At 63.0% G+C, this 57,671-nt stretch carries 41 protein-coding genes and 1 pseudogene (1 of these 42 running past the window's edge); 20 read left to right on the forward strand and 22 right to left on the reverse strand.

Annotated elements, in window-relative coordinates:
* The first annotated feature begins 338 nt into the window (after window positions 1-338).
* The 4 genes from B0919_RS22385 to B0919_RS22400 all read left to right on the forward strand — a co-directional run bounded on the left by B0919_RS22385 (window position 339) and on the right by B0919_RS22400 (window position 7,896).
* Window positions 339-644: a hypothetical protein gene (locus B0919_RS22385; RefSeq protein WP_078014595.1), complete on the forward strand. Its 306-nt coding sequence runs from the start codon at window positions 339-341 to the stop codon at window positions 642-644.
* Window positions 645-990: 346 nt separating this feature from the next.
* Window positions 991-1,902, forward strand: coding sequence for an ABC transporter ATP-binding protein (locus tag B0919_RS22390; RefSeq protein ID WP_078014538.1), 912 nt, complete (start codon window positions 991-993; stop codon window positions 1,900-1,902).
* Window positions 1,899-5,510, forward strand: a complete 3,612-nt coding sequence (locus tag B0919_RS22395) for an ABC transporter permease (protein ID WP_078014539.1) — start codon at window positions 1,899-1,901, stop codon at window positions 5,508-5,510. The genes B0919_RS22390 and B0919_RS22395 overlap by 4 nt, the downstream gene beginning before the upstream one ends.
* A gap of 232 nt (window positions 5,511-5,742) precedes the next feature.
* On the forward strand, window positions 5,743-7,896 hold the full coding sequence (locus B0919_RS22400; protein ID WP_078014540.1) for a glycoside hydrolase family 97 protein: 2,154 nt from the start codon (window positions 5,743-5,745) through the stop codon (window positions 7,894-7,896).
* Window positions 7,897-7,982: 86 nt separating this feature from the next.
* Here B0919_RS22400 and B0919_RS22405 read toward each other — a convergent pair whose 3' ends face one another.
* A complete protein-coding gene (locus B0919_RS22405) occupies window positions 7,983-8,285 on the reverse strand; it encodes a hypothetical protein (RefSeq protein WP_078014541.1) in 303 nt (100 codons plus the stop codon).
* Between the two features lie 341 nt (window positions 8,286-8,626).
* Here B0919_RS22405 and B0919_RS22410 point away from each other — a divergent pair, with 341 nt between their 5' ends.
* From B0919_RS22410 to B0919_RS22425, 4 genes are all read left to right on the forward strand, one after another.
* Entirely contained in the window at window positions 8,627-10,948 is a 2,322-nt protein-coding gene (locus tag B0919_RS22410) for a heavy metal translocating P-type ATPase (protein WP_317043908.1), read from the forward strand.
* A gap of 24 nt (window positions 10,949-10,972) precedes the next feature.
* Window positions 10,973-11,350, forward strand: coding sequence for a cupredoxin domain-containing protein (locus tag B0919_RS22415; RefSeq protein WP_078014543.1), 378 nt, complete (start codon window positions 10,973-10,975; stop codon window positions 11,348-11,350).
* Between the two features lie 83 nt (window positions 11,351-11,433).
* Complete coding sequence (locus B0919_RS22420; RefSeq protein WP_078014544.1) at window positions 11,434-12,021, forward strand: TlpA family protein disulfide reductase; 588 nt, start codon at window positions 11,434-11,436, stop codon at window positions 12,019-12,021.
* A gap of 153 nt (window positions 12,022-12,174) precedes the next feature.
* The gene (locus B0919_RS22425) at window positions 12,175-13,593 is read left to right on the forward strand and encodes an MATE family efflux transporter (protein ID WP_078014545.1); all 1,419 of its coding nucleotides are present in this window, start codon (window positions 12,175-12,177) and stop codon (window positions 13,591-13,593) included.
* A 111-nt stretch (window positions 13,594-13,704) separates the two neighbouring features.
* Here the strand turns inward: B0919_RS22425 and B0919_RS22430 are convergent, their stop codons facing one another.
* The 6 genes from B0919_RS22430 to B0919_RS22450 all read right to left on the reverse strand — a co-directional run bounded on the left by B0919_RS22430 (window position 13,705) and on the right by B0919_RS22450 (window position 22,705).
* Window positions 13,705-15,324, reverse strand: a complete 1,620-nt coding sequence (locus tag B0919_RS22430) for a vitamin K epoxide reductase family protein (protein WP_078014546.1) — start codon at window positions 15,322-15,324, stop codon at window positions 13,705-13,707.
* Between the two features lie 38 nt (window positions 15,325-15,362).
* Window positions 15,363-16,655, reverse strand: coding sequence for an HlyD family efflux transporter periplasmic adaptor subunit (locus B0919_RS22435; protein WP_078014547.1), 1,293 nt, complete (start codon window positions 16,653-16,655; stop codon window positions 15,363-15,365).
* 13 nt (window positions 16,656-16,668) lie between these two features.
* Entirely contained in the window at window positions 16,669-18,948 is a 2,280-nt protein-coding gene (locus B0919_RS22440; RefSeq protein WP_078014548.1) for a peptidase domain-containing ABC transporter, read from the reverse strand.
* Window positions 18,949-19,763: 815 nt separating this feature from the next.
* On the reverse strand, window positions 19,764-20,063 hold the full coding sequence (locus B0919_RS24920; protein WP_139362330.1) for a hypothetical protein: 300 nt from the start codon (window positions 20,061-20,063) through the stop codon (window positions 19,764-19,766).
* Window positions 20,064-20,505: 442 nt separating this feature from the next.
* A complete protein-coding gene (locus B0919_RS22445) occupies window positions 20,506-21,318 on the reverse strand; it encodes a ferritin-like domain-containing protein (RefSeq protein WP_078014549.1) in 813 nt (270 codons plus the stop codon).
* 211 nt (window positions 21,319-21,529) lie between these two features.
* The gene (locus B0919_RS22450) at window positions 21,530-22,705 is read right to left on the reverse strand and encodes an aminotransferase class V-fold PLP-dependent enzyme (protein WP_078014550.1); all 1,176 of its coding nucleotides are present in this window, start codon (window positions 22,703-22,705) and stop codon (window positions 21,530-21,532) included.
* Window positions 22,706-23,114: 409 nt separating this feature from the next.
* On the opposite strand from B0919_RS22450, the gene B0919_RS25895 reads away from it, so the two are divergent.
* From B0919_RS25895 to B0919_RS22465, 5 genes and pseudogenes are all read left to right on the forward strand, one after another.
* Complete coding sequence (locus tag B0919_RS25895; protein ID WP_262490560.1) at window positions 23,115-23,246, forward strand: hypothetical protein; 132 nt, start codon at window positions 23,115-23,117, stop codon at window positions 23,244-23,246.
* A 9-nt stretch (window positions 23,247-23,255) separates the two neighbouring features.
* Window positions 23,256-23,480: pseudogene (locus B0919_RS26085) on the forward strand (sterol desaturase family protein); the annotation flags it as partial.
* 34 nt (window positions 23,481-23,514) lie between these two features.
* Complete coding sequence (locus B0919_RS25785) at window positions 23,515-23,766, forward strand: sterol desaturase family protein (protein WP_254846647.1); 252 nt, start codon at window positions 23,515-23,517, stop codon at window positions 23,764-23,766.
* 324 nt (window positions 23,767-24,090) lie between these two features.
* Complete coding sequence (locus tag B0919_RS22460; RefSeq protein ID WP_078014552.1) at window positions 24,091-24,882, forward strand: HipA family kinase; 792 nt, start codon at window positions 24,091-24,093, stop codon at window positions 24,880-24,882.
* Window positions 24,860-25,270 carry a DUF3037 domain-containing protein gene (locus B0919_RS22465; RefSeq protein WP_078014553.1) on the forward strand — a complete coding sequence of 137 codons (411 nt, stop codon included), beginning with the start codon at window positions 24,860-24,862 and terminating at the stop codon, window positions 25,268-25,270. The genes B0919_RS22460 and B0919_RS22465 overlap by 23 nt, the downstream gene beginning before the upstream one ends.
* A gap of 223 nt (window positions 25,271-25,493) precedes the next feature.
* Here the strand turns inward: B0919_RS22465 and B0919_RS22470 are convergent, their stop codons facing one another.
* The 15 genes from B0919_RS22470 to B0919_RS22540 form a co-directional block, all read right to left on the reverse strand.
* Entirely contained in the window at window positions 25,494-26,273 is a 780-nt protein-coding gene (locus tag B0919_RS22470; RefSeq protein WP_078014554.1) for an enoyl-CoA hydratase/isomerase family protein, read from the reverse strand.
* Window positions 26,274-26,450: 177 nt separating this feature from the next.
* Window positions 26,451-28,502 (reverse strand): phenylacetic acid degradation bifunctional protein PaaZ, encoded by a 2,052-nt coding sequence (gene paaZ / locus B0919_RS22475; RefSeq protein WP_078014555.1) that lies wholly within the window; start codon window positions 28,500-28,502, stop codon window positions 26,451-26,453.
* Between the two features lie 101 nt (window positions 28,503-28,603).
* Complete coding sequence (locus B0919_RS22480; protein ID WP_078014556.1) at window positions 28,604-28,993, reverse strand: hypothetical protein; 390 nt, start codon at window positions 28,991-28,993, stop codon at window positions 28,604-28,606.
* Window positions 28,994-29,114: 121 nt separating this feature from the next.
* The gene (locus B0919_RS22485) at window positions 29,115-29,714 is read right to left on the reverse strand and encodes a transferase hexapeptide repeat family protein (protein WP_078014557.1); all 600 of its coding nucleotides are present in this window, start codon (window positions 29,712-29,714) and stop codon (window positions 29,115-29,117) included.
* Window positions 29,711-30,916, reverse strand: coding sequence for a 3-oxoadipyl-CoA thiolase (gene pcaF / locus B0919_RS22490; RefSeq protein WP_078014558.1), 1,206 nt, complete (start codon window positions 30,914-30,916; stop codon window positions 29,711-29,713). The genes B0919_RS22485 and pcaF overlap by 4 nt, the downstream gene beginning before the upstream one ends.
* Before the next feature lie 119 nt (window positions 30,917-31,035).
* Entirely contained in the window at window positions 31,036-31,476 is a 441-nt protein-coding gene (gene paaI / locus B0919_RS22495; RefSeq protein ID WP_254846648.1) for a hydroxyphenylacetyl-CoA thioesterase PaaI, read from the reverse strand.
* Window positions 31,454-32,644, reverse strand: coding sequence for a 3-hydroxyacyl-CoA dehydrogenase NAD-binding domain-containing protein (locus B0919_RS22500; RefSeq protein ID WP_217701064.1), 1,191 nt, complete (start codon window positions 32,642-32,644; stop codon window positions 31,454-31,456). The genes paaI and B0919_RS22500 overlap by 23 nt, the downstream gene beginning before the upstream one ends.
* Window positions 32,645-33,427 (reverse strand): enoyl-CoA hydratase-related protein, encoded by a 783-nt coding sequence (locus B0919_RS22505; RefSeq protein WP_078014559.1) that lies wholly within the window; start codon window positions 33,425-33,427, stop codon window positions 32,645-32,647.
* Window positions 33,428-33,607: 180 nt separating this feature from the next.
* The gene (gene paaD, locus B0919_RS22510; RefSeq protein ID WP_078014560.1) at window positions 33,608-34,114 is read right to left on the reverse strand and encodes a 1,2-phenylacetyl-CoA epoxidase subunit PaaD; all 507 of its coding nucleotides are present in this window, start codon (window positions 34,112-34,114) and stop codon (window positions 33,608-33,610) included.
* Window positions 34,108-34,908, reverse strand: a complete 801-nt coding sequence (gene paaC / locus B0919_RS22515) for a 1,2-phenylacetyl-CoA epoxidase subunit PaaC (protein WP_078014561.1) — start codon at window positions 34,906-34,908, stop codon at window positions 34,108-34,110. The genes paaD and paaC overlap by 7 nt, the downstream gene beginning before the upstream one ends.
* Before the next feature lie 11 nt (window positions 34,909-34,919).
* Entirely contained in the window at window positions 34,920-35,207 is a 288-nt protein-coding gene (gene paaB, locus B0919_RS22520) for a 1,2-phenylacetyl-CoA epoxidase subunit PaaB (protein ID WP_078014562.1), read from the reverse strand.
* A gap of 180 nt (window positions 35,208-35,387) precedes the next feature.
* Window positions 35,388-36,341 carry a 1,2-phenylacetyl-CoA epoxidase subunit PaaA gene (paaA, locus tag B0919_RS22525; protein ID WP_078014563.1) on the reverse strand — a complete coding sequence of 318 codons (954 nt, stop codon included), beginning with the start codon at window positions 36,339-36,341 and terminating at the stop codon, window positions 35,388-35,390.
* A gap of 98 nt (window positions 36,342-36,439) precedes the next feature.
* Window positions 36,440-37,519 (reverse strand): 1,2-phenylacetyl-CoA epoxidase subunit PaaE, encoded by a 1,080-nt coding sequence (paaE, locus tag B0919_RS22530; protein ID WP_078014564.1) that lies wholly within the window; start codon window positions 37,517-37,519, stop codon window positions 36,440-36,442.
* A gap of 77 nt (window positions 37,520-37,596) precedes the next feature.
* Complete coding sequence (locus B0919_RS22535; RefSeq protein WP_078014565.1) at window positions 37,597-38,241, reverse strand: TetR/AcrR family transcriptional regulator; 645 nt, start codon at window positions 38,239-38,241, stop codon at window positions 37,597-37,599.
* Between the two features lie 15 nt (window positions 38,242-38,256).
* Window positions 38,257-39,597 (reverse strand): phenylacetate--CoA ligase, encoded by a 1,341-nt coding sequence (locus B0919_RS22540; RefSeq protein ID WP_139362331.1) that lies wholly within the window; start codon window positions 39,595-39,597, stop codon window positions 38,257-38,259.
* A 523-nt stretch (window positions 39,598-40,120) separates the two neighbouring features.
* Between B0919_RS22540 and B0919_RS22545 the strand changes: the two genes are divergently transcribed.
* The 7 genes from B0919_RS22545 to B0919_RS22575 form a co-directional block, all read left to right on the forward strand.
* Window positions 40,121-41,575 carry a carbohydrate-binding protein gene (locus B0919_RS22545; RefSeq protein WP_078014566.1) on the forward strand — a complete coding sequence of 485 codons (1,455 nt, stop codon included), beginning with the start codon at window positions 40,121-40,123 and terminating at the stop codon, window positions 41,573-41,575.
* 190 nt (window positions 41,576-41,765) lie between these two features.
* A complete protein-coding gene (locus B0919_RS22550; protein ID WP_078014567.1) occupies window positions 41,766-44,237 on the forward strand; it encodes a carbohydrate-binding protein in 2,472 nt (823 codons plus the stop codon).
* A 98-nt stretch (window positions 44,238-44,335) separates the two neighbouring features.
* Window positions 44,336-46,327, forward strand: a complete 1,992-nt coding sequence (locus tag B0919_RS25535) for a carbohydrate-binding protein (protein WP_078014568.1) — start codon at window positions 44,336-44,338, stop codon at window positions 46,325-46,327.
* Between the two features lie 599 nt (window positions 46,328-46,926).
* Entirely contained in the window at window positions 46,927-50,928 is a 4,002-nt protein-coding gene (locus tag B0919_RS22560) for a family 16 glycosylhydrolase (RefSeq protein WP_078014569.1), read from the forward strand.
* Between the two features lie 93 nt (window positions 50,929-51,021).
* A complete protein-coding gene (locus B0919_RS22565; RefSeq protein ID WP_139362332.1) occupies window positions 51,022-52,911 on the forward strand; it encodes a cellulase family glycosylhydrolase in 1,890 nt (629 codons plus the stop codon).
* A gap of 139 nt (window positions 52,912-53,050) precedes the next feature.
* On the forward strand, window positions 53,051-55,132 hold the full coding sequence (locus tag B0919_RS22570; protein WP_078014570.1) for a 7TM diverse intracellular signaling domain-containing protein: 2,082 nt from the start codon (window positions 53,051-53,053) through the stop codon (window positions 55,130-55,132).
* A 484-nt stretch (window positions 55,133-55,616) separates the two neighbouring features.
* Window positions 55,617-57,671 carry the 5' portion of a SusC/RagA family TonB-linked outer membrane protein gene (locus B0919_RS22575; protein WP_078014571.1) on the forward strand. It continues 1,068 nt past the right edge of the window, so only the first 2,055 of its 3,123 coding nucleotides appear in the window; the start codon lies at window positions 55,617-55,619; its stop codon lies beyond the right edge, outside the window.

Raw genomic sequence — 57,671 nt, forward strand, 5'->3', positions numbered from 1 at the left:
CAGGCCCGTACCCGTGAAGCACTGGAGGCGGCTATCCAAACCGCGGTTGAGTGGATTTCCAGCAAGGATGCCAAAGCCTGGTTCAACCATTGTGGTTATCATGTACATCGTTCATGAATCCGCTATAAAAGGACCTACCGGTACCCGCCGGCGTGGTAAGTAGTCGGCATTTAGCTCCAGACGGCTGGGGATGAACACAGACTGAAAGCATAGGAAAGAAGAGGTAGCGACAATGTTGGCAGCGGTTGACTTTGAAATGCAAAGTTCTTTTTATTACTTTGCCGTACCTCCGCATCGAACCGCTGGAGTCGACTCAAAAACTTTAAAAGACAATGGGCATGGAAATCAACTCAGCGCTGAAAAATAGATCATCTGCAGGTGCCCTGATAGGGGGAATGTTTGGGATAGTCGTTTTTGTAATCGGGATAATTAATACTTTCTGGGGGAATGACCCGGGCTTTGGTATATTCCTTATTTTGGTATCATCTATTTATTTTCCAATGATTGATGCTTTTATTAAAAACAGAATTGGTTTTTCGATTCCACAACTTGGAAAGGTAGCGCTGGGGATTTTTGTTATATGGGCGGCTCTAGGCGTAGGCGAGCTGTTCGATAAAATAGACCTTATGCTGGCAAGTATCTAATTGCTTATTTGATAATGCTGGCTGTAAGAGCAGGAGAGGAGTATTTTCGTTCTGTGGCTTGCAGGCGCAGATATGCTCGACAATACTTTGAAAGTGTATGATTGTCAGATTGTTTATGAGAATGGACTATTGCCGGCGGTAGATAAACGCGCTCATGTATTAGGAGCGGTGACGGTCATCTACCTGCGCTTATATAGCTCATAGAGTAAAGGTATATGTGTATTTTATTGCTGCTTGCAGGTTGTGTTTATCTATCTGTAAGAGGAATGTTTAATAATAGGTGCTACTATATATTTTTTTTGCCTTAAAACTTTGTAATACAAAGCTCTTTTACTTCGTCAAAAGCATGCAGCTAACTATACAAAATGTCGCCAAAACGTACGCCAATGGGGTGCAGGCACTCAAGGACGTCTCGCTTACTATCCCAGCGGGCATGTATGGGCTGCTGGGCCCAAACGGGGCGGGGAAGTCAACGCTGATGCGCATTCTGGCCACGCTGCAGGAGCCCGACGCGGGCAGCATCCAGCTCGGTGGCCTTGACGTGCTGCGCCAAAAGGACGCTGTGCGCCAGACGCTGGGCTACTTGCCGCAGGAATTCGGTGTATACCCCAAAGCCCGCGCCGAGGACCTGCTAGATTATTTCGCTGTGCTGAAGGGCATTACCGCGCAGCGGGCACGCCGGGAGGTGGTTGAGCGGCTATTGCGCCAAACCAACCTGTGGGAGGTGCGCCGGCAACGGCTGGGCGGCTTTTCGGGCGGTATGAAGCAGCGGTTCGGCGTGGCCGTGGCACTGCTGGGCAACCCTCAGCTGCTGATTGTGGACGAGCCCACGGCAGGCCTGGACCCCGCCGAGCGCGTGCGCTTCCTCAACCTGCTCAGCGAGTTGGGCGAGCAGAGCGTGGTCATCCTTTCCACGCACATCGTGGAAGACGTAGCCGAGCTGTGCACCCACATGGCCATCATCAACCGCGGGCAAATCCTGCTCGAAGCCGAGCCGCTGCGGGCTGTGGAGGCACTGCAGGGCCGCATCTGGCGCCGAATCGTGGAGAAAAGCGCCTTGCCCCAGCTGGAGCAGGAATACAACGTAATTTCGACCAAGCTGTTGAGCGGCCGCACCCTGGTGCACATCTACAGCGAAGAAGCGCTGGGCGGTGGCTTCGAGCCCATAGCCCCGGACCTGGAAGACGTGTACTTCAGCACCATGGCCGGGCACTGCGGACGAGCGGTAGCCCAACCGAATGAGCAGGTGCAGGTATGAAGTTCGGCAAGATCTTTCGCTACGAATTCCGCTACCAGCTGAGCCACGTCTCGACCTGGCTGTTTCTGGCGGTAATGCTGCTGTTGCCCGTGCTGCTGACCAAAATCAGCACCCCCACCGACGGCACCTACCACAACGCGCCGTCGGCCATTGCCTTCTTCACGGTGGGCAGCAGCGTGCTCTGGCTGCTCATGGCCGGAGCCATCAGCGGCGACGCGGCCGCGCGCGACGTGCAGACGCGGATGCACCCGCTGATGTACACCGTGCCCGTCAGCAAGGCCAGCTACCTAGGCGGCCGGTTTCTGGCCGCTTTCGCGCTGAACGCCCTGCTGCTGCTGGCGGTGCAGCTGGGCCTGATGCTCGGCTTTCAGTTGCCGGGCAGCCGGGAGGGCGTGCTGCTGGGCCCGTTTCGGCCCGAGGCCTACCTCACCGCTTACGCCTTCCTGAGCTTGCCCATGGCCCTGGTGGGCACCACGGTGCAGTTTGCGGTGGCGACCCTTACGCGGCGGCCCATCACCAGCTACCTCGGCAGCGTGTCACTGTTTATCACCTCCCACTTCGTGGTGATGATTATGGCCCAGTACGTGGGCTGGTGGGGGCTGACCAAACTGCTGGACCTCGTGGGCTTCGGCAGCGTGCTGAGCAGCGAGCTGGAAACCTGGACCCCGGTGGAGCAGAATACCCGGCTGTTTGTGCCCAAGGGCCTGCTGCTCTGGAACCGCCTCATCTGGCTGGGCGTGGCGCTGGGCCTACTGGCCTTTACGTACGTCCGCTTTCACCTTGGCCACCCCGCTGCCGGTAGCCAGGGCCGCCGCTGGTGGCGCCGGGCTACGGCCAAGGTGCCAGCCCCAGCGGTGGTCAGCAGCCCGGTTACGTTGGTAGCGGTGCCGCGCTCCTTCGGTTTTGCGACGCACCTCCGGCAAGCACTGGCCGTAGCCTGGTCGTCCTTTGGGAAGCTGGCCCGGAGCCGCGTCGGGCTCACGCTCGTGACGATTCTGGCGCTGGGCTCGGCGTTGCTCGGGTCGGAGTTTATGCAGCAGAATACCATTCCGCTGTATCCGACCACCCAGCAGGTGGTTGAGTTTCTGACGCCGCCCCTCGGCAACGTCAAGACTCCCTGGATCATCATTCCGCTGCTGCTTATGTACTTCGCCGGGGAGCTGGTGTGGCGGGAGCGGGAAGCCGGTATGAGCGACATTGCCGACGCGGCGCCGGTGCCGGAGTGGGCTCTTTTCGCGGGGAAGTTCCTCGGGCTCGGGCTGCTGCTCGTGGTGTGGATGGGCATTCTGCTGCTGGGCGGGGTGCTGCTGCAAAGCATCCTCGGCTACCACCATTTTGAAATCGGGCTGTATCTGCAGACGCTCTTCGGGCTGCAGCTGGTGGAGTACCTGCTCTTCGCCCTGCTGGCGCTGGCCGTGCACGCGCTGGTAAATCAGAAATACGTGGGCCACTTGGTGCTGCTGCTCGCGCTGGGCTACATCGGCTTTGCGGGCAAGCTCGGCATTCACCATCACCTGCTGGTGTTCGGCGGAGCACCCGACTGGTCGTACACCGATATCCGCGGTTTCGGGGCTTCGCTCGGGCCCTGGCTGTGGTTTAAGGCCTACTGGATGGCGTGGGCGCTGCTGCTCGCGGTGGTGGCCTGCCTGCTTTGGCCCCGGGGCAAGCAGATGAGCTTCGGTGCGCGGGTCGCGCTGGCGCGCGGCCGCTTCACGCGGCCCACGGCCGCGGCGGCTGGTCTGGCTGCCGGGCTGGTGTTGGCGCTGGGCGGATTCATTTTCTACAACACCAACATTCGCAACGACTACACCACGGCGGCGGACCGCACCCGGCAGCGGGCCGAGTATGAGCGGCGCTACGCCCGGTACGCCCGCCGCCCGCAACCGGCCCTGACCAGTGCCAAGCTGGAGGTGGAGCTGTACCCCGAGCAGCAGGCCGTGACGATTCGGGGCACGTACCGCTTGGTCAACCGCAGCGCCGCGCCGCTCGATTCCATTCACCTGGCGCCCGCGCCGGACGTGGAAACCAGCGCCGTGTCCTTTGGCCGCCCGGCTACCCAGGTGCTGTCCGACGACGAAGTGAATTACCGCATCTACAAGCTCGCCCAACCTTTGCAGCCCGGCGACTCCCTGCAGCTCAGCTTCCGGGTACAGGCCCGGCCGCAAGGCTTTGGCAACAGCGGCGTTAACGCTCTGGTGGAGCACTCGGGCACTTACCTGATGTACCAGGACGCGTTGCCCGGCATCGGCTACCAGCCCATGCGCGAGCTGCGCGAGGCGGGCCTGCGCCAGCAATACGGCCTGCGTCCGCGCCCCGACATTCCCTCGCTCTACGACATGGCCGCCCGCGAGAAATCAACCCGCGGCGACTGGATGCTGCTCGACGCGGTGGTGAGTACCACGCCCGACCAAGTGGCCGTGGCGCCGGGGCAACTGCGCCGAACCTGGACCGCTGGTGGCCGCCGCTACTTTCATTACGTGACGGATGCGCCGATTCAAAACCAGGCGGCTTTCTTCTCGGCGCCCTACGCCGTGCGCCAAACGCAGTGGACGGATACTGCGGCAACCGGGGCGGGCCAACGGGTTTCCATCAGCCTGTACTACTACCCGGGGCACGCGGCCAACGTGGAGCGGATGCTGCGCAGCATTCGTGCTTCTCTGGGGTACTACACGGCGCAGTTTGGCCGCTACCCCTACGGGCACCTGACGGTGGTGGAGCGGGCCGGTAACGAAGGCGAGCTGAACGCCGAAGCCAGCACCATCGATTACGGCGAGCAGTTTGCTCTGATGCGCCCCGACGACAGCCCCAGCGGCTTCGATCTGCCTTACTACGTGCTGGCCCACGAGATGGGGCACCAGTTTGGCGGGGCCTACGCCTCCGTGGAAGGCGTGCAGGTGATGGCCGAAGGCCTGGCCGTGTACTCGGGGATGCAGGTGCTGGAGCAGGGCTACGGCTACGGCCACCTGCGCCGCTACCTAAGCTTCCTGCGGCAGTCCTACGAGGTGCCCCGCTCACGGGCCATGGCGCCGCTGCTGCGCTCCGACAACGCGTTTCTGGGCTACCGCAAGGGGCCGCTGGCGCTGTACGCGCTGAGCAAATACATCGGGCGGGACAAGGTAAACGCGGCGGTGCGGCGCATGATTGCCGAGCACGATGCGCCCACGGCGCCGCTGGCCACCACCCTCGACCTGTACCGGGAGCTACGCGCCGCCACGCCCGATTCGCTGCACTACCTGCTGCGCGACCTATTCGAAACCAATACTTACTGGGAGCTGAAAACCGAGCAGGCCGTGGCCCAGCAAACCGCCGCCAGCCGCTGGCAGGTAACCCTTGATGTGCAGGCGCGCAAGCTGGTGGTCGACAGCGCGGGGGCGGAGCGCGAAGTGCCCATGAATGACTGGGTGGAAATCGGCGTGCTGGCGCCCCGCGCAAAAAACGAGGACTATGCCCAGCCGCTTTACCTGCAGAAGCACCGCATCCGCACGGGTCGGCAGACGATACGGGTGACCGTGCCCGGCCAGCCCGCCCGCGCCGGCATCGATCCGTACCTGCTGCTCATTGATGTGGTCGGCGACAACAACGTGCAGCCGGTGAAGCTGGGCCGCTGAGGACGCGCCGCGCAGCCCGGCAGCCAACATCCGCAGGCAGGGGAGGGGGCTGACAGGGAGGAAAAGTGCCGGCAGCGGCAGCAGGCGGGCCGTCATCGGGTAGATGGCGGCCCGCCTTCGATTAGAAGGCTTCGGTTGCTACCGCTGTGGAGGTTATACTTGCGTAGTTTTTTTGTTTTTTCGCTGCTCCTCCGCGCCGGCCAGGGCCACCTGGCGGCAAGTCTTTTCCCACATGAAGCACCCCGTGTACTCATTGCGTTTCCCTTCTTCTCGATCCGCCGCCCAGTGGCTGCTGTTGCTCTGCCTGGGGCTGTTCGGGGCCGCGGCGCAGGCCGAAGAAATCAAGTCGCCCAACGGGCAGCTCACGCTTAACTTCAACCTGCAATCGGGCGGCGTGCCGACTTACCGGCTCCGCTACAAGGGGCGCGACGTCATCAAAACCAGCAAGCTGGGTCTGGAGCTGAAGGGCACCACCAGCCTGCAAAGCGGCTTCACGCAGACGGCCAACCAGACCCGCTCCTTCGACGAGACATGGCAGCCGGTGTGGGGCGAGGCCAAGACCATCCGCAACCACTACAACGAGCTGGCCGTCACGCTCACGCAGGCCGAAACGCAGCGCACCATCCGCGTGCGTTTCCGCGTGTTCGACGACGGGCTGGGCTTCCGCTACGAATTCCCGCGCCAGCCCAAGCTCGACTACTTCACCATCAAGGAGGAGCGCACGCAGTTTGCCCTGGCCGGCGACCATAAAGCCTTCTGGCTGCCTGGCGACTACGACACCCAGGAGTACAGCACCGTCACTTCCAAGCTCTCGGAAGTGCGCGGCAAGATGAAGGCCGCCACCACGCCCAATGCCTCGCAGACGCCGTTTTCGCCCACGGGCCTGCAGACGCCGCTGATGCTCAAAAGTCAGGACGGCCTGTACATCAACATCCACGAAGCCGCGCTCATCGACTACTCCTGCATGCACCTGGAGCTGGACGACAAAACGATGACGCTGGAGTCGCACCTGACGCCCGACGCGGTGGGCGACAAGGGCCTGATTCAGACGCCCGCCAACTCGCCCTGGCGCACGGTTATCGTGAGCGACAAAGCGGGCGATATTCTGCTTTCCAAGCTGGTGCTGAACCTGAACGAGCCCACCAAGTTCAAGGACGTGTCGTGGATCAAGCCGGTGAAGTACGTGGGCGTGTGGTGGGAAATGATTACGGGCAAAAGCACGTGGTCGTACACCAACCTGGACAACATCAAGCTCGACTCAGTCGACTACAAGCAGGTGAAGCCCAACGGCACCCACGCGGCCAACAACCAGCGCGTGAAGCAGTACATCGACTTCGCCGCGCAGCACGGGTTTGACGCCGTGCTGGTGGAAGGCTGGAACACCGGCTGGGAAGATTGGTTCGGTAAGCACAAGGACTACGTGTTCGACTTCGTGACGCCGTACCCCGACTTCGACGTGGCCGAATTGAACCGCTACGCCCAGAGCAAGAACGTGCGCATCATCATGCACCACGAAACCTCCGGCTCGGTGCGCAACTACGAGCGGCACCTCGACACGGCTTTCCAGTTCATGAACAAGTACGGCTACACCTCGGTGAAAACCGGCTACGTGGGTGACATCGTGCCGCTGGGCCACAAGCACTACGACCAGTGGATGATCAACCACTACAACTACGTGCTGGAAAAGGCCGCCGAGCACAAGATTATGGTGAACGGGCACGAGGCGGTGCGCCCCACCGGGCTGGCCCGCACTTACCCCAACCTTATCGGCAACGAGGCCGCCCGCGGCACGGAGTACGAGTCGTTTGGCGGCAACAACGCCGACCACACCACCATCCTGCCGTTCACCCGCCTCATCGGCGGCCCGATGGACTACACGCCCGGCATCTTCCAGACCCGCATCAGCGCGCTGAATCCGCAGAACACCTCCTTTGTGCACAGCACGCTGGCCCGGCAGCTGGCCCTGTACGTGACCATGTACTCGCCCCTGCAGATGGCCGCCGACCTGCCCGAGCACTACAACCAGCACCTCGACGCCTTTCAGTTCATCAAGGACGTGGCCGTGGACTGGGACGACACCAAAGTGCTGGAAGCCGAGCCCGGTGACTACATCACCTACGCCCGCAAGGCCAAGGGAAAGAGCAGCTGGTTTGTGGGCAGCACCTGCGACGAGCAGGGCCGCACCTCCAAAATCGACCTGAGCTTCCTGGAGCCCGGCAAGAAGTACACGGCCACCATCTACGCCGATGCCAAGGACGCGCACTACGAGAAGAACCCGCAGGCCTACCAGATCCGCAAGCAGACGGTGACCCGCAAAACCAAGTTGACGCAGCTCTGCGCCCCCGGCGGCGGCTACGCCATCAGCCTGGTGGAAGCCGGCCGCTAGGCTACCCAAAGGCTAACAAAAAGCCGCGTCCCTTGCTGGGGCGCGGCTTTTTTTGGTTTAATCAGTAAGGGCGGAGTGGCCGCGGGTTACTGGGCCAGGTCAGCCAGCCACGTCACGCGGAAGAACCGGCGGTGCACTTCCAGGGCCCGCAGCACGGCTTGGCGGAGCTTTTCGCCTCCGATCTGGCGCGAAAGGGCTGTGTCATGGTGGTGAAACTGATCGGCTACCCAGCGGGCGGTGCGGGCCGTGCCCCAGCTGGCCCAGAGCGGGTAGGGCAGGTCCCAGCGCCAGGGCACGGCGGTATCGGGCGAGAGCTGCACCACCAGGTGGATTTCGGCAACGGATTTGTTCTTTTCAACCAAAGCGCGCACGTTGGGAGTAGGTGGCATGACGGAAGGAGCATTTGAGGGGGTGGAAGTCGATGGCAAGGGCCCAGGCCGTAAGGAAGCCGGAGCCGCGGTGCTGGGTGAAGCGCATCCTTATACGGATTTATCGTGCAGACTGCTACGTGGTTGCCCCGAAATCGGGGTAAATACTTAGGAGTTCGACAAGGACGCGCAGCGCTGCAAATCCTGTAATCCGTAGGCGTAATGTTGTACCGCGGGCGGGGAGCTAAGCGGCTCCGGGCGAATGTTGTAAGGTCGGGAAGCGAATTATGCACATCCCGCGGAGGCCCGAGCCGGTTTATTTGCGGTGGGATGCTCCCACCCAACTCAGGACGCTTACACCCGTGAATACTGCCCACCACCCCTTGCCCGCTGGCAGCCCGCCCGCTGCTCCTGCCGAAGCCCCGCAAACGGCTACGCTGGACATCGAGGGCATGACCTGCGCCTCCTGCTCCAACTTCGTGGAGCGGGCCCTGCGCCGCACACCTGGCGTGCAGCAGGCCACCGTGAACCTGGCCAGCGAGAAGGCCACCGTCGAGTACCTGCCCAGCCAGATTGACCGCGCCGGGCTGAAGGCCGCCGTGGAAAAAGCGGGCTACGGCGTGCACGAGCCGGTGACGCCGCCCGCGCCCGGCCTGGCCTCGGCCAACGCCGACGAGCTGGCGCAGCGCAAAGCCCAGGCCTACGCCCATTTGGTGCGGCGCTTTCAGGTGGCCGTCGGGCTGGCCGCGCTCATCATGCCCCTGAGCATGCTCATGCTCTGGCCCCGGCTGATGCACCTGATTCCGACGCCGGTGCTCAACTACGTGCTGCTCATGCTCACGCTGCCCGTGCTCCTGTACAGCGGCCGCGAGTTCTACGTGTCGGCCTGGAACGGGCTGCGCCACCGCACCGCCAGCATGGACACGCTCATTGCGGTGGGCACCGGCGCGGCGTTTCTCTACAGCCTGGTGGCCACGGTAGCGCCGCACTTTTTCATGCAGCGCGGCCTCATGCCCGAGGTGTACTACGACACCACCGCCACCATCATTGCCCTGATTCTGCTGGGCAAGGTGCTGGAAAGCCGGGCCAAGCAGAAAACCTCGGCCGCCATCAAAGCCCTGATGAGCCTGCAGGCCAAAACCGCCCGCGTGCTGCGCGGCGGGCAGGAAGTCGACGTGCCCATCGAGCAGGTGCGTCTGGGCGACGAAGTGCTGGTACGCCCCGGCGAGAAAGTAGCCACCGACGGCGTCATCCTCAGCGGGCACTCGGCCCTCGACGAATCCATGCTCACCGGGGAAAGCCTGCCGGTGGAAAAACGGGCCGGCGACGCCGTGTTCGGCGCCACCCTCAACAAGACCGGGGCCTTTCGCTTCCGCGTGACCAAGGTGGGCGCCGAAACCATGCTCGCGCATATTGTGCGCCTGGTGGAAGAGGCCCAGGGCAGCCGCGCGCCCATTCAGCGCCTGGCCGACAAGGTCAGCGCCGTGTTCGTGCCGGTGGTCGTCATCATTGCCATTCTCACATTTGTGGCCTGGTTTGATCTGGCCACCCCGGCGCAGCGCCTGCCGCTGGCGCTGACCAACTTCGTGGCCGTGCTCATCATTGCCTGCCCCTGCGCGCTGGGGCTGGCTACGCCCACAGCCATCATGGTGGGCACGGGCAAGGGCGCCGAGCACGGCGTGCTCATCCGCAACGGCGAGGCCCTGGAAAAGGCCTACCAAGTGGATACCGTGTTGCTCGACAAAACCGGCACCATCACCCGCGGCGAGCCGGGCGTGACGGACTTTGTGCCCGCCGCCGGTTCTGACGCTGCCGAACTGCTAGCTACCCTGGCCGCCGTGGAGCGGCACTCAGAGCACCCGCTGGCCGAGGCCGTGGTGCGCTACGCTGAGGGCAAGGGAGCAGGGCGACTGGAAGCCGAGGGTTTCCAGGCCCACGAAGGCCGCGGAGCCGCCGCCCGCGTGGCCGGCCGGCAGGTGCTCATCGGCAACCGCCGCCTGCTGGCCGAGCACGGCGTGGCCCTGACGCCCGCACTAGAAGCGCAGGCGCAGCAGTTGCTCGGCGAGGCCAAAACCGTGCTCTACGCCGCCATCGACGGGCGGCCGGCGGCGCTGCTGGCCCTGGCCGATACCGTGCGCGACACCTCGGCCGCTGCTATCCGCCGCCTGCAGCAGCAAGGGCTGGAAGTGGTGATGATGACCGGCGACAACCCCCAAACGGCTGCCCGGGTAGCCGAGCAGGTGGGCATCACTCGGTACTTCGCCGAGGTGCTGCCCCAGGACAAAGCCGGCACCGTGAAAGCCCTGCAGGCCGAGGGCCGCACCGTAGCCATGGTGGGCGACGGCATCAACGACGCGCCCGCGCTGGCCCAGGCCAATATCGGCCTGGCCATCGGCTCGGGTACCGACGTGGCCATGGAGGCGGCCGGCATCACCCTCATGCGCTCCGATCTGCAGGGTGTGGTCACGGCCATCGAGTTGTCGCGCCAAACCATGCGCACCATCCGCCAAAACCTGTTTTTCGCCTTCATCTACAACACGCTGGGTATTCCGGTGGCGGCCGGGCTGCTATATCCTGTCACCGGCTGGCTGCTCTCGCCCATGCTGGCGGCCGCGGCCATGGCCCTTAGCTCGGTATCGGTGCTCACCAACTCGCTGCGCCTGCGCGCCTACCGGCCGCGCTAGTCCGGCGCTTTGCCTTCTTCGCTCATGGATACTGCCCAACTACTGGTTACGGCGGGCGGCGCGGGGCTTATTGCCCTGGTCGTCTGGTTTTTCTTCTTTGCCCCGCACCGCGTGGCTGCGGCCGTGGCCGGTACTGGCGGCGTGCAGCAGGTCGACATCACGGTGAAGGGCGGCTACTCACCTGACGTCATCGAGGTGGAGCGCGGCCGGCTGGTGCAGCTCAACTTCTACCGCGCCGAAGACAACAGCTGCTCAGAGGAGCTGTTGCTGCCCGATTTTCAGATTCGGCGCGAGCTCCCCCCGTTCCAGACCACGGCCATCGAGCTGCTGCCCCGGCAGCCCGGCCGCTACGAATTCACCTGCGGCATGCACATGCTGCGCGGCAGCCTGGTAGTCAAGTAAGCCCGTAGCGCCCGGCGTAGTACCTTGCGCCGGGCAAGGCGGCTGACCGGCTGTGGCCGCTCGTTTTTGTTTGTTTTCTTTCGATGAATCAACCCCGCCGCTGGAGCCGCTTCCTGCGCCCCTCTCTGTACGTGCTGATACCTGCCACCTTGTACGCCACCGGCCTACACACCGAAGTGCTGGGGCGGATGCAGCAGGGGATGTTGGCCACTGGCCTGTTTCGGCCGGCAGCCACATTGCCTGCCAAGCCGGGCCCCAAGGCCGATTACGCCCTGGCCCTGCGCACCCTCGACGGCCAGCCGACCACGCTGGCGCAGCTGCGCGGTAAGGTTATTCTGCTCAACTTCTGGGCTACCTGGTGCCCGCCCTGCGTGGCCGAAATGCCGGGCCTGGAGCGTCTGCACCAGAAAACCAAAAAAGATAACATCGCCGTGGTGCTGGTGTCGCTGGACCAGAACCCGGACAAAGCCCGGCGCTTCGTGGCCCGGCGCGGCTTCACCGCCCCCGTCTACACGCTCGGCGACGCGCTGCCCGCCACCTACGCCACCGAGTCGATTCCGACTACGTTCATCATCGCGCCCAACGGCGACATTGTGGACCGCCACGAGGGTATGGCCGATTACGACAACGAGCAGATGCTGCGCTTTCTGCGCCAGCTAAAAGGTCGGTAGCAAACGGGGTAGGGCATTGCTTCTGCTTGGCAAAATGCCTTGCCTGGTGGGCTATCAGGCCTGCCCAAAGCAGCTAGTCGGTTAAACAGTTGCGGGCGCCCTCTCCAACCCACGCCGCCGGGCTGCGTTAGGGAAAGCATTTGCTTTCCGCGTATGGCTGCTCCCGTTTCGTCTCCCCGCCTCACCGAAGGCCCCATTCTGCAGTCCTTGCTGCGGCTGGCCCTGCCCATCGTGCTGGCCAACCTGCTGCAAACGGGCTACCAGCTCGTCGATGCGTTTTGGGTAGGCCGGCTCGGGGCCGATGCGGTGGCGGCGGTAGCGGTGAGCTTCCCCATCAACTTCCTGCTCGTGGCGCTGGGCTCGGGGTTTTCGGTGGCCGGCTCGGTGCTGGTGGCCCAGAACTTCGGGGCGCGTAACCTCGGCATGGTCAACCACGTGGCGGCCCAGACGCTGGCGCTGGAGCTGGTGCTATCGGTGCTGCTGACGGTCGTGGCCTACTTCGCTTCGCCCGCGCTGCTGCACCTCATCGGAGTAGGGGCCGATATCTTCACCGAGGCCGATGCCTTTCAGCGGGTGCTGTTCCTGGGCCTGCCGCTGAACTTCGGCTTCATCATGTTTCAGGCCCTGATGCGGGGCGTGGGGCAGGTGCGCATCCCGCTCTACATCAACCTGCTGGCCCTGGCGCTGAACTTCCTGCTCGACCCGCTTTTCATCTACGGCTGGGGCCCCGTGCCGGGGCTGGGCGTGGCCGGGGCGGCCATGGCTACCGTGAGCACGCAGGGCCTGTCGATGGTGCTGGGCATGGCGGTGTTGCTGCGCGGGCGCTCGGGCATTGCGCTAAGCTTCCGCGGCTTCCGCCCCGATTTCCAGCTCATGCAGCGCGCTTTCACCCTCGGCGTGCCCTCGTCCATTGATTTGTCGGCGCGGGCCCTGGGCCTGTCGATGATGACTACGCTGGCGGCCGGCTTCGGCACTACGGTGCTGGCCACGTACGGCATCGGCTCGCGGCTGCTGGCCATCGGGATTATCCCGGCGCTGGGCATTTCGCTGGCCTGCTCCACCCTGGTGGCCCAGAACATCGGCGCGCGCAACCCCGAGCGGGCCCTGCACACGGCCCGCTACGCCATCGGGGTGAGCTTCACGTTGCTGCTGCTGGTGGGCGCGGCCGTGTTCGTGGCGGCCGAGCCGCTGGTGCGCTTTTTCCTGGCCGGCGACGAAGCCGTGACACGCGACGCGGTGGAATTTGTGCGTATTGCCGCTGGCAGCCTGTGCTTTACGGGCGTGCAGCAATCCGTATCGGGGGCGCTGCGCGGCACCGGCAACACGCTGACGGCCATGATGCTGACCATCGTCAGTACCTGGGTGCTACAGTTCCCTGTTGCCTGGTACCTGTCGAGCCACACCGACCTGGGCTTCCGCGGGCTGTGGTGGTCGTTTGTGGTGTCCAACGTGCTGGCCGCCTCGGTGTCGCTGCTGCTGTTTCTGCGGGGCCGTTGGCTGCGCAAGGACCTAGTCGATCCGCTGCAAAACGAAGTAGACGCGCTCAGCCCCGTGGCCGAAGAGCGCACTTGAGCCGCAACGGCCGAATACTGATGGCGACCAGGCGTAGCCCGGGTACAAAATCGGCCCCCGGCCGCACGCGTGCGGCCGGGGGCCAAAGCTTTCATAACGGCGCCCGGGAAATTAAGCCGGTTGCAGCAGCTCATCGGTGGCCACCTCGGCGCTGAAGTAATCGGCGAGGCTGGGAATCAGCAGCTGCAGGTCGGTGGGCTTGTAGCCGGGCGGGAACTGGTAGCCGTTGATGAAGAGCGTGGGGGTGCGCTTGATGTGCTGCTGGCGGCTCCACAGGTTGTGCTGCGTCACAAGCTGGGTGCTCAGCGCATGGTCGCCGCTGAAGTCGGCGGGATGCGTGGCGCCGAAACGCTCCGGGTTCATCACCGCGTACCAGGCATGGATCATGTCGCTGGTGCGCTGCGACTGATCGGGCGTGCCCCACACGTGCGTCAGCCAGTGCTGCAGCAGGTACTGCGTGCTCGTCGGGAATTTGCCGGAGTCGGCCCCGCTGATAACCCAGCGCATGCGCAGCTTCAGCTGCTCGGGGTAAAGCTGGAGCAGGTGGTCCAGGCGCGCGTGCATGTGTTTGCAGGGCGCGCAGAAGGGGTTGCTCACCATGATGATTTCGACCGGCGCCTCGGGGTTGCCGATGACCATTTCCTGCGCGAATTCGCGGGTATCGGCGCGCGGCTGCTGTTGCAATGCGGCGGTGAACAGCTCTATCGCGTTTTTGCCCTGCTGCAACTGCTGCTTACGCTTGAGCAAATCGTTGTGGCGCTGGCCGTACTGCTTCAGCAACACCACCAGGCCCGCAATAGCCAGCAGCGCCAAGGCGGCATTCAGCACCGCTACCGGCGCCAGCGTACCAAGGGTAAATTGTCCGGCGGCAAAAGCGTACACGGCCAGGCCGGCCTGCACCAGCAGCACGGCATCCACGCCCAGGCACAGGCGGCACCAGGCCTTGGCCACGGCATATTGGTAATAGACCGACAATGCCACCACCGGCAGGCCCAGGACCGCCGCAATGCCGAGCAAGGGATATACGCCCGGCCTTAGATCAGGCGCCAGCGCCAGGCTGGTCAGCACGGCTGCTTGCCAGAGAAAGTACGTGGCCGACGCATCGGAGAGCTTGAAGAAGCCCAGCACGTTGACGGGGTCGGTGTGCAGCACGTCGTCGCAGCCGGCCTGGGGGCCGCCACCGCAAAACTCCGCTACCAGCTCTTGCGCAAAGTCCAGGTCGCTGGCAAACAATAGGTAGCTGATAAAGCCGCCAGCCAAGGCGGTGAGGTAAAAACCCGCGCCCAGCCAGCCGGCGTAGTGCAGCACCGGCTGCAGAAGGAGCAATGCCGTCAGCCCTACGGTGAGCCTGGTCACGAGCAAGAGTTTGCGCTCCGTCTCGTACCGTTCGCGCTGCTCCTTATCCGGGGCCACGCGCATGCCGTCGATCTGCAGCAGGATGCCGCTCCACCCGGCATCCTCGCGCCGGGCCGCGGCCAGCTCCGCCGCGTTGCGGATCAGCAGCAGGTCGCCGCCGTTGCGCTCCACGTGCGCCAGGTACGGAAACGCCACGTCGGGCAGGTCTTCGTCGGCAAACTGCGCCGCCAGACTGTTGACGCCCAGGCTGTCGAGCACATCCGACACGCTCAGCAGCGAAGGATAATCGGGGTGCGAGCGGACCAGGTCGATAAACTCGTGCCGAGCCACCGGCAGCCGCTGCAGCTGTAAAAATCGGGCTACTACTTGCTCCATGGGAGAACGGATAAGGAGTGGGAAATACAGACGAGAAATCAATGCTCGGTCCGCGCTAGCGCCGAGAGCTGATTGAAGAGCCGCTCCAGCAGGCGCTGGTCGCGGGTAATGACTTCGGCCGTGGCCGTCATGCCGAGCTTGTAGCTGAGCTTTTTGCCGCGGGAAGTCACTAAGTCGCTCGGCAGGCTGACTTCGGCCACGTAGCCCTCCTGCAGCGGAATTTCCGCCACCGACTTTACCGTGCCCCGCACCAAACCGAATTCCTGGTAAGGGTAGCCGTTGAAGCGGATGAGCACCGTCTGGCCCACCTGTACCTTGCCGGCGTTTTGCTGCGCGATGCGCATCTGACCGGCATAGGAGGTGTTGCCGGGCGCCACGTAAAAGAGTATCTGCCCGGTGCTCACCTGCTGATTTTCCTGCAGGGGCAGCGGAAAAAACACCCGACCGGGGCTGGGCGCCCGCACCACGTACTTTCGCTCCCACTCATCGGTAGCGCTCTGCAGCGCGTTCAGGGCTTGCAAAAACTGGTCGCGCTGCTCGGTCATGGACTTGTCCAGCTCCAGCAGTTCCTGCTGTTTGCCGCGCTGGGCGGTGGCGTTGCTGATGAGCGAGGAGGCCGTTTGGCGGTAAGGCAGCTGCTGAGCCAGCAGCTTGCTTTTCTCGCGCTGCAGGTCGATGGGCGCAATGACTTTCTGCTGGGCCAGGCCCTGTTGCAGCTGGTAGTCGTTTTCGGCCAGGGCCAGCGCCTGCCCCTGAATGGCCTGCTGCTGCTCCAGGTTGCGGGACATGGCCTGCAGGTCGCCGAGCTCCTGCCGCAACAGGGTCCGCTGCCGGGCAAAAAAGCCCTGCGTGAGGTACGTGCGCAGCTGCAGATGTGCCAGGGCAAAGGGCTGATAAGCCGCCTGCAGCTCCCCGAGCTGGTGAAACTGCGCCAACGGCAGCCGCGCCACCTGCTCTAGCTGGCCGGCGCTGGCCAGCTGCCAGGCCTGGCGCAGCTGCTGGCTCAGCTGCAACACCTCGTCGGGCTGAGCAGTGCTTTCCAGGTAGGCCAGCGGTGCGCCGCCGGTCACGGTGGTGCCCTCGTGCACCAATAGGCGTGTAAGGCGCCCGCCGCTACGGGCCGGAGCGGTTTTGGGAGCGTTGACGGAGGTGAGGGTGAACTTGGCCGGCACCAGGTCGGGGAAGTGGATCAGCCAGCTGCCGTAGAGCACTGCGGCCAGTAGCAGGGCAATGAGCGTGATGCTCCAGCGCACAAACCACGTGGGCTGCCGCGCCAGCATGTCCTGCACCTCCTCGGCGCGCAGCTCCACGAAGCGGGTAGGGGTAGGCATGACGCAGAGAAGGTTAGGCGCCGAGCGCGAGTTGGTTTTTGACGAGGTGCCAGTACTGCCCGCGCTGGGCAATGAGGCTGGCGTGCGTGCCGCTCTCGGTGAGCCGGCCTTTGTCGAGCACCACGAGTTGGTCGGCGTGGCTGACGGTGCTTAGGCGGTGGGCCACTACCACCACGGTGCGGCCGCGGAAAAACTCCTGCAGCCGCCCCCAGATAACGGCTTCGTTGTTGGCGTCCAGGGCGTTGGTGGCCTCGTCGAAGAACAGGTACTGCGGATTCTTGTATACGGCCCGCGCAATGAGGATGCGCTGGCGCTGCCCCTGGCTGATGCCGCTGCCGTCGGCCCCGATTTTGGTGTGCAGCCCCAGCGGCAGGGTGCCGATAAAATCCTCTAGGTTGGCTACGTGCACGGCGTGGGCCAGCTGCGCCGCGTCGATGCTTTCCACGCCCACGGCGATGTTGCGGGCAATGGTGTCGGAGAACAAAAAGCCATCCTGCATCACCACCCCGCACTGCTGCCGCCAGCCCGCGTGGCTTACGTTGCGCAGCGCCACGTTGCCCACCCGGATGTCGCCCTCGCTGGGCGCGTAAAACTTCAGCAGCAGCTTCAGCAGCGTGGTTTTGCCGCTGCCGCTCATGCCCACGATGGCCGTGGTACGCCCGGACGGAATCGAGAGGTTCACCCCGTCGAGCACCGTGACCTGGCCCGCGCCGGGGTAGGTAAAGGACACGTTGCGCAGGTGCAGGGCCTGCTGCTCGGTGGCCACGGAGCCGGCGGGTACGGGCGGCGCCAGGGCCAGGGTGCCCTCGGGCTCCTCGTCGGCCATCGTGTGAATCTCGTTGAGCCGCTCCACGCTGAGTTGCGCGTCCTGCAGGTTCTGCACGAAGCTCACCAGCTGCTCCACCGGGCCGTTGAGCTGGCCCACCATGTACTGCATGGCCAGCATAGCACCGAGGGTCAGCTGCCCATCGATGACGGCCTTGGCGGCCAGAAAGGTGATGAATACGTTTTTGCCCTCGTTCAGGGCAAAGGCCCCGGCTTGCTGATACTGCTGCAGACTCAGGGACTTCATTTGCAGCTTAAACAGCCGCGCCTGCAGCCGTTCCCACGCCCAGCGCATGGGCCGTTCGGCCCCCGCGAGCTTGATTTCCTGCATGCCCTGAATCAGCTGCACCAGCATGCTCTGGCTGCGGGCCGAGGCGGCAAAGCGCTTCTCGTCCAGCTTGCGCCGCTGCCGCAGAAACAGCCGTATCCAGCCCAAGTACAGCACGCTGCTACCGGCAAACACCAGAAAAATGGTCGTGTTGTACAGGGCCAGCACCACGCCGAATACCACCAGGTTCAGCAGGGAAAGCACGATGTTCAGCGCCTGCCCCGTCAGGAAGGATTCGATGCGGTGATGGTCGCTTATGCGCTGCATCAGGTCGCCGTAGTGCTTCGTGTCGAAGTAAGCTACCGGCAGCCGCATGAGTTTGATAAAGAAGTCGGAGAGAATGTTCAGGTTCAGCCGCGTGCTGATGTAGAGCAGTATCCAGCTGCGGACAAACTCCACCGCCAGACGCCCCAGTAGCAGCACCAGCTGTGCCCCCAGGATGAGGTACAGGAACGGCACGTTCTGGGTGTTCACGCCCACATCCACCACGGCCTGCGTGAGGAAGGGCAGCAGTAGCTGCAAGCCAGCCGCTACCACCAGACCCAGCAGCAGTTGCCCGATCAGCTGCTTGTGCTGCAGCACGTAGCCAAGCAGGCGCTCGAAGCCGTAGGATGGGGCCGGCGCCTCGTCTTCCTGTTCGTAAAAAGCCGGCGTGGTTTCGAGCAGCAAGGCAATGCCCGTGTGAGCACCCTGTTGCGCATCGGCGGCCCAGTGCTCCTGAAATTCTTCGGCCGAGTAAGTCAGCAGCCCGCGGCCGGGGTCGGCCACGTAGAAAGTTTCCTGGTGAGCCGACGTCTTTCTGGAACGCGTGCGCAGTTTGCCGCGCCAGCGCGCCCAGGAGGGTGGCTTTTTCACGTCGTGCACCACCACGTAGTGGTTCTGGTCCCAGAGCACGATGCAGGGCAGAGGCGCCTCCTCCACTAGGCTGCTCATCTCCATTTCCACGCCCATGGTGCGGAAGCCCACCGCTTCGGCTGCCTCGGCCAGGCCCAGTAAGGATGTGCCTTCACGCGCCAGCTGGCCTTTCTCGCGCAGCGTCTGCACCGGAATGGAGCGGCCGTAGTGCCGCGCTATCATGCGCAGGCAGGTAGGGCCACAGTCCATGATGTCGTGCTGCCGGTAATGGGGAAACTTCGCCACGGTATTCGCTATGCGTACACAGATAAGCTAAAGAAGCCGGTTCACAAGTGCGTAACCTGTGAACCGGTATTCAATAGAGGCTGGTTTACCCGCAGCTGATCTGACTTTCGTCGGGGCAGTAACAAATGCCACCGCCTGGGCCGTCGTTAGCTGGTAAAGCCATGGCTCCACCGCTGCAGGTGCAGCGGTAGCCACAGCCGTCCGGGTCGTCAACCGGCGGTCTGCCACCGGTGATGGATTTCATTTTGGCGCGGCTAAGCTGGCGCTGTTCCTGGAATTTGGTTATTGATTTCATTATGAATGCGTTAATTGTTTCGTTTCGCTTTGATGTGTCCACTTATAGGAGCAACTCAAGGCAAGCAATAAGGAATACCGAATGGCATCTTTTTCTGCTTGATGAAGGACTACTGGCCGCCCGTGCCAACGGAGCACGGCAGCGCATAGCCACTGTCGCAGACGCATGAGCCGTTGCTATAGTAGGAGGGCTCACCCCCGCTGCAGATGCACCCGTGTACCGGATCCGTGCAGTTCAACGCCTCAGGAGGGCGGCCACCCGTAACCGCTTTCATCTGCTCGCGGCTGAGCGCGCGCTGACCTTTGATACTTTCGAATTTTTTCATCGGTATTAATGGTAAATGGTTGGGAATGGAATACTTGTCGGTTTTATCACGTGATAGGGTACCGACACACGAACCCCTGTTCGGCCGAACATTGTTGTGAAAATCCTTGGTGATGACAGCGCCTCGGTTGAGCCAAGAGGGGCTCAAAAGACCGAAAGCAAGTAGTGCCGTCCGGCGACGACCCGGTTCAACTTCTTAATGCTTCCGCCTGTAGCCCCACCCAAGTTTGTCAGGAGCTGGGGTACGCGGCAACGCCAGCGCTGAAAAAGCGCTTTGCAAGCTGCGAATGACGCTTTTTATGCGGCTTAGAGTGATTACCGCTGTATGGTTAGGCAGAAAATATGAACTAGCTGGACGAGGTTCGGCACCGTAAAGCATGGCCGCCAAAACCAGCATGAAATCCTTCAGATAGGTACTTAATGGCGAAGCGACTAACCATGGTTTTTCCAAGGTTGAGCTTAGAAGAGTTTGTGACTGATAAGCGTAGTTGTTCATAAAATAACTTGTGGACTATTTTTATAGGTTCGGTGCACAGATTTATGTGCTATGCTTCCAGTAAATAGGCGCAATAATGCACTGTAGGTCCTATTGAGTCATAATATGACCCATTGATATAAAGTGCTTCTCATAAAAAATCCGATGGGTAAGGTCAAGGAGAATATTGATAAAACCAGATGATTGCCTTATCTGGTGCTGGTAAATATAGACAGATTATGGAAGGGAGTATACCCCAACAAAATTTTATTTTTTGCGTATCGGCCCCGTTCAGTGGCCTTTGCTAAACGAGCTCTTCGAATAGTTTAGTGTGGTAGCCCGGAAGTTCGAGCCGGCTCCTGCCATAACGTGAAACGGCGCTGTCAGCCAGCCTGTATAAAAAACACCCCCGTGCGGAACCAGGCAAAAGCTGGCGCCGCACGGGGGGCTAACGGTCAAACCTTTAGGACTGCTGGCCTTCCAGCTGCTTCAGTCGCTCATACGTCTTTTGCGACTGGGCATACTGGCGGTGCACCTCCCGGCGCAGGTAGGGTGGCAAGGCGCCGTCGCTCAGGGCTTCTTCATATGCCTTCAGGGCCCACTCTTCCCCGTACACGTTCGAGCCGAGAATGGCTTTTTCGTCGCGGCCGGTGATGGCGGCTTTGGTGTCCATCCAGGCCCGGTAAAGCTTGCCTTTCAGCGTCGTGCCGTCTTCATGGCCGCCGTCCTGCTGGCGCAGGTGGTTGTTCAGCTGGGTGGCAAACTGCTGGCTTTGACTTACCAGCTGCTTGTAATAGCCGCGCAGCTCAGAGTCCTTGCTTTCCTCTACGGCTCGCTGATAGCCCTCAATACGGTCATTGACGAAGAGCAGCAGCTCGCGCAGCGTGTCAGCCTGCGCCCCGGAAGATTTAGCGGCAGTACGCTTGTTCTGCTTTTTCGGGGCCGACTGCCCTGAGCGGCTCAGCAGGTACCAGCCGCCGGCAGCTACCAGGGCTCCGCCCACTACTTTCTGGGTGGTGGAGAGCTGACGCCAGCGGCCGGCCGTTTGGCCCGCGAGGCGTTTTACAGGTTCGGGAACCTGGGTAAGGGCGGTGGGCAAATTGTTGCCTTGCAGCCACTGTTGGGCCTGAGCCAGCAGGCCGGTTGCGGCGGCCGGTTCGGCCGGGGCATCGGTGGCAGTGGCGCGGTCGGGGTGCAGCTTGGCGTCGGCGGCGTCGGACAGGGCCTGGGCGGCCGGCGAGTTGGGGCTAACGCGGGGCGAATGTGGATGGCTCATGGGAGTGAATAGCAAATGGATGAGTACTAGGCCGGTAAGGCCAACGTGCCATTCATTCGCGGGAAAGGAGCCGAAGGTTACATGCCAGCAGTTAAAAGATAGGGCAGCCGCAGGCCGTTGGTTGTGTAGCCGTTGAGCTATGAACACAGGTCGGCCGGACCCATTTACTGCTCGGGCAATGAAAATAGGTCACCGGAGAATACACGCCTTACTACCGGCCCAGTTCGGCCAGAATAGCCACGGCGGCGTCCAGCTCCTCGTGCGTATTGAAGTAGTGCGGCGAGAACCGAATGGCCCACTCCACGCCCTTCGCCTCGAAATCCAGCAGGGCAAAGCTGCGCAGGCTCACGGTATGCACCACGCCGCGCGCTGTGAGCAGCTGCGTTACCTCTTCCAGCGAGTGGCCGGGGGTATCGAAGGTGACGAGGCTGCACTGCACCGAGCCGAGGTCGAGCAGGCGCAGGTGGCCGAGCGTGCTTAAGCGCTGACGCAGGTAGCCGGTTAGCTCCGCGTCGCGGGCGGCAATGGATTCGATGCCAACGCCGTTGGCGTAGCGCACGGCCTCGGCTAGCCCCAGTGCCGATACGCCGAATTCCTGTTGCTCGAAGCGGCGCGCGTCGGGGTGGGGGTGGTAGGCGTCGGGGCTGCTCCAGTCGGCCCCTCGGCGGTCGATAAACAGGGGCTCCAGGCCGGCCGCGAGGGCGCGGTCGGAGATGTAGAGGAAGCCCGTGCCGCGCGGGCCACGCAGAAACTTGCGGCCCGGCGCGTTCAGGAAGTCGCAGCCGATGCGCTGCACATCCACCACGAGCTGTCCGGCCGACTGGCTGGCATCGACCAGGTACCACGTCTCGTGCTGCCGGCAGAGTTGGCCGATGGTTTCCACCGGCTGCACCAGGCCGGAGTTGGTGGGCACGTGCGTCACGGCCACCAGCACCGGGCGGTGCTGCTTCAGCTGCTGCTCAAAGTCGTCGAGGTCCACGTCGCCGCCTGGCAGGTTGCGGCTGCGCACCACTTCCACGCCAAAGCGCTTCTGCAGCGAGAAGAAGGCAATGTGATTGGAAATGTAGTCGTCGGCGGTGGTCAGGATGACGTCGCCACTGCGGAAGGGAATGGCTGACAGCGCCCGGCTGTAGGCATCGGTGGCGTTCCAGGCGAAGGCGAAGTTGTGCGGCGCGGCATTGAATAGACGGGCTAGTTCGGCGTACAGGAGCTGGTAGTCGTCGGCGTGCTGCCGCTCCACTTCGTAGCCGCCCAGCTGCTCTTCCTGTTGTAGGTAGTCCAACATGGCCTGCATCACCGGGCGCGGGGTGAGCGAGGCGCCGGCACTGTTCAGAAAGAGGCGGTCGGCGCAGCCAGGCGTGTCGCGGCGAAGCAGGTCGAGGTTCATGGCAGTAGGAGGTGGGCGCAACGTAAGAGGGAAGGCCGGAGTTGGCGGGCAAAAATGCGAATTGTGGCGCTACGGCCTCTTAAGCAGCAGCTGAAAACACAGGCTGCCCTAGGCTAATAATACGTTTCGGCTTAATCCTCGCCCGCGCATCAGGCGCCCAGCCTAGCCTTGCGCCGTGTAGTAGCCGTAAGCAGTAGCGTACTTCGTTGCAGCCATTGCCTGATGTTCTCTTCTGTCTTCACCGCCTCCTTGCTGCGCCGCTTCGACCGGTGGGCCACACCGGCGCTGGCGGCCGTAGCGGTGGGTTTGCTCATTCTCGAGACCGTGCGGCCGCTGCGGCGGCGTACCCGTCCGCGGGTCGAGCGTTGGGCGCGCAACGTCGGGTTGGCCTTGCCTTCATTTGGTAGCCATGCGCCTCACCCTGCTGCCGGCAATGGTGGACCTGAGCAAGCCAGAGCAGCGTCGGGGCCTGGCCCGCCTGCCGGAGCCGTGGCGGCTTGTGCTGGAGCTGCTGGTGCTCGATTACGTGGCCTACACCTAGCACCGCCTGCTGCACGCGCCCGTGCTTTGGCGCTTCCACCGCGTGCACCACATCGACCTCGACATGGACCTGACCACGGCGTGGCGTTTTCATTTCGGCGAGATGTTGGCCAGCATTCCGTACCGGGGTGGCCTGCTGGCCTTAGCAGGCGTACGGCCGACCACGGTGTTGGCTTACGAAGCCGTATTCGAAGCCTGTACGGCCTTTCATCACAGCAATGCCCGTCTGCCGTTCAGCCTCGAACGGGCGCTGGCCCGGCTGCTGGTGAATGCCGCGTGCACACGGCAGTCACCACTCGGTGGTGCAGCGCGAAACGCAGAGCAACTTCGGAGTGGTGCTCACCCTGTGGGACCAGCTGCACCGCACGCCGCGGCTGAACGTACCACAGGCGCAGATTACCATTGGCGTGCCGGCTTACTCCGAGGCCGATGAGCAGACCGTGGCCGAGTTGCTGGCCCTACCGGCGGCACCGCACCGCGGCTGGGCCCGCCCCGATGGCTTGGTGCCGGAGCGTGCGTAGCCACCAAGCCCGCGGACGGAGCTAGCGGAGTAGCCGTAAGGCCTAGCCTAAAAAGCGTTCGGCCAGCCACATCAGCACCAGAGCGGCCACTACAATGATGATAACGTATTTGGTGTTGGCCGGCGGGATAAGGCGGGGCGGGCGTTGGGGAGGGCGCATACAAGTGGGCAGGTAAAGTACTGGCTATATACGCGGGAAAAGTACCCGGAGTGTATAAGGCGCCAACAAAACCTGCGGCTGGGCGTGGCCAACCCCGACGCGACAGGTATCCTCAAAACTACCTAGCGGGCAAAGCCGCGCCAGTTTCCGTAATTTTCGCCCCGTATGCAGGCAAATGCCCTTTCCCTAAGAACCGTCGACGTGACGCGCTACGTGGTGCCATTGCGCGAAGGCGGTTCGCTGCCGGCCTTGGTGGAGGCCGACGATAACTTCATGTACGTGGTGAAATTCCGCGGCGCCGGCCAGGGCCCGAAGGCTCTCATTGCCGAGCTGATCGTGGGCGAGCTGGCGCGGGTGCTCGGCCTGCGCGTGCCCGAGCTGGTCTTTGCCTGCCTCGACGAAGCCTTCGGCCGCTCCGAGCCCGACGAGGAAATCCAGGACCTGCTGCGCGCCAGCACCGGTCTGAACCTGGCCCTGCACTACCTCGCCGGCGCCATTACCTTCGATGCCTTGGTCACCGCCGTGGATGCGCGCCTGGCCTCGCAGGTGGTGTGGCTGGACATGCTCACGCTGAATGTGGACCGCACCGTGCGCAACACCAATATGCTTATGTGGCACAAGGAACTGTGGCTGATTGACCACGGCGCCGCGCTCTACGTGCACCACGCCGGACCGGGCTGGGCCGAGCCGCGGCCGCGCACGTTCCCGCAGATCAAAGACCACGTGCTGCTGCCCCGCGCCACCGAGCTGGCCGCCGTCGATGCCGAATGCCGCGCCCGACTCACGCCCGACATCATCCGCCGCATCGTGGCCCTGGTGCCCGACGAGTGGCTGCTGGAGCCCGACCTATCTGCCGACGAGCAGCGCCAGAATTACGTGCGGTTCCTGGAGTACCGCCTGGCCGCATCCGAAACCTTTGTACAGGAAGCCGAAAATGCCCGACAAGCACTTGTTTGAGTACGCCGTGCTGCGCGTGGTACCGCGCGTGGAGCGGGAGGAGTTCCTCAACGTCGGCGTCATCCTGTACTGCCGTGGGCTGGGCTTTTTGCAAGTGCGCAGCCACCTGCCCGAGGCCCGGCTGCGCGCCTTCACCGGCGAAGAACTCGATATGGACGACCTGCGGCAGCGCCTGCTGTCCTTTGAAAAGATTTGCAATGGCCGCGCCGAAGGCGGGCCCATCGGCCGCCTGGGCGTGGCCGAGCGGTTTCGCTGGCTCACGGCCACGCGCAGCACCATCGTGCAGTGCTCCTCGGTGCACCCGGGCCTGTGCGAGGACGCCGCCGCCATGCTGGATAGACTGTACGCGCAGCTCGTGGCACCGCCAGTAGCAGCGCCAACGGAGTAAAGCGCGTTGAAGAAGTGGAATTGACAAGCCTTCTAGCGTCTGTCATCCTGAGCAACGCGAAGGACCTTACCACTGCAGAACGACAACCGTGGTAACGACTTGTTCAAGTGTGCTCAGGTTCTATCCTTCGTCAGGATAACAGATAAGCCTAAAGCCATGCCTAAAACCAAAAAACCGCTACGCAGCCCTGCGTAGCGGTTTTTTGGTTTTATACTAGACAATACTAACGGCCCTTAAACTTCTCGATGGCCTGCCGGGTGAAGTCCGACAGCACCAAGCGCCCGCTGATGCCGGCGCGCTCCACGAGTAGCTTATCCCAGTGGTCGGTGCCTTGCCAGAGCACTTTTTTCAGCTCGGCCAAAGCCTCGGGGTTGTAGGCGGCGAGCTTGGTGGCGAAGGCCGCCACGGCAGTGTCCATGTGTGGGGTGGTATCGAACACATCAGCGTAGAGGCCATGCTCACGGGCCCAGGCAGCGGAGCGGAATTCGCCCGCGTCCAGTGCCAACTGACCGAAGGCGGCGTTGCCGATTTTGCGCTCCACGGCCGGCCCGACTACGAACGGACCGATGCCCACCACCAGCTCGCTCAGCCGAACGGAGGCCTGCGTGGTAGCAAAGCAGTAGTCGGTAGCCGCAGCTACGCCTACGCCGCCGCCGATGGCCTTGCCCTGCACCCGGCCGATGATGATGCGCGGGCAGGTACGGCAGGCGTTAATCACCTTAGCGAAGCCCGAGAAAAAGGACTGTCCCTGGGCTTCGTTATCGATGGCTATCAGCTCGTCGAACGACGCGCCCGCGCAGAAGGTCTTGTCGCCTTCGCTGCGCAGGATAATGACTTTGGTCTGCGCATCCTGGCCGACGCGGGTAATGGTTTCGGCCAGCTCCGTGAGCAGGGCGCCCGGCAGGGAGTTGTGCGAAGGGTGGGAAAAGCAGATGGTAGCAACGCCCTGCTCGTCGGTGGTTACATCGACTCTGCCGGCGGCTAAAGTTTCGGTGGTGCTCATGGGAATGCGGTTGAGGCAAATGGGAATCGGCTGTCAAACTTTGTTTGTCATCCTGAGGCGCAGCCGAAGAACCTTGCCACGTCCGATAGCAATTACCGATGCAGGTCGTTCATGCGTGGCAAGGTTCTTCGGCTGCGCCTCAAGATGACAGACGAGGTTGGCTGACAGAAGGTAGGATTACTCCTGGTTTTTCTTCTTGACCATGGTCAAAATCGTCGCCACGGCTACGGTTTCGCCGATTTCGTCGGTTACCTGCACCAGCCAGCGCACGATGCCCTTGGCCACGTCGTTTTCGTCGCGCTTTTCCTGGCTGATTTTCTCCTTCACCGTCAGCTGCACGCCAATGGTCATGCCCGGGTACACGGGCTTGGTGAAGCGGCACTCGTCGAGGCCGTAGTTCAGCAGCACCGGTCCTTTGCGCGGGTCCACGAACATGCCGGCGGCCTTGCTCAGGATGTAGTAACCGTGGGCTACGCGGCCGGTGAACAGCGTACCTTCCAGCGAGGTAGCGTCCACGTGGGCATAGAAATTGTCGCCCGACACCTGCGCGAAATTGGTGATGTCAGCCTCCGTCACGGTGTGGCGGTGCGTGGTGTAAGTCTGCCCGATGGTCAGCTCCTCGAAGTAGTGCTGGAAGGGGTGCTTGTCGCGCTCCGTTTGCTTGGCACCGGCTTGGTACACGTCGGTAATGGCCGTAATCATCGTGGGTGAGCCTTGGATGGCCACGCGCTGCATAAAGTGCTCCACGCCGCGCATGCCGCCCATTTCCTGCCCGCCGCCCGCGCGGCCGGGGCCGCCGTGAATCAGCAGGGGCATGGGGGAGCCGTGGCCGGTGCTTTCCTTGGCTACTTCTTGGTTCAGCACCAGAATGCGGCCGTGGTGGGTAGCCGCGCCGAGGGCAAACTCCGTGGCGACCATTGGGTCATCCGTAGCCACCGAGCACACCAGGGAGCCTTTGCCCATATTGGCCAGCTTCACGGCGTCATCTACCGTCTTGTAGGGCATGATGGTCGTGACGGGGCCGAAGGCTTCCACCTCGTGCGAATCGGTGAAGCGGAACGGATCGGGGTTCAGCAGCACGATGGGGGAGATGAACGCGCCCACTTTGCAGTCCCCGCCGATAACCTGCACGTTGTCTAGGTCGCCGTACACGATGGGCGTGTTCTTGGCCAGCTGCTGCACCTTCTCGCGCAGGCGTTTGACCTGCTCCATGCCAGCCAGCGCGCCCATGCGCACGCCTTCGGCCAGCGGGTGGCCGATGGTGGTTTGGGCCAGGGCTTTGCCGAGGGCAATCTGCACGTCTTCCACCAAGTGCTCGGGCACGATGGCGCGGCGGATGGCGGTGCATTTCTGGCCCGCTTTGGCCGTCATTTCCTTGCGCACCTCCTTGATGAAGAGGTCAAACTCGGCGGTGCCGGGCGCGGCGTCAGGGCCGAGCACGGCGGCGTTGAGCGAGTCGGCTTCCAGGTTGAAGGGCACGGCTTCCTCGATGATGCGCGGGTGCGCCTTCAGCTTGCGGCCGGTTTCAGCCGAGCCGGTGAAGGTCACCACGTCCTGGTAGTTGACGTGGTCGAGGATGCCGATGCCGGAGCCCACCACCAGCTGCAGCGCGCCCTCGGGCAGGATACCGGAGTTGATGATTTCGCGCACCACCGCTTCGGTGAGGTAGGCCGTGGGCACGGCCGGCTTCACGATGGCCGGCATGCCCGCCAGCAGGTTCACGGCAATCTTCTCCAGCATGCCCCAGATGGGGAAGTTGTAGGCGTTGATGTGCACGGCCACGCCTTCCTTGGGTACCATCAGGTGTTGGGCCATGAAGGTGCCGCCCTTCGACAGCCCAATCGGCTCCCCGTCGACGTAGAACGGTTTGTCGGGGAATTTGCGGCGTAGCGAGGCGTTGGCAAACAGGTTGCCAATGCCGCCCTCGATGTCAATCCACGAGTCGGCGCGGGTGGCACCCGAGCGGTAGCTCAGGGTGTAGAACTGCTCCTTGCGCTCGGTCAGGTAAAAGGCCAGGGCCTTGATCATGCGGCCGCGCTCGTGGAAGGTCATCTTACGCAGGGCCGGATTGCCCACGCGGCGGCCGTAATCGAGCATGGCGGCGAAGTCCAGGCCTTCGCCGTCGGCCAGGGCAATGACTTCGCCGGTGGAGGCGTCGTAGAGCTCTTGCTTCTGGCCCGAGCCGGGCATCCAGCGGCCTAGGGCGTAGTTTTCGAGGGTGGGAGTCATATGGTTGAGAGGGGAATGAGTAGTGGGAAGGGGCTTTGTTTAGGCCGTCGTGCTGAGCTTGGCGAAGCATCTCTACCGCTTCGTTGGAGCTACAGAATTAATTAATAGTCGTCTTCGTCGTCTGCTAACCACTCCAACTCGTCGGACACAGGCCGGGGCAATCTGCCTTCGAGCCATGTTTTAAGGTCGTCAGGCTTGAAGTCTTTGTGCTTGTTTTCAATTACCCAGGAGAGAAATTCTTGTGGCCCGCCATTCATATAGGGCGGCGGTGAAACCGGATAGAAAACGGTTGGCAACCTATCATTTATAGACAGATGGTTGACAACATGTCCTAACTCCTGCACCACTTGCCACGCCAGCGGATGCCGGATGTCAATTTTGAACTTCAGCCACCATAATCCTGCTTCATCGATTCCCGTTCCAGCTATGTTTTCAATAGCTGGTATTTGGGCTATGAAGCTATGGAGCGCCTCAAATGGGTTGTCGTTCATGTCGGATTGATGTTCTGCCGAAGCGGTAGAGATGCTTCGGCAAGCTCAGCATGACGTTCTTGTTTGATCGTTCAACGAAGCACGCGAGATTCCTCGACTTCGCTCGGAATGACGTTCCTCATCAGGCGCCGCTTTTCCGTTCGGCCCAGGTTTGGTAGCTGCCTTGCTGCACCGCGCGGTCGGTGGGGACTTCGCGTAGCGGCTCGCAGGGCTGCAGGGTGGCGTGCAGGTCGGCAGGGAGCTGCATGTAGATGTGCGTGCCTTCCGTCTTCCAGGCCAGCATGTCGTCGCTGACTTGCCGGATGATTTTGTGCGGATTGCCGACCACCAGGCTGCGCGGCGGAATCACCTCGTCGGCTTTGATGAAGCTCAGCGCGCCGATGATGCACTCGTCGCCGATTTCGACGCGGTCCATGAGGACGGCGTTCATGCCCACCAGCACGTTGCGGCCCACGGTGGCGCCGTGAATGATAGCGCCGTGGCCGATGTGGGCCATTTCCTTGAGCCGTGTGGTGGTGCCGGGAAACATGTGCACGGTGCAGTTTTCCTGCACGTTGCAGTTGTCCTCGATGATGATCTGGCCCCAGTCGCCGCGGATGGCCGCGCCGGGCCCCACGTACACGTTGCGGCCGATGATGACGTTGCCGGTCACCGCGGCCTGCGGGTGCACAAAGGCCGATTCGTGCACCACGGGCACGATGCCGTTGAACGAGTAAATCATACCTTTTCGATGATGGCGGCGTAGCCCTGGCCCACGCCGATGCACATGGTCACGAGGGCGTAGCGCTTGTTTTGCTGGTGCAGCTCCAGGGCGGCCGTGCTGAGGATGCGCGCCCCGCTCATGCCCAGCGGGTGGCCCAGCGAAATGGCCCCGCCGTTGGGGTTCACGCGCTCGTCGCCCTGCTCGATGCCGAGGCCGCGCATGCAGGCCAGCACCTGGGCGGCAAAGGCCTCGTTGAACTCGATCAGGTCGATCTGGTCCAGCGTCAGGCCGGCTTTCTTCAGCGCCTGCTGCGAGGCCGGCACCGGCCCGATGCCCATATAGCGCGGCTCCACGCCCGCCACGCCCATGGACACGATGCGGGCCCGGGGCGTGAGGTTGTGCTGCTTGATGCCTTCTTCCGACGCCAGCAGCAAAGCGGCTGCGCCGTCGTTCAGGCCCGAAGAATTGCCGGCCGTCACGGTGCCGCCCTGCCGGAACGCCGGGCGCAGCTTGGACAGGCCTTCCAGCGAGGTGTTCGACTTGATAAACTCGTCCTTCTCGAACAGCACCGGCTCGCCCTTGCGCTGCGGAATCGGCACGGGCACGATTTCCTCGGCGAAGCGGCCGTTGTCGCGGGCGCGGGTGGCTTTCTGGTGCGAGGCGTAGGCAAACTGGTCCTGGTCTTCGCGGCTGATCTGGTCGCGCTCGGCTAGGTTCTCGGCCGTTTCGCCCATGGCGTCGATGCCGTACTGCAGCTTCATGCGCGGATTCACGAAGCGCCAGCCGAAGCTGGAATCCACCATTTCGGAGTCGCGGCCGAAGGCGGTGCTGGCCTTGCTGATGACCAGCGGGCCGCGCGTCATGTTTTCCACGCCGCCAGCCACGAACAAGTCGCCGTCGCCCGCCTGAATGCCGCGCGCCGCCCCGATAGCCGCCGACAAGCCCGAGGCGCAGAGACGGTTTACCGTTTCGCCGGGCACCGTCACGGGCAGGCCGGCCAGCAGCGCGGCCATGCGGGCCACGTTGCGGTTGTCTTCGCCGGCTTGGTTGGCGCAGCCCAGAATGACGTCGGCAATTCCGGCCGGGTCCACCGAGGCGTTGCGGCGCAGCAGCTCCTCGATGACGAGGGCCGCCAGGTCGTCGGGACGCACGGGAGCCAGGGAGCCGCCGAAGTTGCCGATGGGCGTGCGGATGCCGTCGATGATATAGGCTTGGTTCATGTCAGAAGGGAAATCAAACTAGGTCGTGCTGACGTGGGGCCTCACCCCCTGGTCCCCTCTCCGAAAAGGAGAGGGAGAGCGGCTTTGGCATGCTTAGCACGACGTTCGGTTTGGTAGTACTAGGGAATTTCGTTGCTGGTGCGGTAGGAAGTGCCCTTGAATAAGGCAATCAGCTTCCCGTCTTGGTTGGTGAGGCGAATCTGGTAGACGCCGACTTTGTGCTTGAGGCTTTCCTCGCGGGATTCCACGGTAATCACGTCGCCGAGCTTGCCGGCTTCGAGGTAGTCGATGGTGACCGAGAGGCCCACGCTCTGGCGGCCGTGGCTGTTGCAAGCGAAGGCAAAAGCCGAATCGGCGGCCGAAAACGTGACGCCGCCGTGCAGGGCCTGAAAGCCGTTGAGCATGTCGGGGCGCACGGTGAAGTGCAGGCGGCAGTAACCCGGGCCGACTTCGTCGATCTGCAGGCCGAGCCAGTGGCTGAACGCGTCGTGGCGTAGCATCAGCTCCTGCACGGCCGCGGCCCGCTGCTGCTCGGGGCTAGTGGCTGCCAACTGACTCACGCTGAAAAAACGTTTGTTCGGCCTTTACCAGGCGGCGCAGCAGGGGGCTGGCGCGGTAGCGGTCCTCGTGGTATTCCTCGTACAGCGCGTCCAGCGTTTGCAGCACGGCGGGCAGGCCCAGCTCGTCGGCCCAGCGCAGCAGGCCTTTGGGGTAGTTCACGCCCTTGGTCATGGCCAGCTCCAGGTCTTCCTTCGAGGCCACGTGCAGGTGCAGCGCGTCCACGGCTTCGTTGATGAGCATGGCCAGGATGCGGTTGAGCACCTGGTGGCCCAAAGCTGGGTCGCGGGTGGGCTCGGGCGGCACGGCGCCTTCGCGGTAGTCGTAGAAGCCGCGGCCCGATTTGCGGCCGTAGTAGCCGGCTTCGAACAAGCGCTTCTGGGTGAAGCTCGGCTTGAAGCGCGGGTCGAAGAAGAAGGCCGTGAACACCGATTCGGTGACGCGGTAGTTCACGTCGTGGCCAATAAAGTCCATCAGCGCAAACGGGCCCATGCGGAAGCCGCCCAGCTCGGTCATGGCCCAGTCGATGGTAGCCGCATCGGCTACGCCTTCCTCCAGCAGGCGGATGGCCTCGCCGTAGTAGGGCCGCGCAATGCGGTTTACGATAAAGCCCGGCGTGTCCTGGCAGAGCACCGGCAGCTTGCCCCAACTCTGCACCAACGCACGGACCTCCTCGGCCAGCCCGGCGCGCGTCTGCACCGCCGGAATGACTTCCACCAGCTGCATCAGCGGGGCGGGATTGAAGAAGTGAATGCCGATGAAGCGCTCCGGCCGCTGGCAGGCAGCGGCAATGGAAGCAATGGACAGCGACGAGGTGTTGGAGGCCAGCACGCAGTCGGCCGACACCATGGCTTCCACGTCGCGGAACACGGACTGCTTCACGGCCAGGTCTTCCACAATGGCTTCGATGACCAGCCCGCAGTCGGCAAACGACTGCATGTCGTTGCAGGTCTTGACGCGGGCAATGGCGGCTTCGGCTTCCTCGGCGGTGAGCTTGCCTTTTTCGGCCAGCTTGCGCAGGTTATTGCTGATGCCGGTACTGGCGCGTTGCAGGGCGGCGTGGTTCTGGTCGAGCAGGCACACGGGGTGCCCGGCCTGGGCTACCACTTGCGCAATGCCCGCGCCCATGGCGCCGCTGCCGATGATGCCGACTTTGATGAGCGTACTCATTTATTGGCCGGTGAAGGTGGGTTGACGCTTTTCGAGGAAGGCCGCTACGCCTTCTTTGTAGTCGATGGTGGCGCCGGCGCGCAACTGGTAGTCGCCCTCGTAACGCAGCTGTTGGGCTAGGTCGTTGCCGAAGGTTACGTTGAGCAGCTGCTTGGTGTAGGCCAGGCCTTTGGTGGGCATGTTGGCCAGCTTGCGCACCAGCGCGTCGGCTTCCTGCTCGAAGGTCTCGTCGGAGAAGGTCTTGTAGATCATGCCCATCTGCACGGCTTCGGCGGCCGATACTTTGTCGCCGGTGAGCATGAGGGCCGAGGCGCGCTGCATGCCCACGAGGCGAGGCAGAAAGAAGGTGCCGCCGCTGTCGGGAATCAGCCCGATTTTGCTGAAGGCCTGAATAAACGAGGCCGACTCTTTGGCTACTACCACGTCGCAGGCCAGGGCCAGGTTGGCACCGGCGCCGGCGGCTACGCCGTTCACGGCGGCCACTACGGGCTTGTTCAGCTCGCGGATCAGCAGCACGATGGGGTTGTAGTGCTTCGCCACGATGTCGGCCACCTCGGGCGCATCCGGCCCGGTGATTTCCGCCAGGTCCTGGCCGGCGCAGAAGGCCTTGCCGGTGCCGGTAAGCAGCACGGCGCGCACTTCGGCGTTTTGCTGGCACTCACGCAGGCGCTCCTGCAGGGCCAGCGCCACTTCTTTGTTGACGCTATTGAAAACCTGGGGCCGGTTGAAGCGGATGGTCGCTACGCCGCCGTCGATGGAGAAGAGCAGGGGAGAATCGGGCATGTTTGGAGGGAGTGGGAAGTAGCAGGGAGAAGCTAGGGCTAGTTCTCCTCCTCAGCTGAGGAAGGGGCTAGGGGTGGTTGAAAGACTAGAATTAAAAAGCTAATACTAGATGACGTCTCAAACGTTAAGGTCAACCACCCCTAACCCCTCCTTAGCTGAAGAGGGGAACTAGCTCTAGCTTTAGTGGCACTTGAAATAGTCGAAGGGCTCTAGGCAGTCCAGGCACTGGTGGTGGGCCTTGCAGGCGGTGGAGCCGAACTGGCTGATCAGCTTGGTGTGGTTGGACCCGCAGTGCGGGCACTTGATGGCTTCTTCCTGACCGAAGAGGTTCAGGACGTGGCCGGTGGCGTCTTTGGGCGGGGCAATGCCGTAGGCTTCCAGCTTCTGCTTGCCGGCTTCTGACATCCACGCCGTGGTCCACGCCGGGCTGAGCTGGTTGTGAATCTGCAGCTTGGTGTGACCTTCGGCCAGCAGGCGCAGCCGGATTTCGGTGGCAATGGTGTTCATGGCCGGGCAGCCGGAGTACGTGGGCGTGATGGTGACGTGCACCTGCCCGTCGGCTTCCACCCGCACTGCGCGCACGATGCCCAGGTCCAGGATGCTGAGCACCGGCACCTCGGGGTCGGAAACCTCCTCCAGCAACTGCCAGATGCGCTCCTCAGTCGGTGCCGTTGCTTGCTCTACCATTTCATGCCGGGGTAAGCGCGTTGCATGTATTGCAGTTCGGCCAGCAGGTAGCCCAGGTGCTCGGAGTGGCGGCCGTCCTTGCCGCCCTTTTGCATGAACACGCCTTGGGGAACCGGCAGTGTGGCTTCCTCAAACACGCGGGCTACGTGCGCGTCGATCTGCTGCTGAATAGCAGCGTAATCGGGCACGAAACCGGCGGCTTGCAGGGTCTGCTCGGTGGTAGTGGGCGTCGTCAGCTCGCCGCGGTAGCGCCACAGGCTGCCGATGGCTTTTTCGAGGCGGCGGCGGCTTTCGTCGGTACCGTCGCCGAGGCGAATCACCCATTCCGAGCTCCACTTGATGTGGTAGGCGGCTTCCTTCACGGATTTCTCGGCAATGGCGGCCAGGTGCCGGTCGGGACCGGCCTGCAGCTGCACCAGCAGGTGGTAGTGGAAGCAGTCGTAGAGGAACTGCCGCAGGATGGTGTGGGCAAAGTCGCCGTTGGGCTGTTCCACCAGCAGCGGGTTGCGGTACTCTACGGCCGGGCGCAGGTAGGCCAGGTCATCTTCGGTGCGGCCCTGGCCTTCTAGCTCGGCGGCGTACTGGTAATAGCTTCGAGCCTCGCCCAGCAAATCCAGCGAGATGTTGGCCATGGCCAGGTCCTGCTCCAGGACGGGGCCATGCCCGCACCACTCGGAAATGCGGTGAGCCAGGATGAGGCTGGTATCGGCCAGCTGCAGCACGTAGCTGAACAGCTGCTGGCGCAGCTCCGGCGTTACGTCGGGCAGGCTGATGCTATCGGTGGATGCGTACATACGGCCCGCAGTTACATGTGCTTGATGGAATCCGGCACCGTGTAGAACGTGGGGTGGCGGTAGATTTTGTCGTTGGCCGGCTCGTAGAAGGCCGCCGCATCGTCGGGGTTGGAGGCGTGCACATGCTTGGACTCCACCACCCAGATGCTCACGCCTTCGAGGCGGCGCGTGTACACGTCGCGGGCGTTCTGGATGGCCATTTCGGCGTCGGCGGCGTGCAAGGAGCCTACGTGCTTATGGTCGAGGCCCTGCTTGCTGCGGATGAATACTTCCCACAGCGGCCATTCTTTTTGAGTCATGTTGAAATGCGTCTCACCCCCTGGCCCCCTCTCCGGTGGGGAGGGGGACTAGCTCTAGCTTTTGACTTCTAGAAACTGTCCGGGCCAGCAGGAAGAGGTATAAAGAGTTTGGGAGAGGAGGTTAAAACTAGAATCTAGTCCCCTCTCCTTTTTCGGAGAGGGGGCCAGGGGGGGAGACGACTACGCAGCTGCCGTTCCGGCGCGCTGCTTGCGCTTTTCGGCGTGGGCCAGGGCCGCTTCGCGCACCCAGGCGCCGTCTTCCCAGGCGTCCACGCGGGCCTGCAGCCGCTCGTGGTTGCAGGGGCCGTTGCCTTTTACCACGTCCCAGAACTCCTGCCAGTTCACGTCGCCGAAGTCGTAGCCCTGCTTGGCTTCGTTCCACTTCAGCTCGGGGTCGGGCACCGTCAGGCCCAGAAACTCGGCCTGCGGGACCATCATGTCCACGAATTTCTGGCGCAGCTCGTCGTTGGTGAAGCGCTTGATGCGCCACTTCATCGACTGCTCGGTGTTGGGCGAGTCGGCGTCCTTGGGGCCGAACATCATCAGCGTAGGCCACCACCAGCGGTTTAAGGCGTCCTGGGCCATCTGCTTCTGCTCGGGCGCGCCTTCGCAGAGGGTTTGCATGATTTCGAAGCCTTGGCGCTGGTGGAAGCTTTCTTCCTTGCACACGCGCACCATGGCGCGGGCGTAGGGGCCGTAGGAAGTGCGGCACAGCGGCACCTGGTTCAGGATGGCGGCGCCATCGACCAGCCAGCCGATGGTGCCCATGTCGGCCCAGCTCAGCGTGGGGTAGTTGAAGATGCTCGAATACTTGGCTTTGCCCGAGTGCAGGTCGGCCAGCATCTGGTCGCGGGTGGCGCCCAGCGTTTCGGCAGCGGAGTACAGGTAGAGGCCGTGGCCGGCTTCGTCCTGCACCTTGGCCAGCAAGATGGCCTTGCGCTTGAGCGAAGGAGCCCGCGTAATCCAGTTGCCCTCCGGCAGCATGCCCACCAGCTCGGAGTGCGCGTGCTGGGAAATCTGGCGGATCAGCGTCTTGCGGTAGGCATCGGGCATCCAGTCCTTGGGCTCGATGCGCACGTCGGCGTCGATGCGGGTCTGAAACTGTTCTTCGAGGTTGACTTCCAGGGTTTCCATGCCTCCTTAACAAAGATTAACTAACAGGCGTTAGTTAAAAGTAGAAAAAATTTTCACGCCAGGACTAAACGTCAAGCTATCAGTACTGATACAGGGGCTTACTGGTCAAAATCCACAACCACCTTCTCCGATGTCGGGCGGGCCTGGCAGGAGAGGACGTAGCCTTTGGCCACTTCGGTATCGGAGAGGGAGTAGTTTACGTCCATTTCCACCGTGCCTTCGGTTACGCGGCAGCGGCAGGTGCTGCACATGCCGTTTTTGCAGGAGTAAGGCGCATCGATACCGATTTCCAGCAGCGCGTCGAGGATGGTGTCGCCGTAGTACGACATTTCCAGTACCTGCTTCATGCCCTCCAGCTGCACCGTCACCTGGCTGTGCTTGTCGTCCTCGCCGATGGGGCGTTGGGCTTGCCGCTCAGCCGAGCGCTTACCGCCCTCGCCCGAGGTAAACATTTCGAAGTGCACCTTCTCGGGCGCCACGCCCGCTTCCGTCAGGGCTTCCTTCACGCCCAGAATCATTTCTTCCGGCCCGCAGATGAAGGCCTCGTCGATGTCCTGCGGCGGGATGATCTTGGAGAGGAACTGCTCCGTTTTCAGCTTATCGATGCGGCCGAAAAACAGGTCGGCGTCGCCGTGCTCCCGGCTGAGGATGTGGTACACGCTCAAGCGGTTGACAAACTTGTTCTTGAGCGCCTCAATCTGCTCCTTAAAGATTATGGAGTTGCGTCCGCGGTTGCCGTAAATCAGGTACACCTGGCTGTTGGGCTCCGTGAGCAGCACCGTCTTCACGATGGACATGACCGGCGTGATGCCCGAACCGGCAGCAAAGGCCACGTACAGCTTCTGGTTTTCGGGGTGTAGTTCGGTGTAGAAGCGGCCCATGGGCGGCATCACCTCCAGCTCTTCGCCCACGCGCAGCTGCTGCACGGCATGCGAGGAAAAGCGTCCCTCGGGCACCTGCTTGATGGCCACGCGCCACTCGTTATCGAGCGGGGAGGAGCAGATGGAGTAAGAGCGGCGCACTTCCTCGCCGTTCAGCTCGCGGCGGAAGGTGAGGTACTGGCCCTGGGTGAAGCGAAACGTGTCCTGCAGCTCGGCGGGCACGTCGAGGGCCACCGACACGCAGTCCGGCGTCTCGCGGACGATGCTCTTGACTTTGACTTTATGAAAACGGCTCATGTGATTCTAGTTGTCGGTTGTCCGGTGGGAGTTGTCAGGGTAGTGCCAGCGCGAACTGACAACCCGCAGCGGCCAACTTATTTGGCCAGGCCGGTGAGCAGCATGGTGATGATATGGTCTTCTAGTTCTTCGGCCGACAGCTCACGGCCGGGGCGGTACCAGAGCTCCACCCAGCGCACGGCCGAGAGGATGGTGAACAAGGCCACCGACACGTTGATGGGCTGAAATTCGCCGGCGGCAATGCCCTGCTCAATCAGCCGCGCAAAGCCCTTCTCGTAGTTTTTGCGGGCTTCCTTGAACTGCGTCAGCTGCGGCTCGGGCAGGTACTTCCAGTCGTGGTTGGCCACCGATACGGCCGGCCCGTCCTCAATCATCAGCCGGATGTGCAGCCGGATCAGCGCCTTCACCTTGTCGGCGTAGGAGGCCTCGGTCTGCTCGATGTCGGCCAGCTGGGAGATGTACGTGTGGGCGATGCGCGTGCAGATCAAGTCCAGGATTTCGTCCTTGGACTTGATATGGTTGTACATGCTGGCCGCTTCCATGCCCACTTCCCGCGCCAAATCACGCATGGAAGTACCGCCGAAGCCCTTCTGCTTGAAGAGTTTGGCGGCTTCGTCGAGGATGAGCTGGCGGCGGTTGGGCCTGCGCGACGATGGCTCCGGGTGTTTCTCCGGGGTAGCGCCTTCGGTAGCGGGGGCACCGGCAATGGGTTTCGGGGTCATAGCAGTTTTGGCGGCTTACAGGTGGCGCAGGTCTTTCACGCGGTTGAGCTTGCCGCCCTCGCTGCGCGGCAGCTGCCCGCTACCCAGCAAGGTGACCTTCATGCTTAGCCCGATGTTGTCCTTAATCTTCTTGGTAAACTGGCCCTGCAGCTGCCGCAGCGCGTCGTGCTGCTCGATAACGTCAGCCGTGAGCGTAGTCAGGCCCAAGGCGCGCAGCAGGGCTTCGGCCACTTCCACGCTTACTTCCACTTCGTCCAGGCTGCCGCGGCGGGTGGCCACCACCTGGTAGTTGGGCGAGGCGTGCTCCAGCGCGGCAATGATGTCTTCCACCTGGGTAGGAAAGAAATTGACGCCGCGGATGATGAGCATGTCATCGGCGCGGCCGCGGATGGGACCCATTTTGACGTGGGTACGCTTTTCGGAGTGCGCGTAGTAAATGTTGGTGATGTCGCCGGTCCAGTAGCGGAGCACGGGCATGGCCTTTTTGGTGAGCGTGGTAAAGACCAGCACGCCCAACTCGCCCTCGGCCACTGGCTCGCCCGTGTCTTTGTCCACCACTTCGGGCAGGAAGTGGTCTTCCCAGATGTAGCTGCCTGTGCCGCGCTCGTCCACGTCCTCCTGCGACACGCCCGGGCCCATGATTTCGCTCAGCCCGTAAATATTGGTGGCCGCTACCTGCAGGCCCTGTTGCACCTGCGTGCGGATGGCCTCGTTCCAGGGCTCGGCCCCGAGCACGGCGTAGCGCAGGTTGATGTCGTCGAAGCCGATGCCGCGCTTGACCAGCTCCTCGGCCAGCACCTGGGCGTAGGAGGGCGTGGCGCAGATGATTTCGGGCCGGAAGTCGCGCAGCAGGGTCAGCTGCCGGTCGGTGCTGCCGCCCGAAACGGGAATGACGGTGAGGCCTAGCTTTTCGGCGCCGTAGTGCAGGCCCAGGCCGCCCGTAAACAGGCCGTAGCCGTAGGCGTTCTGCACCTTCATGCCCGGCCGGCAACCCGCAGCGGCCAGCGAGCGGGCCACCAGTTCGCTGAAAGTATCTAAGTCGGCGGCGGTATAGCCCACCACGGTGGGCTTGCCGGTAGTGCCGCTGGAGCAGTGCAGCCGCGCTACCTCCGTCTCGGGCACCGCGAAAAGGCCGAAGGGGTAGTTGTCGCGAAAGTCGGTCTTCTTGGTGAAGCCCAGTTTGGGCAGATCATCCAGGCCCCGGAACGTGGTGGGGTTGATGCCCAGGGCATCGAGCTTCTGCCGGTAAAACGGTACGCGGGCGTGCACGTAGGCCACCTGCTCCTTCAGGCGCGCGTTCTGCAAAGCGCGCAGCTGCGGCAACGGCAGGCGTTCAACGTCGGGATTGAACAGCATGGGCGGGAGTGGGAAAGCGGTGGCGGAGCGGTGCTACCAAGGTAATGACTTTTTACTTCAAACGAATGTTTGTTAGTATTTGGTTTAAGTCCTTAGCCAATTGTTATCGATTCGGTGCCTAAGAAAGGCCCTGGATAGATAAAGCCAGCGGCCAAGCCGGCAATACCGCCGAGCTTGATCTACGAAAAGCGCAGCTAACGCGAAATTTTTCAATTGTTTTTTAAAGGGCCGTCGGCGCACTGCTAGGAGCACGCTGCTTCGAACAACTTCGGAAATCGGCTTAGCTGGCGTGTGCGCTAAGAGTACAAGCCACTGACTATACTTCCTGAAAACGTCCGCTGCACGCTCGCGCGGGCATTCTATAGGCTTGTTTTTCTGCAAGCAAGGAGAAATATTTGAGTACATCGGAGTCCCAACTGTTGCCCTTTGGCGCCTCGCTCCGATGCCGACGCGGCGCTGTCCGCCCGCGGGCTGAAGCCCGCCATCCTACGCGCACCGACCTACCATTCCCAACCCAAACACCATGAAAAAACTGTTTACCACGCTTTTTAGCGCGGCGGCTACGGCTTTGTGCCTGGCCAACGCCGCGCAGGCCCAAAGCTACCAGCAGGTATGGGCCGACGAGTTCAATGGCAGCATCAGCTCCAGCTGGGTTTTTGAAACCGGCGGAGGCGGCTGGGGCAACAACGAAAAGCAGTACTACCAGCGGGCCAACGCCACCGTCAGCGCTACCGACCTCATTATCACGGCGCGCCGGGAAAACGTGGGCGGTATGCCGTACACCTCGGCGCGCATGAAAACGCAGGGAGTAAAGCAGTTTCAGTTCGGTAAAATCGAGGCGCGCATGAAGCTGCCGCAGGGGCAGGGGCTGTGGCCGGCGTTCTGGATGCTTGGGGCCAACATCGGGCAGGTGGGCTGGCCGGCCTGCGGCGAAATCGACGTGATGGAGCACATTAATGCCGAAAACAAGGTGTACGGCACCGTGCACTGGGACAGCAACGGCCACGCCGAATACGGCGGCAACATCGTGACCTCACCCGACGCCTACCACGTGTACACGGTGGAGTGGGAGCCCACGTACATCCGCTGGTTTGTGGACGGGGTGAAGTACCACGAAATCAACATCACCAACGGCACGGGCAGCACCGAGGAGTTTCAGCGGCCCTTCTTCCTGCTGCTGAACCTGGCCGTGGCCGGCAACTGGCCCGGGCAGACGGTGGATGAGAGCCGACTGCCGGCCTCGATGTACGTCGACTACGTGCGGGTATACCAGAAAACCACTGCGCCTACGCCCAGCTCGCTCACCATTCAGGCCGAGAGTTATTCATCAATGAATGGGGTGCAGCTGGAAGGCTGCTCCGATACGGGCGGCGGGCAGGACGTGGGCTGGATTGACACCGGCGACTGGATGGCTTACAGCTCCATCAACTTCCCCACTTCGGGCACTTACACCATCGAGTACCGCGTGGCCAGCCCGAGCGGTGGGCGCGTGTCGAGCGACCTGAACGCGGGCGCGACGCAGCTCGGCGCCATTAACGTGCCGGCGACGGGCGGCTGGCAGAACTGGACCACCGTGGCGCAGACGGTGAACGTGAATGCGGGCACCTACAACTTCGGTGTCTTCGCGCAAACTGGCGGCTGGAACCTGAACTGGATCCGCATCACCAAAGCTGGTGCCGCCCGCGCCGCCAGCGTCACGACCAGCACGACGCGCCTCGATGACCGCGCAGGTACGCTGGAACTGTACCCCAACCCGCAGAGTGCTGGCCAGTCCGTGACGCTGCAGCTCGGCGGGGCCTTCGCCGGGCAGCCGACCGAAGTGCGCATCACCAGCCTCGACGGCAAGCAGCTGTGGCAGCAGACGGCCACCAGCAGCACCCTGGAGCTGAACCGCGACGCGCGCCTGGCCGCCGGCGTGTACTTGGTGCGCGTGAGCAACGGCAAGACCAGCGCCGTGCAGAAGCTGGTGATTCACTAGCCCGGGCCCCACTGCCTAACAAGCCAGGCGGCGAGGAACCACACCAGCTAGGTTCCTCGCCGCCTGGTGCAGCTGCCTTCCTCCTTTTCAGAAATACTATTTACCGCCTGGTCGCCGCAAACCGGGGCGCGGCCTGCTGCGCACTACTCCCAACGGCGGCCTTTTTCTCCACCAACCCAATCCCAACCCTATGAAGCAAGCTTTCCTCCGTTATTGTGGCCTGAGCGCGCTGCTGGCCGGCTCCTTATCGGCCGCGGCCCAACAGCGCTCGGACACCCGCTACGAACTCGGCAGCACCCAGGACCTGGTGCGGCAGCTGGAAACCGAAGTGACAGCTAAAAGCGCCCGGCAGGCGCGCCCCGTGGTGACGCTGCGCGTATCGCCGAGCCTGGCTTACAGCGGTGTGGTTAATTACCGGGAAGACCTTGCCCGCGACGGCGAGTACGTGGTGGGCGCCATTCAGGGCGTGCCCGGGGCCTCTTTTCAGCTGCGCGTAACGGGCCAGCAGGTAGAAGGCCATATCGTGCTGCGCACCAGCCGAAAGGCCTACCGCTACTCCGCCGATGCCCGCGGCCGAGCCTTTGTGGAGCCCGTGGACATCGACAAAGTGGTGTGCGTGGACTACGGCAAGCCCCGCGGCTACCTGGAAAAGGCGCCGGCTGCCCCGGCGGGTACGGCCAACCGCATCAGTGTCGTTTCCCTGCAAAGCCTGCCCGGCGCCCGCGGCTGCGTGATGCTGGACGTGGACGGCTACAGCCTGCCGGCCGGCACGGGCTGGAACAACGGCAATGCCTACAACGCGCCCTCGGCCAATATGACCGATGCCAACGTGCAAGCGATGTGGGAGCTGGTGAGCGAGGATTTTCGCCCGTTCAGCATCAACGTGACTACGGACGAGGCGGTGTTCAACTCCTACCCGAAGAACATGCGCATGCGCTGCGTTATTTCGCCCGGCAGCGGCAGCACCATTGCGCCGGGCGCGGGCGGCGTGGCCTTCCTAACTTCGTTTAAAACCAATGACGACACGCCCTGCTGGGTGTTTATGGCCGACCCCAAGAGCGGCGGCGAAGCCGCCTCGCACGAGGTGGGGCACACCCTGGGCCTGAGCCACGACGGCCGCCTGAGCCCGAAAGAAGAGTATTACACCGCGCAGGACAACGCCGGCGCCTGGGCACCCATCATGGGCGCGGGCTACTACAAGCCCGTGACGCACTGGAGCCGGGGCGAATACAACTCCGCTAGCCAGACCCAGGACGACCTGGCCATCATGGCCAGCGCCACCTACAACGTGGGCTACCGCGCCGATGACCACGGCAACAGCATAGCTACGGCTACGGCTCTGGCGCGCAACGGCAACGGCCTGAGCAGCAATGGCCTTATTACCACTACCGGCGACCAGGACTATTTCTCCTTCAGCACCGCCGGGGGCACGGCCAGCTTCAGCGTGAATACGGTGAGCCGCTACGGCAACCTCGACATCGTGGCGCGGCTGTTCAACAGCGCCGGCAGCCTGCTGGGTACTTACGATACCGGCGGGGGCGGTAACCTGAACGTGTCGTTTAGCGCCTCGCTGGGCGCAGGCACCTACTATCTGCAAATCGACGGCACGAGCTCCGGCAACCCCGTTACGGATGGCTACTCCGACTACGGCTCCCTGGGCACGTTCAGCATTAGCGGCTCGGCGCCGGCGCCGGCCAGCGGTGGCGTGGCCACTGTGTACAAGGACTGCAACTACTCGGGTACGGCCGTGGGCCTGCCGGTGGGCGACTACACGCTGGGCGCGCTGCAAAGCCGCGGCGTGCTGAACGACGACATTTCCTCGCTCACCATCAACGGCGGCTACCAGGTGGTGCTCTATGAAAACGACAACTTCACCGGCTCCTCGCTCACCCTCACGGCCAGCAACGGCTGCCTGGTAAACAACGTGCTGGGCACCGGCAACTGGAACGACAAGGCCACCTCAATGCGGGTGCAGGTGGCGCCGGCCGCGTTTAGCCTGCTGCTCGAAGCCGAAGCGGCCAGCGTCAACAACGGCATGAGCGCCGAAGCCTGCGCGGAAGGCGGGCAAAACATGGGCTGGGTGGATGCGGGGGACTACCTGGTGTGGAACAACATCACCTTCCCGACCACGGGCAGCTACACCATCGAATACCGCGTGGCCAGCGGGGCCAGCGGCGGGACCATTTCGGCTGACCTCAACGCCGGCTCTATTCAATTCGGCAATACGGCCATTCCTGGCACCGGCGGCTGGCAGAACTGGACGACGGTGTCGAAGACGGTGAACGTCAACGCCGGCACCTACAACTTCGGCATCTACGCCCAGTCCGCCGGCTGGAACATCAACTGGGTGCGCATCTCCAAGGCTGGCGTTGCCCGCGAAGCGTTGGCTGTGCAACCGGCTGCGGAGGTTATTGCGCCCAGCAGCCTGAGCCCGGCAAGCCTGGAGCTGTACCCCAACCCGGTGACGGACCGCCTGCACCTGCGCGCTACCCAACTGCCCGCTGATGCCCGCTACCAGATACTGGACGCCTGGGGCAAGCCCGTGGCCCGCGGGGTCGTGGGGGCCGGTGGCATCGACGTGGCAACGCTGAAGCCAGGCCTGTACTCGCTGGTGCTGACCGCCGGCGAGAAGCTCGTGGCCACCCGACGCTTCCTCAAATAGCAGATTGCCTACCTGAAAAGCCCGGCCGCTTGGTCGGGCTTTTTGCCGCCTAGCCCAAGCCGGGGCCTGGAAGAACCTTCACCACCAACTCTCCGCTTATGAAAACCAACTCTATGCTCACGCGCGCCCTGGCTTTGCTGGCGCTGCTACTGGCCGCCGGGCCTGCCTGGGCGCAGTTTCGCGTCATCGGCTACGTGCCCTCGTGGGCCGGTACGGTGAGCAGCGTGCAGTACAACAAACTGACGCACGTCAACTACGCTTTTCTGCTGCCCACCAACACCGGCGGCCTGCAGCCCATCGAAAACCCCGCGAAGCTGCAAAGCCTCGTCTCGACGGCCCATGCCAACGGGGTGAAAGTGCTGATTTCGGTGGGTGGCTGGAATAATGGCGACGACTCGGCCTTCGAGCAGTTGGCCGCCAACGCCACCTACCGCACCAATTTCGTCAATAACATCGTCAGCTTCTTGAATCAGTACGGCCTCGACGGCGCCGACATCGACTGGGAGTACCCCGACGCGGGCGCTTCGGCCAACAACTACGCGGCCCTGATGCAGCAGCTCTCGACGGCCATGCACACGCGCGGCAAGCTGCTGACGGCCGCCGTGGTGGGCACCGGCGGCGACAGTATCCTCGGCAGCGTGTTTGGCTACGTGGATTTTCTGAATCTGATGGCCTACGACGCCAACAACTTCGACCACTCCACCTACAGCTACGCCACGCAGTCCATCAACTACTGGAAGGGTAGGGGGTTGCCGGCCGCCAAACTTTCGCTGGGCGTGCCCTTCTACGGCCGGCCCAGCTGGGAGTCTTTCGCGCAGCTCATAGCCCGCGGCGCCGACCCATACGCCGACGTGTTCAGCGGCGTGGGCTACAACGGCATCAACACCATCAAGAGCAAAACCAATCTGGCCTTCGACCAAGGCAGCGGCATCATGATCTGGGAGTTGTCGCAGGATGCCACCGGCACTTACTCCCTGCTGACGGCCATCAACCAGGTGGTGGTGCAGCGTAGCGGGGCGGGCACTACGCGCTACCCGATTCCGGGCAAGATCGAGGCAGAGAACTACGCGGCGCAGTCGGGCACGGACAAGGAAACGACTACCGACACGGGCGGCGGGCAGAACGTGGACTGGTACGAAACCGGCGACTGGCTGGACTACGCGGTAAGCGTGGCCACGGCGGGCACGTACACGGCGCAGTTCCGCGTGGCCTCCGCCAATGGCGGAGCCACCCTGCAACTGCGCAACAGCTCAGGCGCGGTGCTCGGAAGTATCAGCGTGAGCAATACCGGCGGCTGGCAGTCGTGGCAGACAATCAGCACCAACGTCACGCTGCCCGCCGGCAACCAAACCCTGCGCCTGTACGCGGCGGCCTCCACAGGCTGCAACGTCAACTGGCTCAACTTCGCCGGCGCAGCTACGTCCGGGACCCTCATTCAGGCCGAGAGCTATTCATCAATGAATGGGGTGCAGCTGGAAACGACAACCGATACGGGCGGCGGGCAAAATGTGGGCTACATCGATGCTGGCGACTGGATGGCTTACAGCTCCATCAACTTCCCCACCTCGGGCGCTTATACCATCGAGTACCGCGTGGCCAGCCCGAGCGGCGGCACCCTCTCTTCGGACCTGAACGCTGGCTCGATTCAGCTAGGCAACACGACAGTGCCGGCAACGGGCGGGTGGCAGACGTGGGCGACGGTAGCGCAGACGGTGAACGTGAATGCGGGCACCTACAACTTCGGTGTCTTCGCGCAAACTGGCGGGTGGAACCTGAACTGGATCCGCATCACCAAAGCCAGTGCCGCCCGCAGCGCCAGCGTCACGGCTAGCAGCGCCGCAGCTGAGTGGGGCAGGATGGAGCTGTACCCAAACCCCGTGCACGAGCAGCTGACCGTGCAGCTCCCGCAGGGGCAGGCCGCGCAGGAGCTGACGGTAACCAACATGCTCGGGACCGTGCTGCAGCGGCAACGAACCGCTGGCAACGTGGCCACGGTGCAGGTGCCCACGGCCGGACTGCCGGCTGGGGTATACCTACTGACGGTTAAGTCGGAAGGTGGTACGCAGACGCAGCGGTTTGTGAAGGAATAACAGCGGCGGTTATCTACAGGGCAGGCTCGGTGTGTACGCACGCCGAGCCTGTTTTTGTGCCCTTACAACTGCTGATGAGGAGGAAGTAGCCGGTAAGGTGACAGCAGTAAAAGCTTGTAGATATAGAAGTTGGCAGGCCAGTGACCCAGCGCTGTAGGACCACGAAAAAATACCGCAAGCAATAATATTTTTCGTTGTTTGTTATCTGCCTCCGTGCCTGAATGACGGAGCACCCGTGGGGCCTGCGCACTGCAATTACGTGACAAACCGTGTGGTGTAAGCGTACACACGTAAGCGTAAAACGGCCATTTTAGCCCATTAAGGCATTTTCGGCGCTTGCTTTTGGCTAACAACACCCCTAGTTTTGGTTACCCTCCGATACCCGGATAGCCGCGGCATCACGCTCGCAGCCGGCTTCTTCCAAGAAAGCCAAAACGAACCGGAGGTTTCCCCGCTCTACTTGCTCCGCGTTGGGGCGTACGGCTTCCCCAAGCCGCTGCCCCGACAACCTACCGGTTCCACGCCCTGGTAGTGGTTGCCTCCCGCCCGGGAGGTCAGCCGGCTCACTGCCCGCTCATTCCCCAACCACAACACCCGTTATGAAATCAACTTTACTCCCTGGCCGGGCCGGGCAGTGGCTGCGCCGTAGTGCGGCCTTGTGCGCCGCCGGCGTGGGCCTGGCATGGCTGCTACCAGCCGCCGTGCACGCCCAATGCAACCAGCTCGTCTGGCAAGACGAATTCAACACCGCCGGTGACCTGAGCAAGTGGCGCGTGTACGAAGGCGACGGCTGCGCCGAGGGCAACTGCAACTTCGGCAACGCCGAGCTGCAGGCCTACCGCGCCGCCAACGCCGTGGTGGCTGGCGGCAACCTCACCATCACCACCCGCTACGAGGCCAGCACCGTGGGCGGGCGCAGCTACAGCTACACGTCGGCCAAGCTGTTCTCGAAAACGGCCGCCGGTGCGCTGCAAACCTTCAAGTACGGCCGCATCGAGGCCTGCATCAAGCTGCCTTCGGGGCAGGGCGTGTGGCCCGCCTTCTGGATGCTGCCTGACCCCGGCAACTGGCCCTCCACCGGTGAAATCGACATCATGGAGGCCAAGCACAAGAACCCCACCTCGGTAGCGGGCACCATTCACTACGACGACAACGGCTGGCACTTTACCGGCCGCGAAACTTCGGGCACGGTGGACCTGAGCGCTGGTTTCCACACCTACGCCGTGGAGTGGAGCCCGAACCAGATCAAGTGGTTTATCGACAACACGCTCTACCACACGGCCTCGCCCAAGACCACCTCGGGGGGCTCCTGGCCCTTCAACGACGGCAACTTCTACCTGATGCTCAACGCGGCGGTAGGCGGCCCAGGCACCGGCTTTACCGGCAACCAGAATCCCAATCCGGCCGACTTCCCCACCACCATGCAGGTGGATTTTGTGCGCGTCTACAAAGGCACGTACAACTACGCCGTGCTCGGCGACGAATCAGTATATCAGAACGATACCAACAAAACCTACCGCCTCGACGCGGTGACGGGGGCCACGTACAACTGGTCGGTGCCGGCGGGCTCCACCATTACGGCCGGACAGGGCACCAACGCCATTCAGGTAAACTGGGGTACCTCGGCCGGCGGCAACGTGACCGTGACGACTGCCGTGAGCGGCTGCCCGACGGGCTCATACGCGCTCGGCGTCACCGTCAGCCCAGCCTTGCAGCTGGATAAGATCTACGAGGATTTTGAGGCTAACCGCTTCGTTACCTACGCCTCCGCTACCGGCACGCTCACGCAGGCCCTGGCCAACCCGGTGAGCAGCGGGCAGAACACCTCTGCCAAAGTGGCCAGGTACGTTCGTAACTCCACGGAGCAATACGATGTGATTTCGCTGCGCAACCTGGGCATCGGCAACGCCAACGACTACGTGGCCGGGCGCCGCAAAATCTACCTCGACGTGTACTCCACGGCGCCAGTGGGCAGCAAAGTTACCCTGCAGCTGGAAAACAGCGCGGTGACAACGGCCACCAACTTCCCGCTGGGTCGGCACAGTGCTTACCGCGCCTACACGACCCGGCAAAATGCCTGGGAAACCCTGGAATTCGACCTGGAGCGCAGCATCGACGCGGGCACCAGCATCTACAGCATCGACAACGTAACGCTGCTGTTTCAGCCCGCCACCAACTCCGGCGCCACGTTCTACTTCGATAACCTGCTGGTGAAGAAAGAGGCCGATAAGCCCATTCTGAGCACCGACGTGCTCATCAACTACGACGGCACGGCCCGCATCACGCAGAACGCGACCAAAACCAACGGCACTTACACGGCAAATTTTGCCAACCCCTCAGCCACGGGCCTTAATACCTCGGCCAAGGTGGCGAAGTACGTGCGCAACGCGGCTGAGCAGTATGACGTGCTGTTTTTTGACGCCGGGCCGGCGGGTACCATCATTGAGGACGCGGCCTTGTTCAAGAACCAGACCTACCAGATTCAGGCCGACGTGTACACAGCCGCGCCGGTGGGTACCGCCGTGCTGCTGAACCTGCAGAACAAAGCCGCCGCGGCGGGTACGTATCCTGCCGGCCGCAACAGCACCTGCGAGGCGCGCACCAGTGCGCAAAATGCCTGGCAGACGCTGACCTTCAACTACGTGACCTCGCCCGACGGGGGCACGGCCAACGTGGCCATCGACGAGCTGGCCTTCCTGTTTGGCAACAACTCCAACACCGGCGACACCTATTACGTCGACAACATCCGCATCGTGAAGCGCGCCGCCGCGCCGACCTACGCGGCCGGCACCGTGTTCGAGAACTACGACGCGACGCGCAACCTGACTTTCCTCAGCGCCAATGGCACCTACGCGGCCGTGGTCAACAACCCGTCGGCTACGGGCCTAAACACCTCGGCCAAGGTGGGGCAATACACCCGCAACGTGGCCGAGCAGTACGATGTGCTGGCTTTCCGCAACCTGCTGACCACCGATGGCAGCGCCTACAAGCGCGGCGACAAGGTGTTTGCCATGGACGTGTACACCAACGCGCCGGCCGGCACCGTCATCAGCTGGCAGCTGGAAAGCAGCGCCGCCTCGCGCCCGCAGAACTACCCCACGGGCCGCCACAGCATTTACCAAGCCGCGGTGAAGCAGAGCAACGCTTGGCAGACGCTCATCTTCACCTTCGCTAGCGCCCCGGACCCCGGCACGCCTGACGCGGACGTGGACAACTCGGTGCTGCTATTCGCGCCCAACTCGCTGACGGGGTACGTATTCTACGTCGATAACCTGCGCAGCCTGACCAAGAATTCGACCGCGCCAAATACGCCGCCCACAGTCAGCCTGACCTCGCCCACCAGCGGCGCGACATTTGCGGCGCCGGCCAGCATCACGGTATCGGCCAACGCTGCCGACGCCAACGGTACTGTAGCGCAGGTACAGTTCTTCAACGGCTCCACCTCCTTGGGCATCGACACGAGCAGCCCCTACAGCATCAACTGGACGGGCGTGGCTGCTGGCACTTACACAATTACGGCCGTGGCCACCGACAACGCTGGGGCCGCTACCACATCCGCCGCCGTAACGGTGACGGTGGGCAGCACGCCCACAGCCACCAACCTGGCCCTGAACAAGCCCACCTTCACTTCCTCCACGGAAAACACTGGCACGCCCGGTTCGGCCGCCGTGGACGGCAACGCCGCCAGCACCCGCTGGAGCAGCGCCTTCGCCGATCCGCAGTGGCTGTACGTGGACCTGGGTGCCAGCTACAACGTAAGCCGCGTGAAGCTGACCTGGGAAGGCGCTTACGGCAGGGACTACCTGGTGCAGGTATCGGCCGATGCCGCCAACTGGACCACCATCAAGACCGTCTCGGGCAATACCGCGCTCATCAACGACCACACCGGCCTGAGCGGCACCGGGCGCTACGTGCGCATGTACGGCACGGCCCGCGGCACCACCTACGGCTACTCCATCTACGAGCTGGAGGTGTATGGCACGGCCGCTACCGGTGGCACTAACCCGGGCGGCAGCGGCGTGTGCAGCGGCACCGTGGCCAATGGCGACTACCGCTACGAAGTATCGACGACCAACGGCACGGTGAACTGGACCTTCATTCCGCAGGCGCCCATTGCGGGCAGCACCATGGCCTTGATTTATGTGAAAGTGGGCAGCGGCGGCTACGGGGGCTACCAAATGACGGCTTCCGGCAGCAACTTCACCTTCTCGCAAGCGCAGCCCGCCGGTACGGCGCTGTCGTTCTACTTCACCTACCGCGTAGGCACTACCACGGCCGAGCGCAACTCCAGCGGCACGCCCCACAGCTACACCGCCGGTGCTACCTGCACGGGCAGCCGCGTGGCGCTCAGTACCCATAGCGCCGCTGCCGAAGCTGCCCTGGCCTACCCGAACCCGGTGAGCGAGCAGCTGACCGTGAGCCTGCCCGCTGGTGCATCCGCGACCATCAGTCTAACCGACGCCCTGGGCCGCGAAGTGTTGAAGCAAACGGCTACCCAAGCGACTTCGATGCTGGACGTGCATCGGCTGCGGCCGGGCATGTACGTGCTGACGGTGCGCAGCAGCGCCGGCGTACACACCCAACGAATCATCAAACAGTAACAAGAAGTGAGTGAATGCGAGGACAACGGGGCGGGGTTTCTCCGCCCCGTTTCTCGCTTTGCGGCTTCGATTGCCTTTACCTGCGTACCGCGTATGAATCTGCTTGCCCCCTCTGCCTTTTGCCAACGCATTGCTTCCCCGGCCACGAAGGCCACGCTGCTAGCGGGCCTGCTGAGCCTGACGACTCTTGCCGCTCCGGCCCAGCAGCTGAGCCGGCTCAGCGCCAAGGCAACGCAGGTAGTGAATGCCCAGGGTAAGCCGGTAGTACTGCGCGGGGTGAACGTGGGCGGGTGGCTGCTGCAGGAAAGCTACATCCTCAAAACCGACACCTTGGGCTGCCAGCGGCGCATTCAGCAGGGTTTGCTGCGCGTGATGCCCGAAAAGGACATGGAGGAGTTTTACCGGCAGTACCGCGCCGGCTTCGTGACCAAGGCCGACATCGACTTCATTGCCCAGCAGGGCTTTAACTGCGTGCGCCTGCCGTTTCACTACGACTTGTTTCTGACCCAGGAACAACGCCGCGCCCGTACCAAAGTCCTGCAAAGCCCTAATAACCCGGCCGCCGTGACGGCCTACGTGCAGGGGCTCAGCCAGTGGTACGACGAAGGCAAGCTCTTCACCGATGCCAAGCAGCTCGATGGCTTCCGCTTCATCGACAACGTGCTTGGCTGGTGCGCGGCCAACAACATGTACGTGGTGCTCGACCTGCACGCCGCGCCCGGCGGCCAGGGCACCGACCCCAATATCAACGACAACTTCCTGCCCCTGGACCTGTGGAAGCGCCGCGACGCCAAGGGCCGCCTGATTTACCAGGACGTGACCGTGCGCCTGTGGGAGCAGCTGGCCCGCCGTTACAAAAACGACGCGCGCGTGGCCATGTACGACCTCATCAACGAGCCGCACAACGCCAACGCGGCCAACGGCATGTCGGCTGACAATGCCGAGCTGAACGTACTCTATAGCCGCCTCATCGATGCCGTGCGCGCTCAAGGCGACTCGCACCTGCTGATGCTGGAGGGCAACGGCTACGGCAACGAGTACACCAACCTCACGCCCGACAAGCTGCGCGTGAAGGACAAGACCAACCTCGTCTACAACGCACACCGCTACTGGTGCCCCAACGACGCGGCGGCTAACGACCCGAACCCCAATCAGATCAACTTGGTGCACAACCTCGCCGCCTTCCGCGACCGGTGGCAGGTGCCGGTGTGGGTAGGGGAGACGGGTGAAAACTCCAACGAGTGGTTTGCGGCCGCTGTGCAGCAGCTCAACGCCCAGCACATCGGCTGGTGCCACTGGAACCTGAAGCGGGTCGACGCCGGCACCAGCTTCTTGCGGGTGAAGCCCTACGGCAGCATCCTGACTGCCGAAGGCCGTGCTGCGCTGCTGCGCAACAGCCAGTTCCGCAACTGCGAAGTGAACAAGGACGTGCTTTTTGCCCTCACCCAACCTACGGCGCAGCGTCCCTTTGCCGCGCATACGTTGCCGGGCACCCTCTTTGCCTCCGATTACGACTACGGCCGTGAGGGCCAGGCCTACCACGATGACTACGCCGCCCGCACCGATTACCGCGAGCTGAAGCCCACCAACCGTGGCGGCGCCTACCGCAACGACGGGGTCGATATCCTGCCCGTGCAGGATGCCGGCTCCAACGGCTACGGCGTAGGCCATACCGCCGCGGGCGAGTGGCTAAGCTACACCGTGACGGTGCCCAAAGCCGGTAGCTACAGCGTGCAGCTGCGCGCTACCAATGCTACCGCCGCCCCGGCCCAACTGCTGCTCAAGCTGAACCAGGCCACGGTGGGCACTTTCAACGTGGCCCCGGCGGCCTCCGAAGCGGCAGGCTGGCAGACGGTTAATGGCGGCACGCTGACCTTGCCTGCCGGCACGCACACCCTGCAGCTCTTCGTGGCGCAGCCGGGCGCTGTGGTCAGCTGGCTACGCTTCGGCGACGCTGCCTCGGCTCCGCAAGGCGGTCAGTAAAAGCTTGTTGTTTCTTGCACCGGACAGCCGCCCCCGCGGCTGTTGTCGGTTCTTCCGTTTGCCCGCGGTGCGGGCCGGCCTGCACCACGCGGCCGGAAAGCGGCACAATGCGGGTAGTTTCTATAACTTGTAAGCTACCATGCGCCCCACCTTACCCATTCCCACCCGTTCCACTCGTTCCGCCGTGGCTGGCCCGCGGCATTGGTGGCAGCTGTTGCTGCTTTGTTTCTTACTCATTGCCCAGGCGGCCGGCGCGGCAGCCAGCCCCGGCCCAGAAGAGCGGCTGCACGTGCGCACCGGCGACGAAGAGCTGTTTATCGAGCCGCGCAACTACAGTGTGCTGGAGGACCCCACCGGCAAGCTCACCCTGCAGGACGTGCAGCAGCCGCAGCACGCGGCCCATTTTGTAGCCGGCTCCAGCATTTCCACCAACATGCAGCACCCCGGCGTGGCCTACTGGCTGCGCCTGACGGTGCAGGCCCACGGCCCGCAGCCGCAGCACTGGTACCTGGAGCTCTACGATTCGCACCTGAGCGACGTAGTGTTCTTCCCCCAGGCGGAAGTACCTAACAATCTGGTGCACACCGGCGCCGATAAGGCATTTTCCTCGCGTCCTTACGCATACAAAAACTTTCTGCTGCGCCTGCCCCTGCGTGGCGACGAGGTGCAGACGTATTACCTGCGCCTGCAGGCCAACTCCAAGACCAGCTTTCTGGCGCGCCTGCGCACCGAGCAGGGCATCGTGGAGTGTTTTCAGCAGGAATACGGCCTGCTGGGCGCTTTTTATGGCGTTTTGCTCATCATGGTGGTGTACAACCTGTGCTTGTACTTCTTCACTCATGAGCAGACCTACGTGCGCTACGTGCTCTACGTGCTGAGTTGCAGCTTGGTATTCCTGTCCGAAGACGGCCTGGGTTTTCAGTATCTGTGGCCCAACCATCCGTGGTTTAATCAGCTGGTTATCACCAGCTCGGCGCCGCTGCTGCTGCTCACGTTCAGCTACTACGCCCGCCACTTCCTCGACGCTCCGCAGCGCCTGCCCAAGTATGACCCCTGGATGCGCAACGTGGTGCTGTTCAGTGCCGCGGCCCTGCTGCTGGATGCCTTCTGGTGGCAGTCCGACCTGAGCTTCTGGTTCTACCTGCTGCCCTATGGCATGCTGTTCTACGCGGCCCTGCGGGTGTGGCAGCGTGGCTTCCGTCCGGCACGTTTCTTTGTTTTGTCGCACACTTTGGTAGTGGTGAGTGTGGGCTTCCTTATCCTGCGCAAGCTGGGCATCGACACCTTTACCAACACCTTCACGGTGTACAGCATGAACGTCGCCTTCGTGACGGAAGTGGTGGTGCTGTCCTACGCGCTGGGCGAGAAAATCAAAGGCATTCAGGACGCTACGCTTAAGGCACAACAGCGCCTGGTAAAGCAGCTGCGCAAAAAGCACGAGGTGCAGGAGCAACTGGTGGAGCAGCTGCGTCAGAACGAGGACCTGAAAGACCAGCTGAACTCCGAACTGGAAAACCTGGTGGCCCAGCGCACGGAAGAACTGCGCCAGCAGGGCGAAACCATTGCCGCCCAGAACCGCGAGCTGCTCCAGGCCAACGGCTTGCTGGCGCTGCAGTCGGCGGCCATCGAAAAGCTCAACGGCGACCTGCAGCGCGACTTGCAGAAGGCCCAGGCGGCCCGGGTGCTGTCGCAGGAAGTGGACTTCGGCGAGTTCAGCCAGATCTACCCCGACAAAGATGCTTGCCTGCGCTATCTGGCCGACCTGAAGTGGACGGACGGCTACCATTGCCGCAAGTGCGGGCACGACAACTACTGCGAGGGCCGGGAGCCACACTCGCGGCGCTGCACGCGCTGCCGTTACGTGGAATCGGCTACGGCCTACACCTTGCTGCAGAAGTGCAAGTTCTCCATCGTGAAGGCCTTCTACGCCGTGTTCCTGCTGCATACCCACAAGGGCAATTACTCGGCGCAGGAACTCTCGCGGGTGCTGGATTTGCGCCGCGCTACCTGCTGGAGCTTCAGCCAGAAGGTGGTAGACGCCATGCGTCGGCAGGTAGCCGAGGGCAGTGACGAGGACAGCTGGACCCACTTGCTGCTTGACGACACGGGCGCCGAAACGGAAGACGCAGGCGACGAAGAAACGGCCGTGGTGGCTGGCTTGGAGCGCAAAGTAGAGGCTTGGGCGAGCAAGGGAAAAAATACCGAAAAAAAAGTGGGCTAAACGGTTATTTTTTTCGTGTTTTTTACCCGTAAGCTACTTGATAGGTTAATCCCGCAAACGATTGCAGCAGGCCCTATATGGCCTCGCTGAGTGGGTGATGTAAGCGTACAGCTGTACGTGCGATGTAAGCGAAAATCGTTGTTTAAAGGCTTTCAAGGCATTTTCAGGCCTTGATTTTCCGAAAACCACACCGATATATTTGGCCATCGATTCCGCCCTGATGAATTACTCACTCACCGGCCGTTGCTCCGCCTCCCCGGGCAAAGCCGCCGCGGCTCAGGTCGCACCGCTGGTATTACCGCCGCGCCGGCAGTATTACCGCTTCCTTTAATGAGGCCTGCTGCCGGGCCCGCATTATCTCAGCGCATTCGGACTGCCACCAGTTCCTGCCGTGACGGGCAGGCGCGCGGCTGCCTTATTGCCCCGCCAAAGCCTGCGGGCCAACGGTACTCTCAACCATAACACAACATCCATTCCCACACACATGAGCTACACTTTTTACGCAAGTTCCGTCCTGCGGCGGGCAGTGCCCCTGGCAGCCTGCGGGCTGCTGACGCTGGCTCTGCCCGGGCAGGCTACCCCGCACAGCCCCAGCGCCACCGCCCGGCTCGCAACCGCCGACGTGCCCGTATCGGGTAAGGTGACGCAGAAGGACGGCTCGCCGCTGCCCGGCGTGACAGTTATCGTGAAGGGCACGACCCTGGGCACCAGCACCAACGCCGAGGGCGTCTTCTCGCTGGACGTGCCCGACGGCAGCACCCTGGTGGTCAGCTCGGTGGGCTACCTAAAGAAGGAAGTAGTCGTATCTGGCGCCACTTCGGGCATTACGGTGCAGCTGCAGGAGGATCAGCAGGCCCTGAGCGAGGTGGTGGTAGTGGGCTACGGTACGCAGGAGCGCGGCAGCGTGACGGGCGCCATTTCCTCCGTCTCGTCGGAGCAGGTGAAGGCCCAGCCGGTGGCCGATGCCAGCCAGGCGCTGCAGGGCCGCGTGGCCGGCGTGACGGTGACAGCCAACGGCGGTGACCCCGGCGGGGCCGCTGGTACCTCGGTGCGCATCCGCGGCCTTACCTCGGCCGGCAACAACGCCCCGCTGTACGTGGTGGACGGCTTCCCGCTGCCCTCCGGCGATGAAGGCCAGCTGAACACCATCAGCCCCAACGACATCGAGAGCATCGACGTGCTGAAGGATGCCTCGGCTACCTCCATCTACGGGGTGCGCGCCGCCAACGGGGTGGTTATCATCACCACCAAGCGCGGCAAGGCCGGCAAGGCCAGCATCAACTTCGACGCTTACCGCGGCGTGCAGCAGGTGTGGCGCAAGCTGGACTTCCTCAACGCGCAGGAGTACGCCACCATCAACAACGAAAACCGCCTGGCCGGCAACTCGCCCATCGTATTCCCCGATCCGGCTTCGCTGGGCACGGGCACCGACTGGCAGGATCTGATTTTCCGCCGCGCCAAGATTCAGAACTACTCCCTCTCGGCCACCGGCGGCAGCGAAAAAGCCCGCTACGCCGTGTCGGGCACGTACTTCCAGCAGGACGGCACCATCATCGGCTCGCACTTTGAGCGCTTCACCATCCGCGCCAACGGCGACGTGCAGGTGGGCAAGATGCTGAAGCTGGGCAACAACATTGCCCTGTCGCACCAGAACGACCGCCGCGTGGACGCCGGCGGCTCGGAGTTTGGCGTCATCAGCTTTGCCTCGCAGATTCCGGCTACCATTCAGCCCTACAACGCTTCGGGCGGCTGGTACGAGCCTACGGCGGCCGACAACTTCGTGGAGGAAAACCCGCTGGCCGTGGCCCTGCGCACCAACTCGCGCTTCAACCGCAACCGCGCTACCTCCACGTTCTTTGCCGAGCTGGAGCCCATCAAAGGCCTGCGCGCCCGCACCAACGTGGGCATCGACTACATCTTCGACGAGTCGAACTCCTTCGCGCCCAAGATTGCCGGCTCGCAGCGCTACAACGTGGCCGGGGCTACCGCCACGCTCACGCACAACAGCAGCTACCTGATTGAGAACACGCTGACCTACGACCACCTGTTCGGGGGCAAGCACCAGGTAACAATTCTGGCGGGCCAGTCGGCGCAGCAGTTCAACAACAACTACGTCACGGCCTCGCGCAGCAACTACACCCGCAACGACCTGCAGAACGTGGATAGCGGCCCGCGCGACACGTTCTTGTACGGCGGCGGGGCCCAGGCGCCGGATTCGCGCCTGGCCAGCTTCTTCGGCCGCGTGAACTACGAATTTGCCGGGCGCTACCTGTTTCAGGCCATCGTGCGCCGCGACGGTAGCTCGGCCTTCGCACCGGGCAACAAGTTTGCTACCTTCCCCGGCATTTCGGCCGGCTGGCGCATCTCGGAGGAGAACTTCCTGAAAGACCAGAGCCTGGTGAGCAACCTGAAGCTGCGCGGCGGCTGGGGCAAGGTAGGCAACGCCCTGAACGCGGGCGCCTTCCAGTACCTCTACGTCATCAACTCGGGCATCGAGTATCCCTTGGGGCCCGACGGCACGGTGAACACCGGCGCCGCC

Source organism: Hymenobacter sp. CRA2, assembly GCF_002007105.1.
Classification (GTDB): Bacteria; Bacteroidota; Bacteroidia; order Cytophagales; family Hymenobacteraceae; genus Solirubrum.

What these genes read in the sequence shown, in the direction of transcription:
- B0919_RS22385 (WP_078014595.1), top strand. Translation starts at nt 339, where the DNA reads ATGGAAATCAACTCAGCGCTGAAAAATAGATCATCTGCAGGTGCCCTG.
- B0919_RS22390 (WP_078014538.1), top strand. Translation starts at nt 991, where the DNA reads ATGCAGCTAACTATACAAAATGTCGCCAAAACGTACGCCAATGGGGTG.
- B0919_RS22395 (WP_078014539.1), top strand. Translation starts at nt 1,899, where the DNA reads ATGAAGTTCGGCAAGATCTTTCGCTACGAATTCCGCTACCAGCTGAGC.
- B0919_RS22400 (WP_078014540.1), top strand. Translation starts at nt 5,743, where the DNA reads ATGAAGCACCCCGTGTACTCATTGCGTTTCCCTTCTTCTCGATCCGCC.
- B0919_RS22405 (WP_078014541.1), bottom strand. Translation starts at nt 8,285, where the DNA reads ATGCCACCTACTCCCAACGTGCGCGCTTTGGTTGAAAAGAACAAATCC.
- B0919_RS22415 (WP_078014543.1), top strand. Translation starts at nt 10,973, where the DNA reads ATGGATACTGCCCAACTACTGGTTACGGCGGGCGGCGCGGGGCTTATT.
- B0919_RS22420 (WP_078014544.1), top strand. Translation starts at nt 11,434, where the DNA reads ATGAATCAACCCCGCCGCTGGAGCCGCTTCCTGCGCCCCTCTCTGTAC.
- B0919_RS22425 (WP_078014545.1), top strand. Translation starts at nt 12,175, where the DNA reads ATGGCTGCTCCCGTTTCGTCTCCCCGCCTCACCGAAGGCCCCATTCTG.
- B0919_RS22430 (WP_078014546.1), bottom strand. Translation starts at nt 15,324, where the DNA reads ATGGAGCAAGTAGTAGCCCGATTTTTACAGCTGCAGCGGCTGCCGGTG.
- B0919_RS22435 (WP_078014547.1), bottom strand. Translation starts at nt 16,655, where the DNA reads ATGCCTACCCCTACCCGCTTCGTGGAGCTGCGCGCCGAGGAGGTGCAG.
- B0919_RS24920 (WP_139362330.1), bottom strand. Translation starts at nt 20,063, where the DNA reads ATGAACAACTACGCTTATCAGTCACAAACTCTTCTAAGCTCAACCTTG.
- B0919_RS22445 (WP_078014549.1), bottom strand. Translation starts at nt 21,318, where the DNA reads ATGAGCCATCCACATTCGCCCCGCGTTAGCCCCAACTCGCCGGCCGCC.
- B0919_RS22450 (WP_078014550.1), bottom strand. Translation starts at nt 22,705, where the DNA reads ATGAACCTCGACCTGCTTCGCCGCGACACGCCTGGCTGCGCCGACCGC.
- B0919_RS25895 (WP_262490560.1), top strand. Translation starts at nt 23,115, where the DNA reads ATGCGCCTCACCCTGCTGCCGGCAATGGTGGACCTGAGCAAGCCAGAG.
- B0919_RS25785 (WP_254846647.1), top strand. Translation starts at nt 23,515, where the DNA reads ATGCCGCGTGCACACGGCAGTCACCACTCGGTGGTGCAGCGCGAAACG.
- B0919_RS22460 (WP_078014552.1), top strand. Translation starts at nt 24,091, where the DNA reads ATGCAGGCAAATGCCCTTTCCCTAAGAACCGTCGACGTGACGCGCTAC.
- B0919_RS22465 (WP_078014553.1), top strand. Translation starts at nt 24,860, where the DNA reads ATGCCCGACAAGCACTTGTTTGAGTACGCCGTGCTGCGCGTGGTACCG.
- B0919_RS22470 (WP_078014554.1), bottom strand. Translation starts at nt 26,273, where the DNA reads ATGAGCACCACCGAAACTTTAGCCGCCGGCAGAGTCGATGTAACCACC.
- paaZ (WP_078014555.1), bottom strand. Translation starts at nt 28,502, where the DNA reads ATGACTCCCACCCTCGAAAACTACGCCCTAGGCCGCTGGATGCCCGGC.
- B0919_RS22480 (WP_078014556.1), bottom strand. Translation starts at nt 28,993, where the DNA reads ATGAACGACAACCCATTTGAGGCGCTCCATAGCTTCATAGCCCAAATA.
- B0919_RS22485 (WP_078014557.1), bottom strand. Translation starts at nt 29,714, where the DNA reads ATGATTTACTCGTTCAACGGCATCGTGCCCGTGGTGCACGAATCGGCC.
- pcaF (WP_078014558.1), bottom strand. Translation starts at nt 30,916, where the DNA reads ATGAACCAAGCCTATATCATCGACGGCATCCGCACGCCCATCGGCAAC.
- B0919_RS22500 (WP_217701064.1), bottom strand. Translation starts at nt 32,644, where the DNA reads ATGAGTACGCTCATCAAAGTCGGCATCATCGGCAGCGGCGCCATGGGC.
- B0919_RS22505 (WP_078014559.1), bottom strand. Translation starts at nt 33,427, where the DNA reads ATGCCCGATTCTCCCCTGCTCTTCTCCATCGACGGCGGCGTAGCGACC.
- paaD (WP_078014560.1), bottom strand. Translation starts at nt 34,114, where the DNA reads ATGGTAGAGCAAGCAACGGCACCGACTGAGGAGCGCATCTGGCAGTTG.
- paaC (WP_078014561.1), bottom strand. Translation starts at nt 34,908, where the DNA reads ATGTACGCATCCACCGATAGCATCAGCCTGCCCGACGTAACGCCGGAG.
- paaB (WP_078014562.1), bottom strand. Translation starts at nt 35,207, where the DNA reads ATGACTCAAAAAGAATGGCCGCTGTGGGAAGTATTCATCCGCAGCAAG.
- paaA (WP_078014563.1), bottom strand. Translation starts at nt 36,341, where the DNA reads ATGGAAACCCTGGAAGTCAACCTCGAAGAACAGTTTCAGACCCGCATC.
- paaE (WP_078014564.1), bottom strand. Translation starts at nt 37,519, where the DNA reads ATGAGCCGTTTTCATAAAGTCAAAGTCAAGAGCATCGTCCGCGAGACG.
- B0919_RS22535 (WP_078014565.1), bottom strand. Translation starts at nt 38,241, where the DNA reads ATGACCCCGAAACCCATTGCCGGTGCCCCCGCTACCGAAGGCGCTACC.
- B0919_RS22540 (WP_139362331.1), bottom strand. Translation starts at nt 39,597, where the DNA reads ATGCTGTTCAATCCCGACGTTGAACGCCTGCCGTTGCCGCAGCTGCGC.
- B0919_RS22545 (WP_078014566.1), top strand. Translation starts at nt 40,121, where the DNA reads ATGAAAAAACTGTTTACCACGCTTTTTAGCGCGGCGGCTACGGCTTTG.
- B0919_RS22550 (WP_078014567.1), top strand. Translation starts at nt 41,766, where the DNA reads ATGAAGCAAGCTTTCCTCCGTTATTGTGGCCTGAGCGCGCTGCTGGCC.
- B0919_RS25535 (WP_078014568.1), top strand. Translation starts at nt 44,336, where the DNA reads ATGAAAACCAACTCTATGCTCACGCGCGCCCTGGCTTTGCTGGCGCTG.
- B0919_RS22560 (WP_078014569.1), top strand. Translation starts at nt 46,927, where the DNA reads ATGAAATCAACTTTACTCCCTGGCCGGGCCGGGCAGTGGCTGCGCCGT.
- B0919_RS22565 (WP_139362332.1), top strand. Translation starts at nt 51,022, where the DNA reads ATGAATCTGCTTGCCCCCTCTGCCTTTTGCCAACGCATTGCTTCCCCG.
- B0919_RS22570 (WP_078014570.1), top strand. Translation starts at nt 53,051, where the DNA reads ATGCGCCCCACCTTACCCATTCCCACCCGTTCCACTCGTTCCGCCGTG.